Source organism: Bradyrhizobium nitroreducens, assembly GCF_002776695.1.
Taxonomy (GTDB): domain Bacteria; phylum Pseudomonadota; class Alphaproteobacteria; order Rhizobiales; family Xanthobacteraceae; genus Bradyrhizobium; species Bradyrhizobium nitroreducens.
Genome location: NZ_LFJC01000003.1, coordinates 6555984 through 6612670, shown reverse-complemented (window position 1 = coordinate 6612670; position 56687 = coordinate 6555984). Strand labels below are relative to the sequence as shown.

The 56687-nt window shown below is 65.0% G+C and carries 53 protein-coding genes and 1 tRNA gene; 15 read left to right on the top strand and 39 right to left on the bottom strand.

Features of this window, described 5'->3' with window-relative positions:
* Positions 1-101: 101 nt before the first annotated feature.
* The 7 genes from TSA1_RS31420 to TSA1_RS31390 all read right to left on the bottom strand — a co-directional run bounded on the left by TSA1_RS31420 (position 102) and on the right by TSA1_RS31390 (position 7408).
* Positions 102-1664, bottom strand: a complete 1563-nt coding sequence (locus TSA1_RS31420) for a copper resistance CopC/CopD family protein (protein ID WP_100179712.1) — start codon at positions 1662-1664, stop codon at positions 102-104.
* Positions 1664-2194: a YcnI family copper-binding membrane protein gene (locus TSA1_RS31415; RefSeq protein ID WP_100179711.1), complete on the bottom strand. Its 531-nt coding sequence runs from the start codon at positions 2192-2194 to the stop codon at positions 1664-1666. Before TSA1_RS31415 ends, TSA1_RS31420 begins: the two co-directional genes overlap by 1 nt.
* 29 nt (positions 2195-2223) lie before the next feature.
* The gene (locus TSA1_RS31410) at positions 2224-2760 is read right to left on the bottom strand and encodes a copper chaperone PCu(A)C (protein ID WP_100179710.1); all 537 of its coding nucleotides are present in this window, start codon (positions 2758-2760) and stop codon (positions 2224-2226) included.
* A 28-nt stretch (positions 2761-2788) separates the two neighbouring features.
* On the bottom strand, positions 2789-3286 hold the full coding sequence (locus tag TSA1_RS31405; RefSeq protein WP_100179709.1) for a TlpA family protein disulfide reductase: 498 nt from the start codon (positions 3284-3286) through the stop codon (positions 2789-2791).
* On the bottom strand, positions 3283-4494 hold the full coding sequence (locus tag TSA1_RS31400; RefSeq protein ID WP_100179708.1) for a sialidase family protein: 1212 nt from the start codon (positions 4492-4494) through the stop codon (positions 3283-3285). The genes TSA1_RS31405 and TSA1_RS31400 overlap by 4 nt, the downstream gene beginning before the upstream one ends.
* A gap of 26 nt (positions 4495-4520) precedes the next feature.
* Positions 4521-6926: a TonB-dependent receptor family protein gene (locus TSA1_RS31395; protein WP_100179707.1), complete on the bottom strand. Its 2406-nt coding sequence runs from the start codon at positions 6924-6926 to the stop codon at positions 4521-4523.
* Between the two features lie 95 nt (positions 6927-7021).
* Positions 7022-7408 carry a DUF2946 domain-containing protein gene (locus TSA1_RS31390; RefSeq protein WP_100179706.1) on the bottom strand — a complete coding sequence of 129 codons (387 nt, stop codon included), beginning with the start codon at positions 7406-7408 and terminating at the stop codon, positions 7022-7024.
* Between the two features lie 482 nt (positions 7409-7890).
* On the opposite strand from TSA1_RS31390, the gene TSA1_RS31385 reads away from it, so the two are divergent.
* From TSA1_RS31385 to TSA1_RS31370, 4 genes are all read left to right on the top strand, one after another.
* Positions 7891-8295, top strand: coding sequence for a globin (locus TSA1_RS31385; RefSeq protein WP_100179705.1), 405 nt, complete (start codon positions 7891-7893; stop codon positions 8293-8295).
* A gap of 141 nt (positions 8296-8436) precedes the next feature.
* Entirely contained in the window at positions 8437-9459 is a 1023-nt protein-coding gene (locus tag TSA1_RS31380; RefSeq protein ID WP_018320172.1) for a sugar ABC transporter substrate-binding protein, read from the top strand.
* Between the two features lie 6 nt (positions 9460-9465).
* Positions 9466-10968 (top strand): sugar ABC transporter ATP-binding protein, encoded by a 1503-nt coding sequence (locus tag TSA1_RS31375; protein ID WP_100179704.1) that lies wholly within the window; start codon positions 9466-9468, stop codon positions 10966-10968.
* A gap of 11 nt (positions 10969-10979) precedes the next feature.
* Entirely contained in the window at positions 10980-12005 is a 1026-nt protein-coding gene (locus TSA1_RS31370) for an ABC transporter permease (RefSeq protein ID WP_100181440.1), read from the top strand.
* Positions 12006-12809: 804 nt separating this feature from the next.
* Here TSA1_RS31370 and TSA1_RS31360 read toward each other — a convergent pair.
* The 30 genes from TSA1_RS31360 to TSA1_RS31215 all read right to left on the bottom strand — a co-directional run bounded on the left by TSA1_RS31360 (position 12810) and on the right by TSA1_RS31215 (position 43084).
* Positions 12810-13862, bottom strand: a complete 1053-nt coding sequence (locus TSA1_RS31360; RefSeq protein WP_100179702.1) for an ABC transporter ATP-binding protein — start codon at positions 13860-13862, stop codon at positions 12810-12812.
* Positions 13855-14835 (bottom strand): ABC transporter ATP-binding protein, encoded by a 981-nt coding sequence (locus TSA1_RS31355; protein ID WP_100179701.1) that lies wholly within the window; start codon positions 14833-14835, stop codon positions 13855-13857. Before TSA1_RS31355 ends, TSA1_RS31360 begins: the two co-directional genes overlap by 8 nt.
* Positions 14832-15653 carry an ABC transporter permease gene (locus tag TSA1_RS31350; RefSeq protein WP_100179700.1) on the bottom strand — a complete coding sequence of 274 codons (822 nt, stop codon included), beginning with the start codon at positions 15651-15653 and terminating at the stop codon, positions 14832-14834. The genes TSA1_RS31355 and TSA1_RS31350 overlap by 4 nt, the downstream gene beginning before the upstream one ends.
* Positions 15650-16573, bottom strand: coding sequence for an ABC transporter permease (locus TSA1_RS31345; protein ID WP_100179699.1), 924 nt, complete (start codon positions 16571-16573; stop codon positions 15650-15652). Before TSA1_RS31345 ends, TSA1_RS31350 begins: the two co-directional genes overlap by 4 nt.
* A 59-nt stretch (positions 16574-16632) precedes the next feature.
* Positions 16633-18222: an ABC transporter substrate-binding protein gene (locus TSA1_RS31340; RefSeq protein WP_100179698.1), complete on the bottom strand. Its 1590-nt coding sequence runs from the start codon at positions 18220-18222 to the stop codon at positions 16633-16635.
* 380 nt (positions 18223-18602) lie between these two features.
* Positions 18603-19889 carry an S-methyl-5-thioribose kinase gene (gene mtnK, locus TSA1_RS31335; RefSeq protein WP_100179697.1) on the bottom strand — a complete coding sequence of 429 codons (1287 nt, stop codon included), beginning with the start codon at positions 19887-19889 and terminating at the stop codon, positions 18603-18605.
* A 35-nt stretch (positions 19890-19924) separates the two neighbouring features.
* Entirely contained in the window at positions 19925-20272 is a 348-nt protein-coding gene (locus tag TSA1_RS31330; protein WP_100179696.1) for a hypothetical protein, read from the bottom strand.
* A 29-nt stretch (positions 20273-20301) separates the two neighbouring features.
* Positions 20302-20577, bottom strand: coding sequence for a DUF1467 family protein (locus TSA1_RS31325; protein WP_100179695.1), 276 nt, complete (start codon positions 20575-20577; stop codon positions 20302-20304).
* Positions 20578-20586: 9 nt separating this feature from the next.
* Positions 20587-20991, bottom strand: a complete 405-nt coding sequence (gene mce / locus TSA1_RS31320) for a methylmalonyl-CoA epimerase (protein ID WP_097662509.1) — start codon at positions 20989-20991, stop codon at positions 20587-20589.
* Between the two features lie 50 nt (positions 20992-21041).
* A complete protein-coding gene (locus tag TSA1_RS31315) occupies positions 21042-22712 on the bottom strand; it encodes a ribonuclease J (protein ID WP_100179694.1) in 1671 nt (556 codons plus the stop codon).
* Positions 22712-23518, bottom strand: coding sequence for a biotin--[acetyl-CoA-carboxylase] ligase (locus TSA1_RS31310; RefSeq protein WP_100179693.1), 807 nt, complete (start codon positions 23516-23518; stop codon positions 22712-22714). Before TSA1_RS31310 ends, TSA1_RS31315 begins: the two co-directional genes overlap by 1 nt.
* 1 nt (position 23519) lies before the next feature.
* A complete protein-coding gene (gene nuoN / locus TSA1_RS31305; protein WP_100179692.1) occupies positions 23520-24956 on the bottom strand; it encodes an NADH-quinone oxidoreductase subunit NuoN in 1437 nt (478 codons plus the stop codon).
* A 22-nt stretch (positions 24957-24978) separates the two neighbouring features.
* Entirely contained in the window at positions 24979-26487 is a 1509-nt protein-coding gene (locus tag TSA1_RS31300; protein ID WP_100179691.1) for an NADH-quinone oxidoreductase subunit M, read from the bottom strand.
* Positions 26488-28566 (bottom strand): NADH-quinone oxidoreductase subunit L, encoded by a 2079-nt coding sequence (gene nuoL, locus TSA1_RS31295; protein WP_100179690.1) that lies wholly within the window; start codon positions 28564-28566, stop codon positions 26488-26490.
* A gap of 8 nt (positions 28567-28574) precedes the next feature.
* A complete protein-coding gene (gene nuoK, locus TSA1_RS31290) occupies positions 28575-28883 on the bottom strand; it encodes an NADH-quinone oxidoreductase subunit NuoK (protein ID WP_008547737.1) in 309 nt (102 codons plus the stop codon).
* Positions 28880-29518 carry an NADH-quinone oxidoreductase subunit J gene (locus tag TSA1_RS31285; RefSeq protein WP_100179689.1) on the bottom strand — a complete coding sequence of 213 codons (639 nt, stop codon included), beginning with the start codon at positions 29516-29518 and terminating at the stop codon, positions 28880-28882. Before TSA1_RS31285 ends, nuoK begins: the two co-directional genes overlap by 4 nt.
* Before the next feature lie 137 nt (positions 29519-29655).
* Positions 29656-30150 (bottom strand): NADH-quinone oxidoreductase subunit NuoI, encoded by a 495-nt coding sequence (gene nuoI, locus TSA1_RS31280; RefSeq protein ID WP_191093171.1) that lies wholly within the window; start codon positions 30148-30150, stop codon positions 29656-29658.
* Positions 30151-30158: 8 nt separating this feature from the next.
* Positions 30159-31226 carry an NADH-quinone oxidoreductase subunit NuoH gene (gene nuoH / locus TSA1_RS31275; RefSeq protein ID WP_100179688.1) on the bottom strand — a complete coding sequence of 356 codons (1068 nt, stop codon included), beginning with the start codon at positions 31224-31226 and terminating at the stop codon, positions 30159-30161.
* 4 nt (positions 31227-31230) lie between these two features.
* Positions 31231-33306 carry an NADH-quinone oxidoreductase subunit NuoG gene (nuoG, locus tag TSA1_RS31270; protein WP_100179687.1) on the bottom strand — a complete coding sequence of 692 codons (2076 nt, stop codon included), beginning with the start codon at positions 33304-33306 and terminating at the stop codon, positions 31231-31233.
* Positions 33307-33319: 13 nt separating this feature from the next.
* A complete protein-coding gene (locus tag TSA1_RS31265) occupies positions 33320-33529 on the bottom strand; it encodes a hypothetical protein (RefSeq protein ID WP_100179686.1) in 210 nt (69 codons plus the stop codon).
* A gap of 5 nt (positions 33530-33534) precedes the next feature.
* A complete protein-coding gene (nuoF, locus tag TSA1_RS31260) occupies positions 33535-34860 on the bottom strand; it encodes an NADH-quinone oxidoreductase subunit NuoF (protein ID WP_063194770.1) in 1326 nt (441 codons plus the stop codon).
* Positions 34861-34875: 15 nt separating this feature from the next.
* The gene (locus TSA1_RS31255; RefSeq protein WP_100179685.1) at positions 34876-35082 is read right to left on the bottom strand and encodes a hypothetical protein; all 207 of its coding nucleotides are present in this window, start codon (positions 35080-35082) and stop codon (positions 34876-34878) included.
* Positions 35082-35693, bottom strand: coding sequence for an NADH-quinone oxidoreductase subunit NuoE (nuoE, locus tag TSA1_RS31250; RefSeq protein ID WP_100179684.1), 612 nt, complete (start codon positions 35691-35693; stop codon positions 35082-35084). Before nuoE ends, TSA1_RS31255 begins: the two co-directional genes overlap by 1 nt.
* Positions 35694-35705: 12 nt before the next feature.
* Complete coding sequence (locus TSA1_RS31245; RefSeq protein ID WP_100179683.1) at positions 35706-36686, bottom strand: FkbM family methyltransferase; 981 nt, start codon at positions 36684-36686, stop codon at positions 35706-35708.
* Positions 36686-37882, bottom strand: a complete 1197-nt coding sequence (locus tag TSA1_RS31240; RefSeq protein WP_100179682.1) for an NADH-quinone oxidoreductase subunit D — start codon at positions 37880-37882, stop codon at positions 36686-36688. The genes TSA1_RS31245 and TSA1_RS31240 overlap by 1 nt, the downstream gene beginning before the upstream one ends.
* Positions 37883-37884: 2 nt before the next feature.
* Positions 37885-38496 carry an NADH-quinone oxidoreductase subunit C gene (locus TSA1_RS31235; protein ID WP_100179681.1) on the bottom strand — a complete coding sequence of 204 codons (612 nt, stop codon included), beginning with the start codon at positions 38494-38496 and terminating at the stop codon, positions 37885-37887.
* A gap of 11 nt (positions 38497-38507) precedes the next feature.
* Entirely contained in the window at positions 38508-39095 is a 588-nt protein-coding gene (locus TSA1_RS31230) for a NuoB/complex I 20 kDa subunit family protein (protein WP_174719151.1), read from the bottom strand.
* Positions 39086-39451, bottom strand: coding sequence for an NADH-quinone oxidoreductase subunit A (locus TSA1_RS31225; RefSeq protein ID WP_100179679.1), 366 nt, complete (start codon positions 39449-39451; stop codon positions 39086-39088). The genes TSA1_RS31230 and TSA1_RS31225 overlap by 10 nt, the downstream gene beginning before the upstream one ends.
* A 687-nt stretch (positions 39452-40138) precedes the next feature.
* Positions 40139-42391 carry a TonB-dependent siderophore receptor gene (locus tag TSA1_RS31220; RefSeq protein WP_174719150.1) on the bottom strand — a complete coding sequence of 751 codons (2253 nt, stop codon included), beginning with the start codon at positions 42389-42391 and terminating at the stop codon, positions 40139-40141.
* Between the two features lie 177 nt (positions 42392-42568).
* A complete protein-coding gene (locus tag TSA1_RS31215) occupies positions 42569-43084 on the bottom strand; it encodes a MarR family winged helix-turn-helix transcriptional regulator (RefSeq protein ID WP_100179677.1) in 516 nt (171 codons plus the stop codon).
* A gap of 199 nt (positions 43085-43283) precedes the next feature.
* Between TSA1_RS31215 and TSA1_RS31210 the strand changes: the two genes are divergently transcribed.
* From TSA1_RS31210 to pepT, 6 genes are all read left to right on the top strand, one after another.
* Positions 43284-44474, top strand: a complete 1191-nt coding sequence (locus TSA1_RS31210; protein WP_100179676.1) for an aromatic ring-hydroxylating dioxygenase subunit alpha — start codon at positions 43284-43286, stop codon at positions 44472-44474.
* A gap of 60 nt (positions 44475-44534) precedes the next feature.
* Positions 44535-45830 (top strand): spinster family MFS transporter, encoded by a 1296-nt coding sequence (locus TSA1_RS31205; RefSeq protein ID WP_100179675.1) that lies wholly within the window; start codon positions 44535-44537, stop codon positions 45828-45830.
* 142 nt (positions 45831-45972) lie between these two features.
* On the top strand, positions 45973-46176 hold the full coding sequence (locus tag TSA1_RS31200; protein ID WP_100179674.1) for a hypothetical protein: 204 nt from the start codon (positions 45973-45975) through the stop codon (positions 46174-46176).
* Positions 46177-46337: 161 nt separating this feature from the next.
* Positions 46338-46414 (top strand) — tRNA-Asp (locus TSA1_RS31195).
* Between the two features lie 186 nt (positions 46415-46600).
* Positions 46601-46930 carry an HU family DNA-binding protein gene (locus TSA1_RS31190; RefSeq protein WP_100179673.1) on the top strand — a complete coding sequence of 110 codons (330 nt, stop codon included), beginning with the start codon at positions 46601-46603 and terminating at the stop codon, positions 46928-46930.
* A 166-nt stretch (positions 46931-47096) separates the two neighbouring features.
* On the top strand, positions 47097-48347 hold the full coding sequence (gene pepT / locus TSA1_RS31185) for a peptidase T (RefSeq protein ID WP_100179672.1): 1251 nt from the start codon (positions 47097-47099) through the stop codon (positions 48345-48347).
* A gap of 56 nt (positions 48348-48403) precedes the next feature.
* Here pepT and TSA1_RS31180 read toward each other — a convergent pair whose 3' ends face one another.
* Both TSA1_RS31180 and TSA1_RS39405 read right to left on the bottom strand, forming a co-directional pair.
* A complete protein-coding gene (locus tag TSA1_RS31180; RefSeq protein ID WP_100179671.1) occupies positions 48404-49294 on the bottom strand; it encodes a hypothetical protein in 891 nt (296 codons plus the stop codon).
* 10 nt (positions 49295-49304) lie between these two features.
* Positions 49305-49481, bottom strand: coding sequence for a hypothetical protein (locus TSA1_RS39405; RefSeq protein WP_161497288.1), 177 nt, complete (start codon positions 49479-49481; stop codon positions 49305-49307).
* A gap of 274 nt (positions 49482-49755) precedes the next feature.
* Here TSA1_RS39405 and TSA1_RS31170 point away from each other — a divergent pair, with 274 nt between their 5' ends.
* Genes TSA1_RS31170 through TSA1_RS31150 form a run of 5 tightly spaced genes read left to right on the top strand, consistent with a single transcriptional unit; the run spans position 49756 to position 56628 of the window.
* The gene (locus TSA1_RS31170; RefSeq protein ID WP_100179669.1) at positions 49756-50118 is read left to right on the top strand and encodes a hypothetical protein; all 363 of its coding nucleotides are present in this window, start codon (positions 49756-49758) and stop codon (positions 50116-50118) included.
* A gap of 55 nt (positions 50119-50173) precedes the next feature.
* Positions 50174-51448, top strand: a complete 1275-nt coding sequence (gene ihpA / locus TSA1_RS31165) for a divalent metal ion exporter subunit IhpA (RefSeq protein WP_100179668.1) — start codon at positions 50174-50176, stop codon at positions 51446-51448.
* A complete protein-coding gene (gene ihpB / locus TSA1_RS31160; protein WP_100179667.1) occupies positions 51445-52422 on the top strand; it encodes a divalent metal ion exporter adaptor subunit IhpB in 978 nt (325 codons plus the stop codon). Before ihpA ends, ihpB begins: the two co-directional genes overlap by 4 nt.
* Positions 52415-55633 (top strand): efflux RND transporter permease subunit, encoded by a 3219-nt coding sequence (locus TSA1_RS31155; RefSeq protein WP_100179666.1) that lies wholly within the window; start codon positions 52415-52417, stop codon positions 55631-55633. The genes ihpB and TSA1_RS31155 overlap by 8 nt, the downstream gene beginning before the upstream one ends.
* A gap of 2 nt (positions 55634-55635) precedes the next feature.
* Positions 55636-56628: a cation diffusion facilitator family transporter gene (locus TSA1_RS31150; RefSeq protein ID WP_174719149.1), complete on the top strand. Its 993-nt coding sequence runs from the start codon at positions 55636-55638 to the stop codon at positions 56626-56628.
* The last annotated feature ends 59 nt before the right edge of the window (positions 56629-56687 follow it).

Genomic DNA, 56687 nt, shown 5'->3' with positions numbered 1-56687 from the left:
TTGCGAGCAAAAACACAAGACCGGGAATGAGGAAAAGCCGCTAACGCATCGGAATTCCTGTCATTTTTCCGTCGGACTTCAAGTTCAGTGCGAGCCCCACATTAGGGCGGCGTGACGTCGAGTTCATCCTCCAGCGTGATTTGCTCGAAGTCGCTCACCAGCGCGTCGATCCGCACGTGCCACCGGCCGGCAAAGGGAAGCTCGACCTTGCGCACATGCCAGTAGCCGTCCGGCCCGAGCGAAGCCTTCCGCTCCATCGGCTCGATGCCGCGCTCGGGCAGGCTCAGCGTCAACGTCGTTTCCTTGGCCGCAAGCGGCGTCCCCTCGCCGGTCATGAGCTGGAGCACGAAATCATCGACGCCCGGCCTGCCGGGCGACACCAGCACCTGGAACATCGCCTTGTCGCTGTGGATGTGGATCGCCAACGGCGTCTCGGGAACGATGGTGCGCGGCGGCGGCGTGAAGCGCCAGCCGGCGACCAGGGCGAGGATCGCCAGGGCAATGGCGCATTCGATCAGGATCGAGCGCTTCAGCGCGTGCGCTCCTGCCCCGTTCCGGGCCAGAGCCGGAGTCAGCCGGAACCGATTGAGCGCAGCCAGCGCCAGCAATCCCGTGACCAGGACAAGCTTGGTCGAGAGGATCAAGCCGTAGCGGGTCGCAACCAGAGCTCCCGGCTTTTCGAGCTGCACGATCGCGAGTGCGAGGCCGGTCAAGGCCAGCACGCCGACCGCCAGCGCGGCGATGCGGGAAAAGCGGCTCACAATCGGCAGCGTCGCCGCCGTCGGCCGCGACACCAGCGTCATGAGCGGCGCGAGAGCACCGATCCAGATGGCGACGCCGAGGCCGTGGAAGAAGATCGCCGAACGCGTCAGCGCCTCCGGCGGCGCCGTTGCGGCGTGCCCGGTCATGGCGAGCGACAGACCGACGCCGACCAACGCCACGAGCGCAACAGCGCGCGCATACCACGCGCTGCGCAGCGCCACCAACGCGAGCAGCATCGCTGTGACGGCCACGAGCAAAGCCGGGCCGGCGCTGGTCGCGAGCGCGACCTTCCAGGGGGCGGCGGTCGTGATCGCTGACGGCGGCAGGCCGAGAAGGTCGAGGCCCAACGCGCCAACAGACGCTGCAGCGCAGGGGATGCCGATGGCAAGCGTTACGCGCGGGACGGCCATCCCGGTCATCGACCATGCGATCCAGCGCGCAAAGAACACGCCGCCGACGCCAACGAACAGTCCGAGATAGAGGCCGACCCGGGCAAGCCAGATCACCATGTTCAATCCGCCGTCCCTGGCGGCGGGTGGCTTCGTCGCCGTCGGCGTACCGATGGAGAAGATCACCGATCCCGTGACAGGATGACCGTCCTGCGAAATCACGCGATAGCTGACGACCGCGGTCCCCTCGGGCAGATCCGCCGGCATCGCGACCGAAATCGTCTCGCCGGATGCGCTGACACGCGCATCGTCGCGCGCCCTCCCGGCGCCGTCGATCAGCCGGATCGCGCCCGGCGTCACCGCCTCGCTGAAGCGCAGCTGCACCGCCTTGGGCGGAGCCGCGAGCATGCTCCCGCTCGCCGGCTCGACCGAGACGAGGGCCGCATGCGCCCATGCCGCGCTCGCGAAGCCGGCAGCAAAAAGCAGGGTCGCGAGCGCGGCGAAGAAGCGCATCAGGGCTTTGGCAGCAGCTTCACGCCCGGCGCCGGCGATTTGCCCTCGGACTTGCTGTCATGCGAATGCCCTGCCCCCTCGGCCGGAATCTCGATCCAGCGGCTGACGCCGGTCTCGCATTCCTGGACGACAGGGAAGTACAGGGTCGTGTTCGCCTTGAGGCTGTTGGCGAGGAAGGCGCTGAGGACGAACTCGTCATAGTGCTTGTCCGGCAGCTTGCCGCCGGACCACGCCACCTCCTTCACGCCGGAGGACAGCTTGTTGCCATGATAGTCGTATTCGGCGGTGTATTTGCCCTCGACGACATCGACGCTCCAGCCCGCCTTCGGCATCGGCTTCACCGCGATCACCCCTTCCGGGATCTGGACGCGGATCTTCACCGTTGGCGAGCCCGCGCAACCGTGCGGAATGACGAACACGGCCTTGTAGGACGTGCCGACCGCGGCTTGCTTGGTCTCGAGCGACACGTGCGCCGCCGCCGGCGAGGCGCCGAGCGCGGCTATCAGGAACAGGCAGGAGCGCTTCGACATGATCAGCCTTTCGAGAGTCCGTATCAGTCTCATTTCATTTTCATTCCCGAATGATCCGGCATCTTCTTCATGTCCATGTGGCCGGAATGCCCGGCATCACCGGGGGCCTGCGCGCCGACGCCCTGGACGTCGAGGGAGACGGCGACCTTGCCGGCCTTCTCGAATTGCAGCGTCACCGGCACCTTGTCGCCCTGCTTGAACGGTCCCTTGAGCTCCTGCAGCATCAAATGATAGCCGCCGGGCGCGAACTTCACCGTCTTGCCGGGATCGATAGCGAGCCCCTTGTCGAGCGGGCGCATCTTCATCACGCCGTTGTCCATTGCCATCTCGTGGATTTCGGACTTGCCGGCGATATCAGCTGACACGCTGACCAGCCTGTCCGGCGTCGTCCCCTTGTTCTCGATGACGAGATAGCCGCCCGCGACCTTGGCGCCGCCCGGTGTCGCCCGGCTCCACGCCTGCGAGATGACGAGATCGCCGGCCTTGACGTCGTCGGCGAGCGCCGGTGCCGCGGAGATCGCAAGAGCAAACGCAGCGAGCAGCACGTTTTTCGAGATGGTCTTCATGTCGGTGTTCCCTTTGCAGACTTGAGCTTCAGTGTTTTGAGTTTTGTTGCGCCGACCATTTTTCGAGATCGGCCATTTCAGCCGAGCCTTCGATCGTCGTGACGGTCCCTTCCCGCGAGATCAGCATGGTCCTGGGAATGTCGCCCTGCCAGGCCGGGTCGATCTCGAACCGCAAGCGCTCGACGAAGCCGTCGTTGAAGATGAAGTTCTCGGTCGACGACAGACCCGCCTTGTCGAGCATCGATTGCGTTGCCGCCGGCAGGTTCGGCACGAGATCGGCGCTGACGGTGACGACGTCGACGTCGGGATGATCCTTGGCGAACTGCCCCAGCAGCGGCAGCTCGACCTTGCAGGGGCCGCAGGTTACGCCCCAGAAATGCACGAGCACCGGGCGGCCGGCATGTCCCCTGAGGACGCTTTGCCAGGTCCCGCGCTCGAATGGCTTCAGGGCTGGAGATGCGGCGAGCGCAGCCGCTGAAGCGATCAGAGCGACAAGGCCGGCAAAACCTGCAAATCGAAATCTCATGGCTGGTCCTCGATGGCTGTAAGCCGATAGCCGTCCGCCTTCGTCATCCACGACAAATAGGTCTGCTTGCCGTTGGAGATCAGCAAGGGGTGATCGGAGGTGTCGCTCGTGCTCGCTATCGTCTTCGGCGGCGACCACGTCTCGCCGTCGTCGCGGGAAAGCGTCATCTGGACCGAGGTCTTCTCGCCGTCGAACTCCTTCCAGACCATCACCGTCCCCGCAGGACCCGAAAGCACGAAGGGCCGCGTCGGATTGCGGCCCGGCTGCCCCAGCGCCATGGGCGTGGAGAAGCTGCGGCCTTCGTCGCGCGAGTGCGCATAGAACAGTCCCTTTCGCGTCTTCCCGTTCGTGTACCAGACCACATGATAGGTCCCGTTCGGCGCAACGGTGAGGCTCGGCCCATGATGCGGACAGGCATTGATCTGCCAATCGTCATTGCTGATTCGGCGGACCTCACCTGGAGTCGCGACGTCCGTGAAGGTCATGACCGCGTGGTCGCGTGCGCCGCCCTCAAAGATGTTCCTGAAGATCGCAACCGGCCGCCCGGGCGCCGCGAATGCCAGCCCCAAACGGCAGCATTCGCAGGTGCCCTCGCGCGCGAGAGCGGCCTCCGCGTAGGTGGCACCGCCGTCACGCGAGGAGGCAAAGAACAGTGCCGCGCCCTCGTATTTCCGCCCCGCCTCCTTCGCGGCAACACGATTGCGCTTGTCGAGCCAGGCCGCAAAGACCGTTCCATCCTGATCGAGCGCCAGCGCCTCAAATCGCTGGCTCTCGTTGTTGCCGGTGATGGGCTTCGGCTCCGCGAAGCTCTTCCCGCCGTCGGCCGAGCGCGTGTAAAATACCTCTCCGTTGAAGGCCTCATCCCGGAAGGTCGAGAACGCGAGCGCGATGCCGCCCTTGCGATCGACCACGATCTTCGGCCGCGCGTCCGGACCCCAATCGAGATTCAGCCGCCTGGTCGTGACATGGGTCGGCGCCGAAAAACTGCGGCCCGCATCCTGCGAACTCGCGACCGAGACCTGCCCTCCCGCCATCCAGACCAGCCACAGCGTCCCGTCAGGACCGAAGGCGGGCGTAGCCTTGGTCGCACAGCGCAGCGTCGGCTCCTCGCAGGCCGCTTCCGATGCGGTCGGTGCCCGCATCTGTGCGAGCGCCGTTCCTTGGACGAATGCGAGGGCGATTATGGCGGACAAGCCGGTTCGCATCACCGCCCTACTCCCTTCGAGAGCCCGGATCATTTGAACGCCACCTTCATACCCGCAACGAATGTGCGCGGCGAGCCCGCATAGATCGATCCCGTCGTGTTTGCGAGCACGCTCGCAGGATTTTGAAGGCCGGCCCCCGTAACCGTATTGGAGATGTTGTTCGCAGAGGCGACGTAGATACGGTCGAACACGTTCCTGACTTCGAGAAACAGGTTCAGGGATCTGAACGTGTCGGACGCGAGGTCGGTCTTGTAGTGCACGTTGACATTGACGAGCTCATAGCCCGGCGCCTTCAAGAGATTTGCATTGTCCATGTAGAAGGAGTCCTTCCATTGGACCTCGACGAAGCCACCGAGGCCGGCCAGCGGCCCGGCGAACTCGTCGTAGCCAATTCGGGCGGTCAGCTCGTTGGGCGAGATGCCAGGGATCTTGTTACCGGCACGGTTGAAGCTGAACACGGCGCCATTGGTGATGTTCTCGACATATTCGGTATAGACCTCGTCGAGATACGTGTACGCGGCCATGAACCGCCAGCCGGGATGGAACTTCCAGTCCGCGGCGAGCTCGATGCCGCGATGTTCTGAGCGCGGCGCGTTGAACGTATAGGTCGCGTTGCTGGCGCTGGGATTGCTAGCGGCTTGGTTGACCAGCTCATTCCGGAAGAACTCGTAGAACGCCGTCGCACTCAGCTTGACCGCGTTGCTTGGCGTCCAATCAAAGCCGAGGTCATAGCCGACATTGGTTTGCGTCTGGAGCTGAGTGTTGTTGCCGAAATCACCGTTCGGAAGAACGAACAGATTCGACACCTGCGGCGTTCCATACCCCGTCGCGACCCGTCCGCGAAACTGCCATTCCTGATTGAGCCTGTAGAGCAGAGCAAATTCAGGCGCGGTGTTCTCGATCGTGCGATTGACGGTGGTGGGCGCAGGTATCGTCGCCACCGGAACGTTGAACGTGTTGTACTTGTAGAGAGTGTTGACGCCCTTCAGGATGGTGGTCTCCCATCCAATTCCGGCGATCGCGGTGAGGTCCGGCGTGAGCTTCAATTCCTCCCTCGCCCGTATGCCGTAATTGGACGTATCGCTGTAGGTGTTAGCCGAGATCAGTCCCAGCGTGGCGTTTCCGCCCGGCATCACGTTGCGCGTATCGCTCGACGCCACCAGCGTATTGTACCAGGCGCCCACCAACGTGGTGGACTCCATGCCGAAGATTTCGCCCCGCTTGGTGATGTCGCTCATGTAATTATACGACGGAAAATCGCCGATCGTGCTGGTCGCGCCGGTGGGCTGGCTGATGTTCCGGTCGTCGAACACGAACTGGTTGCGCCAGGTCATCGTGTTGTCGAAGTCGTGCTCCCATCGGCCGCCAACGATGGTTCGGCGATCGTTCCGCCCGAGCCCGGCTTGCGTGGCTGTCTCGGTGTCCTTGCCGCCGTTGAAGCCGTTGTTGAAAAGAGACACGGTGGGACATCCGGCCGCCCCTGTGCCGGTCGTACAACCCTGCTGGAAGGGATTGGTGTAGAATTGGTTCAGCGATTGGCGCAGCGGCAGCCGCGCGCTGAGGTCGTTGTTGATGATCTTGACCGTAAAGCGGTCGTCCGGCGTCGCCTTGAGCGTGCCGAGGAAGTTGACGGTCTGGGTGTTGAACCAGCTGTTGCCGATATAGCCATCGCCCCTGGTGTCGCTGGCGAACAGCGAGCCCTCGAAATTCCCGACCTTCTTGCCGGCCGCCAGGTAATTGTTGAGGTAGCCGTAGCTGCCGCCGTCGACGCCATATTCGACGCCGTCGATCGTGCCGCCCGGCCGCGTGCGGAAATTGAGCGCGCCGCCGGTCGCGTAATTGCCATAGAGCGCCGATGAGGGGCCGCGGATCACGTCGATCGCGCCATAGGCGTGGGGGTCGATCAGATCGCTGCGCGACAGGCCGTCCGGCTGCGTCACCGGGAAGCCGTCCTCGAAGATCACGAGATTGCGGATGCCGAAGCCGTTCCGGGCGTTGGAGCCCCGAATCGAAATGCCGAAATCCCGGGGGCCGTTACCCTGCTTGATCGAGATGCCCGGGCTGTCCCGCAAGACGTCGCTGACCGAAAACGACGGGCGACTGTCGAACTGGCTGCGATCGACGGTGGTTGTGGTCTGTCCGGCCGGCGACTGGTTGAGGCCAGCCCGCGCTTCGCCGGCGCTCGCCGTATTGTTTTGCCTCTCGGCGCCATCGGTCGCGTTCCGTGCCACCGGCCGCGCTGCGCGGGCCGTCGAAGCGGAGCGCTGTCGCGAGGGCCGAGTAATGGGCTTGGGACGGGACCTCTCCTGCGCTTCAACCGTCACAGCGGGAATCGCCTCCGAGGCAGCCTGGGCGAGCGCGTCTGAACCGACCGGGGACAGCAGTCCGACAAGCACGGGCAAGCCCGCGCTTCCGATCGCACGTATGCGTAACATCACTTGAATTCCTGACATCCGGCGCGTCGGCCGGTCCATTGAGCACGCCGTCGGCCCAGCAACGGTGCGCGCCAACGGCTCGGTTTGTCGCTAGGTCAGGAAAATTGAGGTGGGGCGCGCGCCTGGGCGATCGAGCCCTCGGGCGCGGCGATGGCGAACGCTTGGGCCGGATGCCACACCACGCGCTCGGCATGGCGGACGGGAATCGGGAGTGTCGTGTGCGTCGGCGAATCGAGCGAGGCGTTGGCCTGGGCCAGGCAACACAGGGCGCAGGCGCCGGCATGCGCGGTCGGTCCGCCGGTCTGATCGCTCAGGCCGCCCTGCTCGTTCGCGCTGTGGCAGATGACGCCGGCAGACAGCGGATCGGCAATGGCCTGGCCGGTCGCCCAGCAGGCGGCAATCGGCGCCAGCACCTGCATCGCCAGGGCGAGCAGGACCAGGGGCAGGAATTTTTGAAGCCGAGCGCGCATCCGCCGAACCATTCGTTCGTCCACTAACTAAACACCGTGCCGCCCCCAAGTCGAGGTCAGTTCCGCCGTCTTCTTGGCCCAGCGCAAATTTGGCGAAAACCGTCGCCGCGGTACCCCAGCACGGCCACCGGGTTGGGCATTTGAGGCACGTCAAGCCAACCCGCCATCCACAGATTTCGTATATTTGTCATATACTTGCGGGATCAGGCGCCCGATCATTTCGTCAATTGATCGAATTTTGAACATTCGTTGCCGAAAATGATGACAAGTGAGAAAAGTTGATCTAGCATCCCTCTCGCTCAGGCTGGCCGTGAGGTTCAAGTCTGGTGGTCCAAGTCTCGGGAGGAGCCCCTGGCGCGCAAAATGCAGCGTCGCCCCGTCAATCAAGATCAAATCTTAAGATCGGGGATAATAGGGTCGACACAATTTTTGAGCGGGGCCAGGGCCCCGCTCTTTTTTTGTCTGCAAGGTTTGTTGGCAAGGCTGGAGCGCCGATGAATGCTGCGTCCAATCCGATCGAAATCAGCTTCGAACTCGCGGCCTCGCGCTGCGCGGATCTCACGCCCCTCGTCTATCAACGCCTGTTCGACGCGCATCCCGAAACGCAGGCGATGTTCCGCTCGCAAGGCAGCGAGTTGGTCAAGGGATCGATGCTCGCGCTGACGATCGAGGCGATTCTCGATTTCGCCTGTGCGCGCAGCGGACATTTCCGGCTGATCGCGTGCGAGGCGACCTCGCACGATGGCTACGGCACGCCGCGCGAGCTGTTCATCGCGTTCTTCGCCGTGATCAGGAATAGCTTGCGCGATCTGCTCGGCGAAGAATGGTCCAACGAGATCGCACACGCCTGGGATCAGCTGCTCGCCGACATCGACGCATTCGCCGGCGCGACGGCCTGACGCTTTGCGCTGCACCAACGCGGTTGCTGCGAGCGCGGCGAGTGATTGCAGATTGAGTGATGCCAACTCTTGTGAGACACTTTCGGCCATCGGTCGCGCAATCAATGACGCGCCGACGACAAGACATTATGGGAGCGAGCGATGTCCGGGACGAAAGATTTCTCGACGACGAGGCGCGATCTTCTTCAGGCGGCCGCGACCGCCGGCGCCGGAGCTGCCCTTCTCGGCAGCATGGGCATAAACCCCGCATTGGCAGCCGAGGTCGGACGCAGCGAGAAGCCGCTGAAGGCGGCGTTCTCCAATGCGGGCCTTCAGGCGACATGGTGCGCGCAAGGAAAGCAGGCCGCCGAATTCTGGGGCAAGCTGTTCAACGTCGAGGTCACCTGGTTCGACGGCCAGCTCGATGCGGTGAAGCAGCGCGCGGCGATCGACAACATGGCCTCGCAGAAATGGGACTTCGTCGCCATCCAGGCCTTCGGCATCGGCACCCTCACCCAGCCCGTGCAGAAGATGATCGATGCCGGCACGCCCGTGATCGACATGGACACGCTGATTGCGCCGCTCGACCAGATCAATGTCCACTCCTTCCTCGCGCCCGACAACGAATTCATGGGCGCCTCGGTGACCCAGGCGCTGTGCAATGCGATGGGCGGCAAGGGCAAGATCATCATGACGCAGGGCGCGCTCGGCCACACTGGCGCGCAAGGGCGGGCAAAAGGCTTCACCAACACGGTGAAGCAATTCCCCGGGATCGAGGTGCTTGATACCCAGCCCGCCGACTGGGACGTCTCCAAGACCGCACGCCTCTGGGAAACCTATCTGACCAAGTACCCGCAGATCGATGCGGCGTTCTTCCACAATGACGACATGGCGCTGGCCGCCGCCAACATCATGAAGGCCCGGGGCCGCACCAACATCCTGATCGGCGGCGTCGACGCCATGCCGCCGGCGATCCAGGCGGTGAGCGAAGGGCGCATGTTCGCGACCGTCCGCAATCCCTCCTGCCGCATCCATGGCGGCGCCATCATCGCGGGCGTCTCCGCCGTGGTCGGCGGCGAGAAGAGCGGCCAGGGCATTCCCAAGAACGTCGTCACCGACGGCCCGGTCGTGACCAAGGCCAATGCCGCCGGGATGCAATGGATGCAGGATCATTTCCTGATCTGAACTCTCATGCCCGAGGTGCGTTCGCCCATCCTTGAACTGCAGGGCATCACGAAGAGCTTCGGCGGCGTCGAAGCGCTTCGTGGTGTCGACTTCGCGCTCTATCCCGGCGAGATCCACGGTCTCGTCGGCGAGAACGGCGCCGGCAAGAGCACGCTGATGAAGATCATCGCCGGCGTGCACACCGAATTCTCCGGCCGCTTCCTGATCGACGGCGCGGAGACGCATCTCCGCTCGGCGCGCGACGCGCACGCGGCCGGCATCGCCATGGTGCATCAGGAGCTCTCGGTCGCGCCTGACCTCACGGTCGCCGAGAACGTCTTTCTCGGCAATCAGCCGACCAATGCCCTGGGCCTGGTGCAATGGCGGCGGATGGCACGCGAGGCCGGCGAGCAGCTGGCACGACTGGGTCTCGACGTCGATCCGATGAGCCGGCTCGGCGACCTCTCGATCGGCCTGCAGCAGCTGATCGAGATCGCCCGCGTGCTGTTCTCCGGCGCCCGCATCGTCATCCTGGACGAGCCGACCTCCGCCCTCTCCCCGCCCGAGGTCGAGCGGCTGTTCGCGACGCTGCGGCGGCTGCGCGAAGAGGGCACCGCAATCGTCTTCATCTCGCATTTCATCGAGGATATCCTGCGCGTGTCCGACACGGTGACCGTGTTCCGCAACGGGCGGAAGGTCGCGGAGACCGCGAGCGCTGCGACCAGCAAGGGCGCGCTGATCGAGGCCATGATCGGCCGCGGCGGCGAGGCGCTCGAGCACAGCTACAGCGACGATCTGATGCTGCCGCAGCAAAGCGAGAGCCCTGTGATCCTGAAGGTCGACCAGCTGTCGCTGGCGCGCAGCCTGAAGGACATCTCCTTCGAGGCCCGCGCCGGCGAGGTGCTCGGCATCTACGGCTTCATGGGCTGCGGGCAACAGGAATTGTCCCGCATCCTGTTCGGCAAGCTCAAGCCGGACAGCGGCACGCTTGCCGTCGAGGGCAAGCCGAAGACCTTCGCCAGCACGGCGGCGGCGCGGCGTGCCGGGGTGGCGCTGGTGCCGGAGAGCCGGCGCGACATGCTGTTTCACCAGGAGCCGGTCTACAAGAACATCTCGATCAGCATTCTCGACCGCATCTCGTCCCTGCTGCTCAAGCCGGCGCAGGAGCGCGATATCGCAAAGCGTCAGGTCGAGCAGTTGCAGATCCGGCCGCCGGTGGTCGGCCTCGACCTCGGCATGCTCTCCGGCGGCAACCAGCAGAAGGTTGCGCTGGCGAAATGGCTGACCTACCCGCCAAAGCTGCTGGTGCTGTGCGAGCCGACCCGCGGCATGGATGTCGGCGCCAAGAACGATGTCATCAACATCGTCCGCGACCTCCGCACAAAAGGGCTCGCGATCATCGTGCTGTCGACCGAGCCGGAAACGGTGCTGTCGCTGGCCGACCGCATCCTCGTACTCAAGCGCGGCGCGATGGTGCGGGAGTTCAAGAACGAGCCGGTCAGCAAGGACCGCCTGCTGGAAGCGGCGTGACGGAGAAGCACATGAGCAGCGAGACGGCTTTGGCGGGGGAGCGGCGGGCACGGGGCCTTGCGCCGTTCCTGCGCTCGCAGATGCGCAACATCGCCCCGTTCCTGACCCTGATCTTCCTGTCCGGCTTCTTCGCCTTCGCCAGCCCCTCTTTCGCGACGCTGGACAATCTCGGCAACATCCTGACCCAGGTGTCGGTGACGGGCATCATCGCGGTCGGCCTCACCTTCGTGATCCTCTGCGCCGAGATCGACTTGTCGATCGCCAGCATCGCCAACGTCACCGGCATCGCGGTCGCCTATTTCACGTTGCAGGAATCCTACGTCAACATCGCCAACATCCCGCTGCCCGGCGCAGTCGCGATCATCCTGTCGATTCTGCTTTGCGCCCTGCTCGGCCTCGTCAACGCGCTGGGGCTGACCGTGATCGGCATCCCCTCCTTCATCATGACGCTCGCGATGATGCAGATCGCCGCCGGCATCTCGGCGCTCTTGGTGCGCGGCCAGATCGCCTACAAGGTGCCGAGCCTGATCACGACGCTAGGCTCCGGCTCGATCGCGGGCATTCCCTGGCTCGTCATCGTCGCTGCGGTGATGCTGCTCGGCGGCCATCTGGTGCTGACCTACACGCGCTTCGGCCGCTACGTCTACATGGTCGGCGGCAACCGCGAGGCGGCCGAATATTCCGGCCTCAACGTCAAGCTCATCCTGGGCAGCGTGATGGTGATCTCGGCGGTCTGCTCCGGCATCGGCGGCATGCTGGGCGTCGCCCATTTCGGCAGCGCGCAGCAGAACGAGTTCGACACCTATTTGCTCGACTCCATTGCCGCCGTCGTGGTCGGCGGCACCAGCCTGTTCGGCGGCCGCGGCGGCATCGGCAACACCATCGTCGGGCTTTTCGTTCTTGGTGTTCTCAACAACGGCCTCGATCACGTCAACATCGACAGCTTCCTGAAGATCCTGATCCGCGGCCTGATCCTGCTGGCGGCGCTGGTGATCAATGTTTATGCGCAGCGGTTGCGGGAAAAGACGGCGGCGTAGACGACCGCCAAAGCAAAAAGTACGAAAACAACCCCATGCACAGTAGAAACTGTCAGGGATTTCAGGTGCTTATCTAAACCGCATTGGCCTGACTGCGACCGCACTGGCATTTGACCTGTCAGGCAAAACACAGTGGAAGCAACGAGTTCGCCGCGCCCGCAAGGACGGGGTAGACAGGATGCCAAACGAATGCAGAGCCTTCTCAAGATTTCCGACTGTGGCGTGTACTCATTTAAATGCCTGCCTCCCGCAAAGTCCGCTTCTCCTCCAATAGCAGCGCAAGAGCCGAGCTTTGCCTGACTTCCGAGTTGGGCCACAAGCTGACGTGACCACCGCCCAGGCGCTACTCGATCACCGCGTAGCCGAGTGCCTCCAATCGCCCCTGGAGAGATGCGAATTTCGTCCGCCCCCAACGAAGCGCAATCCAAAATACTACAAATTCGGGGTACGTCGGGATGCCGTGGTGGATACGAAGACCGACAGAAAATAACCCCCGGTACTTCGCAAGTGAGGAGATATAGCCCCTCGGAAATACATACTCCGTGCCCATGCACGAAAGCGATAGTGCATTTCGATTTGCCGAAAGCTGCGCCAGAGGAAATGTAGCGTTCATGAGACCAATCCGCGCTCCCCCGATTTGGGAGAACTGGTCCCGATGTTGAATTTCCATGTTCTGCTATTGAGCCTGTCACCAACCAACGGATATTGCCGGTCCCGCGCGACTTCCGCAACGGGTCAAAATCGGTAGTTGCTCTGACGAACGCAATCATTCCGCTTCGGTTTTAGAACCGGACATCCGCGACTTTATGAGTTTACGTCCCAATCCGCCGCCGCGGCCAACCTCCCCGCAATCTCCTCGCTCCGCCAGCACCGCACCGCATGTCCATCGGCGCGGGTCTCCAACACCGGACCCGGCTCGCTTCGGCATACATCCACCGTAAACCGACAGCGCGGGCTGAATGCGCAGCCGTTAGGCGGATTGAGCGGGTTGGGAAGGTCGCCCCCTGTCGTCGCCAGCGGAGCATGGTGCAAGGGATCCGGGATGGCCGCGATCAGTGCACGCGTATAGGGGTGCGCGGGCCGTTCGAAGATCTCGCGCCAGTCGCCGTTCTCGACGATGCGGCCGAGATACATCACGGCGACGCGGTCGCTCATGTGCTCGACGACGCCGAGGTCGTGGCTGATCATGATGTAGGACAGGCCGAGCGTATCCTTCAGCTCCAGCAGCAGATTGATGATCTGTGCGCGGATCGAGACGTCGAGCGCCGATACCGGCTCGTCGCAGATCACGATCTTGGGATTGAGGATCAGCGCCCGCGCGATGCCGATGCGCTGGCGCTGGCCGCCGGAGAATTCGTGCGGGTAGCGGTCGGCCTGCTCGGGCCGCAGGCCCACATGCCTCAGCATCGCCGCGACGCGGTCCGCGATCTCGCTTTTCGCGGTGACCCCGTGCACGCGCAGAGGATCCTCCAGCGTGCGACGAACGGTCTGGCGCGGGTTGAGCGAGGCATAGGGATCCTGAAACACGATCTGCACGGTGCGGGCGAGCGCCTTGCGATCGCCAGATTGGCGGCTCGTCACCACCTGCCCATCCACCGTGATGCGGCCGCGCGTCGGCGCCAGCAGGCCGAGGATCGACAAGGCGACCGTCGACTTGCCCGAGCCGGACTCGCCGACGAGGCCGAGGCACTCGCCGCGCTTCAGGCTGAGATCGACGCCGTCGACGGCCCGGAGCAGCCGCTTGCCGCCCCCCAGCAAGCCGCCGCCAAGCGGAAAATGAACCGCGAGATCCCTAACGCTGAGGATGAGATCGTCGTCCGGCCTTCCCTCACCCGGCATGTCGTGCGGCTCATGCATGGTGATGGCACCTCACCAACCCGCCCGCCTCCAGCAAATCCACATCCGGAGCCGCGGTACGGCAAATCTCGGTCGCCTGCGCGCAGCGCGGATTGAACCGGCAGCCATCGGGGAAATGGGTGATGGCGGGAACGACGCCCGCGATTTCCTGGAGCCTGGCGCGGCCGAGCGCAGCGCGGCTGCCGAGCCGCGGCAGCGAGGCGACGAGGCCCTGCGTATAGGGGTGCAAGGGCGCGCGGAAGATGTCGGCCGAGCCGCGCTCCTCGACGATGCGGCCGGCATACATCACGGCGACGCGGCGACAGACATTGGCGACGAGGCCGAGATCGTGGCTGATCATCAGGATGGCGGTTCCCCGCTCCGCGCACAAATTCCGCATCAGCTCGATGATCTCGGCCTGCACGGTGACGTCGAGGGCGGTGGTCGGCTCGTCGGCGATCAGCAGATCCGGACCGCAGGCGAGCGCGATGGCGATCATCACGCGCTGGCGCATGCCGCCGGACAGCTGATGCGGATAGTCCTTCACGCGCCGCTCGGGCGCAGGCACGCGGACATTCGCCAGCGCCTCGACCGCGAGCCGGTCCGCCTCCCGCCAGCTCTTGCCCTTGTGCAGCACGAACATCTCGGCGATCTGCCGGCCCACGGGCGAGACCGGGTTCAGCGCCGTCATCGGCTCCTGGAAGATCATCGCGATCCGGTTGCCGCGCAGATCGCGCTGTCTGGCGGCCGACAGGTGCTGGATCTCCCGGCCCTCGAAGCGAATGACGCCGCCGCCGATCGACAAGGGGTGCCGCAGCAGGCCGATCAGGGCCAGCGCCGTGATGCTCTTGCCGCAGCCGGATTCACCGACGAGGCCGAAGGTCTCGCCGCGGTCGATGCGGAACGAAACGCCCTCGGCCGCCGCAACGCGCCCCGATCCGGTATCGAGATCGAGCTTGAGGTCCTCGACCTCGAGCAGCGGCGTGCCGGTCATGTGCGCCGGCTCCGCGATTGGGGATCGAGGATGTCGCGCAGGCCGTCGCCGAGCAGATTGAGGCCGAGCACGGTCAGGAAGATGGCGAGGCCCGGAAAGATCGAGAGCCAAGGCGCCGTCGTGATCTGCTCGCGGGCTTCCGACAGCATGCTGCCCCAGCTCGGAAAGGGCGGACGGACGCCGAGGCCGAGGAACGACAAGGCGGCCTCCGACAACACCGCACTGCCCATGCCGAGCGTGCCGATGACGATGAGCGGCCCGAGCATGTTCGGCAGCAGCTGCGTGATCATGATGCGCAGATCACCGTAGCCGAGCACGGTCGCCGCCTGCACATAGCCCTGGCTCCGCAGCGACAGCGCCGAAGCCCGCGCGATCCGGCAGGTGAAGGACCAGTTGGTCAGACCGAGCGCGATCAGGAGGCTGGTGAGGCCGGGGCCGAGCACCGCCATGATGGCCAGCGCGAAGATCAGCGACGGGATCGCGAGCATGAGGTTGGTCAGGGCATTGACGACGTCGTCCCACCAGCCGCCGAAGTAGCCGGCGCTGAGGCCAAGGGCCACGCCGATCACGCTGTTGATCAGCTGCGAGATGATCCCGACCGTCAGCGAGACGCGTGCGCCGTACACGACGCGGGAATAGATGTCGCGGCCCTGGTCGTCGGTGCCGAACCACCAGGTCCAGCTCGGCGGCTCTTCCGCGTTCATGAGATTGGCATCCATGACGGGATCGGTGTGCGCGAGCCAGGGCGCGAGCAGGCCGACCAGGATCGCAAGCGCGAACAGCGAACCCCCGATGACGAGATTGGCGCGGAGCTTCATGCGTATCGGATCCTGGGATCGATCACGCCGTAGAGCACGTCGATCAAGAGATTGATCGCGAGGAAGGCCAGCACCACCACGAGAATGGAGCCCTGCACGGCCGGGATGTCGCGCTGCAGGACGCTGTCGACCAGCAGCGAACCGATGCCCGGCCAGGAGAACAGTTTTTCGACCACGACCGCCTGCCCCATCAAGGCGCCGAATTGCAGACCGACGGTGGTGAGGATGATGACGAGCGCGTTGCGCATCACATGCCATTTCACCACCCTCGTCTCGCTCATGCCCTTGGAGCGCGCGGTGCGGACGAAATCGGCGGTCATGATCTCCAGGACCGCGGCGCGGGTCGTGCGGGCAAACAGCGCCATCGGCGACACCCCGAGCGTCACGGCCGGCAGCAGCAGATATTTCAATCCGCCGTCGCCGTAGCCGAAACTCGGCAGCCAGCCGAGCTTCAGCGCGAACAGGTACATCAGGACCAGCCCGAGCCAGAATTTGGCGATGGACAGGCCCGACACCGCAACGACCATGGCAAGCGTATCGACGATGCCGCCCGGTTTCAGCGCCGCGATGAAACCCAGCGGCACACCGACGACGACGGCAAACGCCATGGCGGCGAAGACGAGCTGCAGCGTCGGCCATGCCCGCTTGGCGATCATGGTCGTAACAGGCTCGCGGGTCCGGAACGACGTCCCGAAATCACCGGTCGCGAGCTTGGCAATGTAGGCGCCGAACCGCACATAGACGGGATCGTCGAGGCCGAGCTGCTTCTTCATCCGCAGCTCGACCTGGGGATCGCTATCGTCGCTCATGGAGGAGACGATGCTGCCGGGAACGACGCTGAACAGCACGAAGACCAGCAGCACGACCGCGAGCACGGTCGGAATGGTCTGCAGCAGGCGACGGAACAGGAACGAGAGCATCGGCACTTTCCTCTCCCCCTCCACCGTTCGCTACGATGGAGGGAGCGCGAGAGCGTCTGTCACTTCGCGGGCGAGGTCTCGTCGACCCAGAGGTCTTCGACGTTCTGGTGGGTCAGCTCCGTCGCATTCAGCTGAATTCCCTTCAGCCACGGCTGCACCGCCATGACCGCCTTGTTGTAGTTGAAGAACCAGACCGGCGCCTCGTCATAGAGCAGCGCATTGGCCTTTTGCAGCAATTCGATGCGCTTTGCGCCGTCGTCGGCCTGCCCTGCCTGGTCGACGATCTTGTCAAAATCGGCGTTCTTGTAGGTCATGTAGTTGCAGGCCGGCTGCGGCGTCGCCGAGTGGAAGCATTTGAGGGCGGCCAGCGGGTCAGGACCGCTGGCCTGGGAATAGATGAAGGCCTGATAGTCGCCGCTGCGCACCACCTCCGCCAGCACCGCGGTCTCGACCTGCTTCACCTTCACCTTGATGCCGACCTTGTCCAGCATCGCGATCACGGCCGACACGATCGGCAGGCCCCAGCTTTCGTTCTGGCTGGTGGTCCATTCGAATTCGAAGCCTGAGGGGTAGCCGGCCTCGGCGAGCAGCTGCTTGGCCTTGGCGGGATCGTAGGCGTAAGGCTTCATCGCCTTGTCATAGGCGGGCGAAGTCAGCGGCAACCAGCTGGTGGCGCGATAGGCCTTGCCCTTGACCAGCTTGTTGATGATCAGATCGGTATCGATCGCGTAGTTGATCGCCTGCCTCACGCGCTTGTCGGAAAACGGCTTGAAGGAGGGATTCATGCCCATGTAGCGCGTGAAGACCTCGGCGACCTCGACGATGGTGCCCTTGAGGGCGGCGTCGGACTGATACGCCACGTATTGCGCAGGTCCCAGCACCGAGGTGTCGATCTCCTTGTTGCGGAAGGCGACGTCGCGGGCGGCGGCCTCGGCCATGATCGACACGATGACCTTGTCGGCATAAGGCTTGCCCGGCTTGTAGAACCGGTCCCATCGCTCCAGCACGATGCGCGATCCCGGCACGTGCTCGACGAATTTGAACGGCCCGAGGCCGATCGGATGCTGGATGAAGCTCTCCTTGGCGCCTTCGTCGGCGGGATAGATCGAGGTCAGCGCGGTGAAGAAGTAGAAGCCGGGATCGACCTTCTCTGTCAGCTTCATCTCGATGGTGAAATCGTCGATCTTCTTCAGGCCGGAGATCTCCTTGGCCTGGCCCTTCTCGACCGCCGCGGCCCCCTCGATGACGCGCACGAAGCGCGCACCGGGAAAGGCCTTGGTGCCGTCCATGATGCGGTTGTAGGACCAGATGACATCGTCCGCGGTCATCTTCCGGCCGTTGTGGAAATAGGCGTCGTCGCGCAGCTTGAAGGTATGAACCAGGCCTCCGCCCGAGACCACGTCCTCCTTGGCGAGCTCCAGAACCGGCTTTCCTTCCGCCGAATTCCAGATGTAGAGCGAGCGATGCAGCGCCTTGGCGTAGATCTCGTCCTGGGCGCGCTGCGTGGTGTGAATGTCGAGACTCGTGAAGCTCGAGCCATACGGCGCGGTCATGCGGATGGTTCCGCCCTTGCGCGGCGTCTGGGCCTCCGCCGTGGCGGCCAGCGCCAGCCCAACCCCCGCGACGATCGCAATCATCCTGAACATCATGAGTCCCCCAACAACGCAGGTGCGTGCCGATCAGGGATTTGATCATTCGTCACCCGTCGAACGCAAGCTTCGTTTTGGTGGTGACCTATCCCGGTTCCAGATGGCAGCCCTTCGACGGAGACCCCGGGGACGCAGGTTGCATCCCGCGGCCGGTGCAAGCCGCCGATTGACGCGGTGCGTCATCGAACGAACATGACGATGGGTCACCGTTGGCAACCGTCCGCGGCCTCCCCCGCCATTGGGAGCGAAGGCTTCGCCACGTCATTGCGACGAACTCTTGCGACGAAGCAATCTAGATTCTTTCCGCGGAGGGATTCTGGATTGCTTCGCTACGCTCGCAATGACGGAGTGTGGAGCCCCCTCCTCGCAGAAAGTCTTCGTCAGCCCGACAATTCCGGCATCCAGTTCCGCAGCTTCCGCGCGGCGCCCGTCACATCGCCGATCGTCCGAAAAGTCCCGGTCTCCACCATCATCGCCCGCGCCAGCCGCACCGCGCGTGCTTCGCTGATCGCCCGCGTCTTCGCATCCTCGATCAGCTCGAAGTCGATGTTATGGGCGAGGCCGAAGATGCGGCGGATGGTCTTTGCGGCGGCGAAGCCGACGACCTCAGTGAACAGGCGCTGCATGTAGGTCTGGCGCTCGGCCTCGAGGCGCGTCGCGCCCTGCGGGCCGGCAAAGAGCGAGACCGGATAGGCATCGCCAGTGCCCGCTGTGCGCCAGAGCTCCAGAAACTTGCGGGCAAACCCGATCCAGACCTGCTCGATCGTCTCCAGCACCCAGGCCTCGAACGCGGCCCGCTCGCCTGGGGCGCGCTCGTGGCCGGCGGAGGCGAAATAAGCCATCAGGAGGTTGGCGATCACGGCGCCGACGTCGAAGCCCATCGGGCCATAGAACGCGAATTCGGGGTCGATCACCCGCGTCTGGCTGGCCGTGACCATGATCGAGCCGGTGTGGAGGTCGCCATGGAGCAGCGCCTCGGGGCTTGCCATGAACTTCAGCTTCAGCCGGGAGACGGCAACGTGCAGCTCCATGTCGTCGCGCAGGCTGACGGCGAGCGCATCGAGATAGGGCGCGGTCCAGCGGTTCTGCTCGGCGATGCGGTAGGGATCGGTGAAGATCAGGTCCTCGGTGATCTTGCAGAGCGCATGGTTGCCGGCGAAGGCCGCAATGCCCTCCTTCTTCTCGGCCGCCGACAGCGCAAGGTCGGAGGTGAAGAACAGCGTCCGCGCCATGAAGGTGGTGATGTCACCGGCGAAGCCGGGATATTGCGTGCCCGCGACCAGCCCCTTGCGCATGATGATGTGGGGCTCGAGCAGCTCCATCACCGTCAGCGCGAGAGTCTCGTCGTGATGCAGCAGAGCCGGCACGAGGCCGGGTGCGAGCTCCGCCTGGCGTGACAACGCGAGATATTCGTAGTGGGCCCGCGACAGCGGCAGCGGCCAGCTCTCGCCGACGAGGCGGACATAAGGCAACGCCTGCTTCACGGCGACGCCGCCGCTCGTGCCCTTGACGATGAAGACGAGGTTGAGGTTGCCGTCGCCGACCTCGGTAATGTCCCAGGCAGCCGGATCGCCGCCGAGGCGCGCCGTCAGATCCGGCAGGCCTGCGAGATGATCCCGCAAATCGGCCTCATGCAGAATCCGGTAGTCTCCCTGCCCCTGCGCCATGACGATCCCATCCCATGCTTGGCATGGCCGGATCGTTACTCCCGCTCCAGGAAGCTCGAGCCGATCTCGGCCTTTCTTTTGATCGGATCGTAATCACAATAAACGAGGTCCGCCACCAGCGTGTAGCTGGCGCTGACCGTGTATTTGTCCAGCTTGACGGAGTTGAGGCCGATCACCGAGGTGCTCTTGCCGCCGTTCCATTTGAACGGGGTCGAGCTCTTGGCCTGCTCGCAGGCCATGACGGCTTCGTTGAAGACATAGCCCTCGACGAACGCCTTCAGGGTGCGCACCTGCACCGCCATTCGCCACTCGAAATAGCCGACGGCGCCGAGACCGGCCACGATCAACACCAGAAGCGCGATGACGATCCTCTGAAAAGTCATTCGTCCCCCCAAAGCAGGATCCAAAAAGCCTAAAACGGCATGCCCATCAATTTCGACAGGCGCTCGATCGAGAGATAGCCGGCGTGATAGGCGGCAAGACCCGCGCCGTAGATGATCGCCGAGATGATGGTTGTCCAGATCAGCTTGCGGCCCATCCGGGTCAGGATCGGTGCACCGGGGTCCGTGCCGGGCGCGCCGCCGCCGTCCTCGTGCTGGCTGCGCACGCCGAACGGCAGCGTCAGGAACAGCGCGATCCACCAGATGACGAAGTAAATCGCGATCGCGGTCGAGATCTGGATGGCCATGGGGCGGCCTTATGCCTGCTCGATTTCGACCAGCGCGCCGGAAAAGTCCTTCGGGTGCAGGAACAGCACCGGCTTGCCGTGGGCGCCGATCTTGGGCACGCCATCGCCGAGCACGCGGGCCCCCTCCTTCACCAGCGTGTCGCGCGAGGCGATGATGTCCACGACCTCGTAGCAGACATGGTGGATGCCGCCGTCGGGGTTGCGCTCGACGAATTTTGCGATCGGCGAGGCCTCGCCGAGCGGCTCGATGAATTCGATCTTGGTGTTGGGGAGCGTGGCGAACACCGTGATGACGCCGTGCTCGGGCAGCGGCACGGCTTCCGAGATCTGGGCGCCGAACGCCGTGCCGTAGATCTTCGCGGCCTTGACGGCATCCTTGGTCGCGATCGCGACATGGTTGAGGCGACCCAGCATGTTCCTTCTCCCTCAGCGCATGATCCGCAGAACAGACCATGCCGACACAGTTACACTGTCAGCACGTGTACCAGACAGGGGGGCTTCTTGCCCCAATGTTCGTTGATGACGGACCGGACAGCGCGTCGCACCGACTCGCCCAAGGCGTCGGGGTCGCGGCGACGGGCCTTCGGCAGCCCCTCGATCGTCGACATCACGGCGTCGAAGACGATGTCGTCGAAGGGCTCGCCCGCCCTGTTCTTCTCGGGGATGCCGACCAGATCGACCTCGGGATCGTCGGCCAGCTCGCCCTGCTCGGTCATGGCGATGGCGACGAAGGCGCAGCCGGAGAAGGCCATGCGACGGCGCTCGACCACGGCACGCGACTTGGAATCCTCCAAAATCGTGCCGTCCTTGTAGAGACGGCCCGAGGGCACCTCGCCGACGATGCCGGGATCGCCCGGGCCGAGCTTGACGAGGTCGCCGTTGCGGCAGACCAGCACGCGCGGCACGCCGGCGGCGCGCGCCAGCTTGGCGTGCTCGTGCAGATGCAGGGCTTCGCCATGAACGGGGATCAGGAGCTGCGGCCTGGTCCAGGCGATCATGTCGCGCAATTCGTCGCGGCGGGGATGGCCGGAGACGTGGACCAGAGCGTCGCGGTCGGTGATGATCTCGACGCCCTGCAGCACCAGATTGTTGATGATCGAGCCGACCGCCTTCTCGTTGCCGGGGATGGTGCGCGAGGAGAAGATGACGCTGTCGCCGTGGTTGAGCGTGATCTCGGGGTGGTCGTCATTGGCGATGCGGGCCAGCGCGGCGCGCGCTTCGCCCTGGCTGCCGGTGCACAGCGCCAGCACCTTGTCCTGGGGCAGATGGCCGTAGACCTCGGGCGAACGGAAATTCTGCACGCCGTCGAGATAGCCGCATTCGCGCGCGACCTGCACCACGCGCTCCATGGCACGTCCGACCACGACGACCTCGCGATCGGCGGCTTTCGCAGCGGCCGCGACAGCCTTGATGCGGGCGACGTTGGAGGCGAAGGTCGTGACGGCGACGCGGCCCTTGGCCGACTTCACGAGATCGATGATGGTGCGGGCGACCTCGGCTTCCGAGGGCGAGCGGCCGTCGCGCACCGCGTTGGTGGAATCGCCGATCAGGGCGAGCAGCCCCTCATCGCCGAGCTCGCGCAGCCGCTTCTCGTCGGTCGGCTGCCCCAGGGTCGGGGTCGGGTCGATCTTCCAGTCGCCGGTGTGCAGCACCGTGCCGGCCGACGTGTGGATCGCCAGCGCGTGTGCTTCGGGGATCGAATGCGCGACAGGGATGAACTCGACGTTGAACGGGCCGACATCGACGCGGCCGCCGGACGGCACCACCGTCACCGGGATCTTCGGCGCATTGCGCTCGGCGGCACATTTGGCCTCGAACAGCGCGGCGCTGAACTGCGTCGCGTAGATCGGGCATTTCAGCCTGGGCCAGAGATCGATGATGGCGCCGAAATGATCCTCATGGGCGTGGGTCAGCACCAGGCCCATCAGGTTCTTGCGTTCCTTCTCCAGGAAGCTGATGTCCGGCATGATCAGGTCGATGCCCGGCAGGTGCTCCTCGTCGCCGAAGGAGACACCGAGATCGACCGCCATCCAGGCGCGCTGCTGGCGGTTGCCGAGGCCGTAGATCGACAGGTTCATGCCGATCTCGCCGACGCCGCCGAGCGGCGCGAACACCAGTTCCTCGGGCTTTGCCATTACGCAGCTCCCACAGAGCGGACCGGGCCGAAGAACACCTCGCCCGCGGCCACCGGCACGCGGCGGCCGTCGGCGGTGCGAACGATCAGGCAGCCGGTGTCGTCGATGGTGTCAAAAATGCCTTCCAGCGTCGTGGCTCCCGTGTGGATCGCAACCGGCTCGCCAAGGCTGGCGGCCCGCTCCAGCCAGAGTTTTCGGATATCGGCAAAGCCACGGCCATTGTCCCAAAGACCGCGGAACTCGACCCAGGCGTCGGATAGCGCCGAGAACAGCTCCTCGGCGCTGATCTGGACGCCGAGCGCGGCCAGCGAGATGGCGGGCGTGGGCGTCCCCTCGGGCGCGGCGACGACGTTGGTGCCGATACCGACGACGATGGCGAGGCGGCCGGCAATGGCCTCCGCCTCCAGGCCGATGCCCACGAGCTTCTTGCCGTTCGCCAGCACGTCGTTCGGCCATTTCAGGGCGTAGCGGGGACGGCCCTCGCCGAGGCGCAGGGCGGCTTCCAGGCTGACTTTCTCCAGCGCGGCCTCCTCGGCCAGCCCAGCGGCAAAACCGATGGTGGCGGCAACCACAGGGGCGACGTCGAGGACCTCGAGGACGCTGGCCGCGAGGTTGCCCTTCGGCGCGATCCAGGCGCGCTGCCGGCGGCCGCGGCCGGCGGTCTGCTCCGACGTGACGAACCACATCGGGCCGCGTTCGCCGGCCCGGGCGCGTTCGATCGCCTCGGTGTTGGTCGAGCCGGTCCGTTCGAACGCCGCGAGCTTGTAGCCCGCAGCTTGTGCGCGAGGACCGAGCGCGAAGGCCATCCTAAAACAGCGACTTTGCCGCGGCGGAGGCGACGCTCACCACGGGGCCTGCGAACAGCGCGAACAGGATGTTGAACAGGCCCGCCACGGCCAGCACCGTCCGCACTTCGATGCGCACCGGATCGACCTGGCCGGCCGGCTCGTCGAAATACATCGTCTTGACGATGGACAGGTAATAGTAGCAGCCAACAACGCTGGTCAGCACGCCGACGACGGCGAGCGTGAACAAGTTGGCCTTGATCGCAGCAACGAAGACGTACCATTTCGCAAAGAAGCCGGCGAGCGGGGGGATGCCGGCGAGCGAGAACAGCAGCATCGCGAACATGAAGGCGAGCAGCGGGTTGGTGCGCGACAGACCTGCGAAATCGCTGATCTGCTCGACGGCCTGGCCGTTGCGGCGCATGGCGAGGATGATCGAGAACGAGCCGAGCGTCATCGCGACATAGATCACGATGTACATCAGGACGCCCTGCGCGCCCTCGACCGTGCCCGAGGCAAGGCCGACCAGGGCAAAGCCCATGTGGCCGATCGAGGAATAGGCCATCAGGCGCTTGATGTTGGTCTGGCCGATCGCGGCGAAGGAGCCGAGCGCCATCGAGGCGATCGACACGAACACCAGGATCTGCTGCCACTGCGAGACGATGCCGGGGAATGCGGTCAGCGTGACGCGGGTGAAGACGGCGAGCGCGGCGACCTTCGGCGCCGAGGCGAAGAAGGCCGTGACCGGGGTCGGCGCGCCCTCGTACACGTCAGGCGTCCACATGTGGAACGGTACGGCCGACACCTTGAAGCAGAGGCCGACGAGCAGGAAGACCAGACCGAACAACAGGCCAACGTTCGAAACCGTCGCGGCCGCGGCGATGCCGGTGAAGCTGACCGTGCCGGTGAAGCCGTAGATCAGCGAGGCGCCGTAGAGCAGCATGCCCGAGGACAGCGCGCCGAGCACGAAGTACTTGAGGCCGGCTTCGGTCGACTTGGCGTTGTCGCGGTTCGAGGCCGCCACGACATAGAGCGCCAGCGACATCAGTTCGAGGCCGAGATAGAGCGAGATCAGGTCGCCGGCCGAGATCAGCACCATCATGCCGAGCGTCGAGAGCAGCACCAGGATGGCGTATTCGAAGATGCGGCGCGAGGGATCGGACAGGAACTCGGTCGACAGCACCAGCGTCACCGCCGAGCCGATCAGGGCCAGGATCTTCATGAAGCGGGCGAAATCGTCGACGATGAAGCTGCCGCCGAAGGTCACCTGCTTGCCCGCGGGCAGCATGTATTCGAGCACGCCGACCACGACCAGAAGCACGACCGCCAGCGAGGTGACCGCGCTCGTGGTCCCCTGCCCGCGATAGGCGCCCAGCATCAGCAGAGCCATGGCCCCGATCGCGAGCACGATCTCGGGCAGCACCGGCGCCAGTTGATAACCTGCAGTCTCAAAGCTCATGGCGATATCCTGACCTGCCCGATCAATGGAGCAGTGCGGCGGCCTTCACGGCCGTCACAGCGGTGTTGTAGTTGTTGACGAGTTGCTGGACCGAGGCGGCCGACATGTCGAGCACCGGCTTCGGATAGACGCCGAACAGGATCGTCAGCGCGATCATCGGGAACAGCGTCAGGCACTCACGGAAGGTGAGATCCTTCATGCTCGCGAGCGACGGCTTGACCAGCGCGCCGAACACGACCTTGCGGTAGAGCCACAGCGCATAGGCTGCCGACAGGATCACGCCGAAGGTGGCGAAGAACGCGGTCGGGATCGAGACCTTGAAGGTCCCGAGCAGCGTCATGAACTCGCCGACGAAGCCGGAGGTGCCGGGCAGACCGACATTGGCCATGGTGAAGACCATGAAGGTCATCGCGTAGAGCGGCATCCGGTTGACGAGGCCCCCATAGGCCGCGATCTCGCGGGTGTGCAGGCGGTCGTAGACCACGCCGACGCAGAGGAACAGCGCGCCGGAGACGATGCCGTGCGAGATCATCTGGAACACGCCGCCGGCAACGCCCTGCATGGTGCCGGCGAAGATGCCCATGGTGACGAAGCCCATATGCGCGACGGACGAGTACGCGATCAGCTTCTTCATGTCCTCCTGCATCAACGCCACCAGCGAGGTGTAGATGATGGCAATGGCCGAGAGCGTGAAGATCAGCGGCGCGAAGTCGTGCGAGGCCAGCGGGAACATCGGCAGCGAGAAGCGCAGGAAGCCGTAGCCGCCCATCTTCAGCAGGATCGCGGCCAGAACCACCGAGCCCGCCGTCGGGGCCTCGACGTGCGCGTCGGGCAGCCAGGTGTGCACCGGCCACATCGGCATCTTCACCGCAAACGAGGCGAAGAAGGCCAGCCACGCCCAGGTCTGCAGGTTCCGCGGCACGGCGGTGTGCATCAGGGTCGGGATGTCGGTGGTGCCGCCGTTCCAGTACAGCGCCATGATGGCGAGCAGCATCAGGACCGAGCCGAGCAGCGTGTAGAGGAAGAACTTGAACGACGCGTAGACCCGGCGCGGACCGCCCCAGACGCCGATGATCAGGAACATCGGGATCAGGCCGCCCTCGAAGAACAAATAGAACAGCACGAGATCGAGCGCCGAGAAGGTGCCGATCATCAGCGTTTCCAGGATCAGGAACGCCATCATGTATTCGCGGACGCGGTTGGTGATCGCCTTCCAGCTCGCGATGATGCAGAACGGCATCACGGCGGTGGTCAGGATCACCAGCGGCAGCGAAATGCCGTCGACACCCATGTGATAGGTGATGCCGGTGGCGAGCCAGTTCGCCTTCTCGACGAACTGGAAGTCGGGATTGCTGGGGTCAAAGCGCATGACCAGGATCACCGACACCGCGAAGGTGATCAGCGTGGTCCAGAGCGCGATCCAGCGCGAGTTGCGCTTGGCCGCCTCGTCATCGCCGCGACTGAGATAGACGATCAGCGCGCCGACCAGCGGCAGGAACGTCGTGACCGAAAGGATGGGCCAGGTCGTCATTTACTGGCCTCCAAAGCCGAACATGAACCAGGTGATCAGGCCGGCGGCTCCGATCAGCATGGCGAATGCGTAGTGATAGAGATAGCCGGTCTGGATCTTCACGACGTTGCGGGTGACGTCCAGCACGCGAGCGGAGACGCCGTCGGGGCCGAAGCCGTCGATGACGAAGCCGTCGCCCTTCTTCCAGAGCTGATAGCCGATCCACTTCGCCGGACGGACGAAGATGATGTCGTAGAGCTCGTCGAAGTACCATTTGTTGAGCAGGAACTGGTACAGCATCGGCTGCGTGTTGGCGAGCTCGACCGGCAGATAAGGCCGGCGGATGTAGAACAAATACGAGACGAGGAAGCCCAGCACCATCATCACCGTCGGCAGGAAAGCAATGGTCTCGGGGATGTGGTGCATCTCCTCGATGATATGCGGGTTCATCTTCACGGACTCGCGGAAGAACTCCTCGACGCCGTGACCGGCGAACAGCTCCTTGAACGGGAAGCCTGCGACGAACGAGCCGACCGCGAGCACGCCGATCGGGATCAGGATCCAGAGCGGGGCCTCATGCGCGGCCTCATAGTGGTGCTCGTCATGCGGCTCGCCGTGGAAGGTCTTGAAGATCAGGCGCCAGGAGTAGAACGAGGTCAGGCCGGCGGCGACGATGGTCATCAGGAAGCCGTACACCGCGAACGGATTGTGCGAGGCATAGGCCGCTTCGATGATCGCGTCCTTGGAGAAGTAGCCGGCCGTGAGCGGGAATCCGGTCAGCGCGAGCGTGCCGACCACCATCACCGCATAGGTGTAGGGGATCTTCTTCCAGAGGCCGCCCATGTTGCGGATGTCCTGCTCGTGGTGCATCGCGTAGATCACCGAGCCGCTCCCCAAGAACAACAGCGCCTTGAAGAAGGCGTGCGTGAACAGGTGGAACATGCCGACCGAATAGGCCCCTGCCCCCATCGCGACGAACATGTAGCCGAGCTGCGAACAGGTCGAATAGGCGACGATGCGCTTGATGTCGTTCTGGACGAGGCCGATGGTCGCCGCGAAGAACGCGGTGGTGGCGCCGAAAAACATCACGACGGCCTGGGCGGTCGGAGCGAGCTCGAACAGCGGCGACAGGCGCGCCACCATGAACACGCCGGCGGTGACCATGGTCGCGGCGTGGATCAGCGCGGAGACCGGCGTCGGGCCTTCCATCGCGTCCGGCAACCAGGTGTGCAGCAGGAACTGCGCCGACTTGCCCATCGCGCCCATGAACAGCAGGAGACAGGTCAGGGTCAGCGCGTCGGCGTGCCAGCCGAGGAAGTTGATGGTCTTGCCGGTCAGGCTCGGCGCGGCATGGAAGATCGTCTCGAAATCGGTCGAGCTCGTCAGCATGAAGATTGCGAAGATGCCGAGCGCAAAACCGAAGTCGCCGACGCGGTTGACGACGAAGGCCTTGATGGCGGCCGCGTTCGCCGACGGCTTCTGGTACCAGAAGCCGATCAGCAGGTAGCTGGCGAGACCCACGCCTTCCCAACCGAAGAACAGCTGCACCAAATTGTCCGCCGTCACCAGCATCAGCATGGCGAAGGTGAACAGCGAGAGATAGCCGAAGAAGCGCGGCCGGTTCGGGTCCTCGTCCATGTAGCCGATGGAATAGAGGTGCACGAGCGAGGACACGGTCGTCACCACCACCAGCATCACGGCGGTGAGCGTGTCGACCCGCAGCGTCCACCAGACCTGGAGGTCGCCGGAGAAGATGAAGGGCAGCAGCTGGATGCGGGTGTCGTGGTGCATGAAGCCGACATCGACCAGCGTCATCCAGGACAGCGCAGCCGAGACGAACAGCAGCCCCGTCGTGATCAGCTCGGCGCCGCGCGAGCCCGCCGCAGGCGGCTCGACCGGACCGTGGCCATGATCGTCGTGACCATGATCGTCGTGGCCGTGGTCACCATGGGCCGCCGACGCGTGGGCGTCGCCGTGGCCGTGGTCACCATGATGCTCGACCTCGTCACCCGAGGGGTTGCGGGCATGCGCGCCGGCCAGGGCGATGAGCCCTGCCAGAATGGCGCCCAGCAGAGGCAGGAAAACGATTGCCTGAACCATTTGAGCGCTCAGCCCTTCATCAGATTGACGTCCTCAACCGCGATCGAGCCGCGGTTGCGGAAATAGACCACCAGGATGGCGAGACCGATCGCGGCTTCAGCGGCCGCGACGGTCAGCACCAGCAGCGCGAAGACCTGGCCGACGATGTCGCCGAGGAAGGTCGAGAACGCCACGAGGTTGATGTTGACCGAGAGCAGGATCAGCTCGATCGACATCAGGATGACGATGATGTTCTTGCGGTTCAGGAAGATGCCGAGGATCCCGAGCGTGAACAGGATCGCGCCGACCGCCAGGTAATGTCCGAGCCCGATCGTCATTTCACCCACTCCGCCGCATCGGCATCCGAGAGCCCCTGCCCCGGCGCCACCTTGCGCATCGCCATCGCCATCTCGGGCGTGCGCGCGTTCTGAACGTTGATGTCCTGCCGCTTCACGCTCGCCTTGTGGCGCAGTGTCAGCACGATGGCGCCGATCATGGCGACCAGCAGCACCATGCCCGAGAGCTGGAAGTAGTGGATGTACTTGGTATACAGCACGAGCCCGAGCGCCTCGGTGTTGCTGACATTGGTCGGGATCGCCGCCGTGATCGTCTTGCTGACACCGGGGTTGATGACCCAGAAGCCGACGGTGAGCAGCAGCTCGAACAGGAAGATGCCGCCGATCACGAGGCCGACCGGCAGGTACTCGATGAAGCCCTCGCGCAGCTCGAGGAAGTCGACATCGAGCATCATGATCACGAACAGGAACAGCACCGCGACCGCGCCGACATAGACGACGATCAGCATCATGCCGAGGAACTCGGCTCCCATCAGCACGAACAGGCCGGAGGCGTTGACGAAGGCCAGGATCAGGTACAGCACGGAGTGCACGGGATTGCGCGAGACAATCACCATCACGGCCGAGGCGACGCAGACGCCGGCGAAGAGATAGAAGAACAGCGCGGGAAGGATCATCGGGCATTCCCCGTCATTCCGGGGCGCGGGCAAAGCCCGCGAACCCGGAATCTGGAGGTTATGGCGCGAGATTCCGGGTTCGCGCTGCGCGCGCCCCGGAATGACGTGGTGATGGCGGGAAGGATCATGCCCTCACCTCACCGGTACGGCGCGTCGAGCTCGATCGCTTTCGCGATCTCGCGTTCCCAGCGATCGCCGTTGGCGAGCAGCTTGGCCTTGTCATAGAACAGTTCCTCGCGGGTCTCGGTCGCGAACTCGAAGTTCGGGCCTTCGACGATGGCGTCCACAGGACAGGCCTCCTGGCAGAGGCCGCAATAGATGCACTTCACCATGTCGATGTCGTAGCGCACGGTGCGGCGGGTGCCGTCGTTGCGGCGCGGGCCGGCCTCGATGGTGATGGCCTGCGCCGGGCAGACCGCCTCGCACAGCTTGCAGGCGATGCAGCGCTCTTCGCCGTTCGGATAGCGGCGCAGCGCGTGCTCGCCGCGGAAGCGCGGCGAGATCGGGCCCTTCTCGAACGGATAGTTCAGCGTCGGCTTCGGCTGGAAGAAATAGCGCATGGCGAGGAAGAACGCCGAGACGAATTCCGACAACAGAAGCGAGCGTGCAGTGGCGTTGACGTTGATACCCATGACAGCCCTCACTTCGGCGCGATGCCGGCGAAATGCAGCACGCCGGCCACCACGATCACCATCGCCAGCGACAGCGGCAGGAAGACCTTCCAGCCGAGGCGCATCAGTTGGTCATAGCGGTAGCGCGGCACGATCGCCTTTGCCATCGCGAACAGGAAGAACATGAAGAACAGCTTCAGCGAGAACCAGATGATCCCCGGCACCCAGTTGAAGGGCGGCAGGTCCACCGGCGGCAGCCAGCCCCCGAGGAACAGGATCGTCGCCATCGCGCACATCGTGACGATCGCAACGTACTCGCCGAGCATGAACAGCAGGTACGGCGTCGAGCCGTACTCGACCATGAAGCCGGCGACGAGCTCGGATTCCGCTTCGACGAGGTCGAAGGGCGGACGGTTGGTCTCCGCCAGCGCCGAGACGTAGAACACCACGAACATCGGGAACAGCGGCCAGACGTACCAGTTCAGGATGGTGAGCTGCGGCAGCCCGATCAGGCTGGCCAGACCGCGCACGTGCTGAGCCTCGACCACGGCCGACAGGTTCAGCGTGCCGGCGCAGAGCAGCACCGTGATGATGACGAAGCCGATCGAGACTTCATAGGACACCATCTGCGCCGCGGAGCGCAGCGCGGCCAGGAACGGGTACTTCGAGTTCGACGACCAGCCGGCCATGATGATGCCGTAGATCGACAGCGACGAGATCGCGAAGATGAAGAGGATGCCGACATTGATGTCGGAGATCACCCAGCCGAGATTGGTCGGGATCACCGCCCAGGCCGCGAGCGCGAGCACGCACGAGACCAGCGGCGCAAGCAGGAAGACGCCCTTGTTGGCGCCGGCCGGGATGATCGGCTCTTTCAGCACGAACTTCAGGAGGTCCGCGAAGGATTGCAGCAGGCCCCACGGGCCGACCACGTTCGGGCCGCGGCGGATCTGCACCGCCGCCCAGATCTTGCGGTCGGCGAGCAGGATGTAGGCGATCGCCACCAAGAGGACGACGAGCACCAGCACGCTCTCGGCGACCATGATGATCAGGGGCCAGAGGAAACCGGTCCAGAATGCGCTTTCGAAAAATTCCATCAGCTCACTCCGCTGCGGTCAGCATCTGCCCGGAGGCAAGCCGCGAGCACTCCGCCATCACGGCGGATGCACGCGCGATTGGGTTGGTCAAATAGAAGTCCTCGACCAGCGGCTTGAACGGCGCCTTCTCGGGCGAGCCGCCCTTCCCCGCCAGCTTCCTGATCTGGTCGGCGGAGCCGGCCTCGATCTGGTCGAGACGGATCAGATGCGGCACGGCCTTGAAGACCGCCTGGCGCAGCGCGGCCAGCGAGTCGTAGCCGAGCTTCTTGCCGAGCGCCTCCGACAGTGCGCGAACGATCGCCCAGTCCTCGCGGGCTTCGCCCGGCGGGAACGCGGCGCGGCCCGTCATCTGCACGCGGCCTTCGGTGTTGACGTAGATCGCGGACTTCTCGGTGTAGGCGGCCGCCGGCAGGATCACGTCGGCGCGATGGGCGCCGCGGTCGCCATGGGTGCCGATGTAGACGACGAAGGTGCCGTCGGGGGCGTTGATCTCGTCGGCACCGAGCAGGAACAGCAGGTCCAGCGTGCCGAACGTCGTCATCTGCGCGGCATTCAGGCCGCCGCCGGTTGCGGAGAAGCCGATGTCGAGCGCACCGACCCGCGAAGCGGTCTCGTGCAGCACGCCAAAGCCGGTCCAGCCGTCCTTGAGAGCGCCGACATCGAGCGCCAGCTTGGCGGCGGCGGCGAGAATGGCCGCGCCGTCGTGACGGGCGGCCGCGCCCGCGCCGACCAGGATGATCGGATTCTTGGCGTTCTTCAGCACGTCCATGAAGGAGTGCTTGCCGGCCGCGAGCTCACCGAGCGTCTCGGTACCCGCACCGAGATGATCATAGTCGTAGGTGAGATCGACCTTGGCGCCGATGACGCCGACCTTGAAGCCGCCGGCGCGCCACCGCTTGCGGATGCGGGCGTTGAACACGGCCGCCTCTTTCCGCGGATTGGCGCCGATGATGAGCAGCGCGTCGGCCTGCTCGACGCCTGCGAGCGTCGGGTTGAAGATGTAGGAGCCACGGCCGAGTGCGGGATCGAAGGCATCGCCGCCCTGCACCGCCAGGTTGCCCGAGCCGAACTTGGCGAGCAGGTCCTTCAGCGCGAACATCTCCTCGACACCGGCGAGGTCGCCGGCGATCGCGCCGATGCGCTTGCCGTCGGTGCGCGCCGCCTTCGCTGCGATCGCGGCGAAGGCCTCGGGCCACGTTGCCGCGCGCAGCTTGCCGGCCTCGCGGACATAGGGACGATCGAGGCGCTGGGTGCGCAGGCCGTCGACGATGTGGCGGGTCTTGTCGGAGATCCACTCCTCGTTCACGGCCTCGTTGATGCGGGGCAGTACGCGCATCACCTCACGGCCGCGGGTGTCGACGCGGATCGCAGATCCCACGCCGTCCATGACGTCGATCGACTGGGTCTTGCCGAGCTCCCACGGACGCGCGGCGAAGGCGTAGGGCTTCGAGGTCAGCGCGCCGACCGGGCAGATGTCGACGAGATTGCCCTGCAATTCCGACGTCAGCGCGTGCTCGAGATAGGTCGTGATCTCCATGTCCTCGCCGCGGCCGGTGGCGCCCATCTCGGGGGCGCCGGCGACTTCCGCCGAGAAGCGGACGCAGCGCGTGCACTGGATGCAGCGGTTCATCGAGGTCTTGACCAGCGCGCCGAGATATTTGTCCTCGACCGCGCGCTTGTTCTCGGCGAAGCGGCTGGTGTCGACACCATAGCCCATCGCCTGGTCCTGCAGATCGCACTCGCCGCCCTGGTCGCAGATCGGGCAGTCCAAGGGATGGTTGATCAGAAGGAATTCCATCACGCCTTCGCGTGCCTTCTTCACCATCGGGGAACGCGTCGAGATCTCCGGCGGCTCGCCCTTGGGGCCCGGACGGCAGTCGCGCACGCCCCAGGCGCAGCTCGCGACCGGCTTCGGGCCGCCCTTCACCTCGACGAGGCACATCCGGCAATTGCCGGCGATCGACAGCCGCTCGTGATAGCAGAAGCGCGGAATCTCGGCGCCGGCCGCCTCGCACGCCTGAAGCAGCGTGTATTCGGCGGGCACATCGATCTCTTTGCCGTCGATGATGAGCTTGGTCATTGGCTCAGTTCTCTCAATGCGATACGTCGGTCAGCTCGAGGCGTCTCTCGATCCGGTCAACGCGAATCTCCAGCCGATCAAGTCTACGGTTCACTCCGGCCAAGCCCTCTTCCATCGCGGTCACGCGCACCTTCACATCCTGCAGATCGTCTGCCATCCGCTCAGTTCGCTGATCGATCTTGCGCAGCAAGGCAAGCACGATGTTGTCGGGTTCGTCGGCCATTCTCTCTACTCCGCCGCGACCATGTTCACGGGATCGCGGACGCCGATATCGTCGATGTCGGACTTGTGCGAATACTCGTCGATGCGCGCTTCGATCTCGTGACGGAAATGCGCGATCAGGCCCTGGATCGGCCACGCCGCCGCGTCGCCGAGCGCGCAGATGGTGTGGCCTTCGACCTGCTTGGTGACCTCCAGCAGCATGTCGATCTCGCGCTTGTGGGCGCGGCCTTCGGCCATGCGAGTCAAGACGCGCCACATCCAGCCGGTGCCCTCGCGGCACGGCGTGCACTGGCCGCAGCTCTCGTGCTTGTAGAAATAGGAGATGCGGGCGATGGCGCGGATCAGGTCGGTCGACTTGTCCATCACGATCACGGCCGCGGTGCCGAGGCCCGAGCGCAGCTTGCTCAGGCTATCGAAATCCATCGGCGTGTCGATGATCTGCTCGGCCGGCACCATGCGCACCGAGGAGCCGCCGGGGATCACGGCCTTGAGGTTGTCCCAGCCGCCGCGGATGCCGCCGCAATGCTTCTCGATCAGCTCACGGAACGGAATGCCCATGGCCTCTTCGACGTTGCAGGGCCGCTCGACATGACCGGAGATGCAGAAGAGTTTCGTGCCGACATTGTTCGGACGGCCGATGCCGGCGAACCAGGCCGCGCCGCGGCGCAGAATGTCGGGCGCAACGGCGATCGACTCGACGTTGTTGACGGTGGTCGGGCAACCGAACAGGCCGACATTGGCCGGGAACGGCGGCTTCAGCCGCGGCTGGCCCTTCTTGCCTTCGAGGCTTTCAAGCAGCGCGGTCTCTTCGCCGCAGATATAGGCGCCGGCGCCGTGCGCGACGTAGATGTCGAACGGCCAGCCGTTGACGTTGTCCTTGCCGACCAGCTTGGCCTCGTAGGCCTGGTCGATCGCGGCCTGCAGATGCTCGCGCTCGCGGATGAACTCGCCGCGGACATAGATGTAGCAGGCATGCGCGTTCATCGCGCAGCTCGCGATCAGGCACCCCTCGATCAACAGATGCGGATCGTGCCGCATGATCTCGCGATCCTTGCAGGTGCCGGGCTCGGACTCGTCGGCGTTGACGACGAGATAGCTCGGACGGCCGTCGGTCGATTCCTTCGGCATGAAGGACCATTTCAGACCGGTCGGGAAACCGGCGCCGCCGCGGCCGCGGAGCCCTGAGGCCTTCATCTCGTTGATGATCCAGTCGCGGCCCTTGTCGATGATGTTCTTGGTGCCATCCCAGGCGCCGCGACGCCGCGCACCCTCGAGCCCCCAATCGTGGAGGCCGTAGAGGTTCTTGAAGATGCGGTCCTTGTCCTCGAGCATATCAGTGCTTTCCGATCAACGAATGGTCTGCTTGTAGGCAAGTCCGGCGGCGCAGACGGCGAAGGTCAGCGCCCAGAGCAGACTGGATTCCAGCGACGCGTTCAGGGTGAAGCGCTGTACCAGGAAGATGAAGGCGGCCGCCACGGCGGCGTGCATCGCGACGAAGCCCCACTTCTTCATGGCACCGCTCCCCTGCACCAAAGGCTGCGAGAGATCACGCATCAGGTGATCTCCTTCAGCGTGGTCGGTCCTGATATCGGCGCCGAGAACTGGCGGCCGTTCTGCGGACCGGGCTTGGGCGGATTGCCCGAAGCAAAACCGTCGAGCACCTTGCCGAAGCTTTCCTTGGTCAGGTCCTCATAGGTGTCCTTGCCGATCAGCACCATCGGCGCGTTCACGCAGGCTCCCAGGCACTCGACCTCTTCCCAGCTGAAATTGCCGTCCTTGGAGAGATGGAAGGGCTCGTGATGGATGCGGTGCTCGCAGACGTGGATCAGATCCTCGGCGCCGCGCAGCCGGCACGGCGTGGTGCCGCAAACCTGGACGTGGGCCTTCTTGCCCACGGGTGCGAGCTGGAACATGGTGTAGAAGGTCGCAACCTCGAGCACGCGGATATAGGGCATGTCGAGCATGTCGGCGATGACGCGGATCGCGGCTTCCGAGACCCAGCCATCGTGCTGCTCCTGCGCGCGCCAGAGAATGGCGATGACCGCGGAAGCCTGCCGTCCGGCAGGATATTTCGCGATCTGCTGCTTGGCGAATGCGAGGTTCTCATCCGTGAACGCAAAGCTCGCGGGCTGGACTTCCTTCGGTGCTAATCGGCGAACGGACATCTGTTCAATCTCTCACTGCATGCGGCGCGCGGACTTCGCATTCAAGTTCTTGGCATTCAGGGCTTCGATCCTGTCCTGCCAGAATGCGCTTGCGGTGCCGAAAACGTTGTAGCCGACGTGGGTCGAGACCTTGATGCGGTCGAGGATCGACAGCTCGGTCACGGTCTCCATCCGGTTGCTGCGCGGATCGAACACGATCAGCTTCAGCGGGGTCTGCTCGAGGATGTAGCGCGACACCGCATGCGAGCGGTCGCTGCCGTGTTCCTCGCACATGACGACGCTGTCGGCCTGCAGCAGCCGCGCGCCGCCCTTGATCGCCTCGATCTCGACGCCCTCGACGTCGAGCTTGATCAGGTACTTGCCGGTGGCGGCAATCCTGCCGTCGTCGATGAGATTGTCGAGCGAGATGACCGGCACCTCCTCACCGCCCGCCGAGGGATCGCCGGCGATGCTGAAGGCCTCGTGCTTGGTCCCGGAGAGCCGCGCGGTGCCGCGGGTGGCGCCGATGGCGCATTTCAGGGTCTCGAAGCGACCAGCGTTGACGCGGGCGTTGTTGGCGAGCTTCGGGTAGTTCTGCCCCGACGGCTCGATCGCGATCGCCTTGTGCGAGCCGAACGGCTTGCTCGACACCAGCACCGACCAGTAGCCGTAATTGGCGCCGCAATCGAGCAACGTGTAGTCGACGTCGATGCTATCGGCGAACAGCAGCTCGAGCTCGTCCTCGTAATTGTAGGAGCGGTTGAGCAGCTTGCTCCAATAGCCGTCGCCGTAAGGGAATTCGAACACGGCGTCGGGATTGAGCCTGATCGCGATATTGCGCTCGGGCAGCGTCTTCCGCAGCAGATTCGCGCAGGCGATGTAGCCCATATGCGAGAAATGCGAGGAGATCTTCGATCCCGTCATCAGCGCCAAGGCAGCCGTCCGCTCCCACAGGTTGGCCCCTTCCAGGGTCCCCGAGGCGCGGTCAAACTGGATTGGCGCCTGCTGCCCCATCACCGATCGACCTCTCCGAACACGATGTCGAGCGAGCCGAGGATCGCCGAGACGTCGGCGAGCAGATGGCCGCGGCAGATGTGATCCATCGCCTGCAGATGCGCAAAGCCCGGCGCGCGGATCTTGCACTTGTAGGGCTTGTTGGTGCCGTCGGAGATCAGATAGACGCCGAACTCGCCCTTGGGCGCCTCGACCGCGGCATAGACTTCGCCGGCCGGCACGTGAACGCCTTCGGTGTAGAGCTTGAAGTGGTGGATCAGCGCTTCCATCGAGCGCTTCATCTCGCCGCGGCGCGGCGGCGCGACCTTGTTGTCTTCGACGACGACGGGGCCCCTGCCGTCGGGCGCGTTCAGCTTCTGGATGCACTGCTTCATGATGCGCACGGACTGGCGCATCTCTTCCATGCGGATCAGATAGCGGTCGTAGCAATCGCCGTTCTTGCCGATCGGGATGTCGAAATCCATCTCGGCATAGCATTCGTAGGGCTGCGACTTGCGCAGGTCCCAGGCCGCGCCCGAGCCGCGCACCATCACGCCGGAGAAGCCCCACTCCCAGGCTTCCTTCAGCGGCACCACGCCGATGTCGACGTTGCGCTGCTTGAAGATGCGGTTGGCGGTGAGCAGGCGGTCGAGGTCGTCCACGACCTTCAGGAACGGATCGCACCAAGCCTCGATGTCGTCGACCAGCTTCTGCGGCAGGTCCTGATGCACGCCGCCGACGCGGAAGAAGGCCGCATGCATGCGGCTGCCCGAAGCGCGCTCGTAGAACACCATCAGCTTCTCGCGCTCTTCGAAACCCCACAGCGGCGGGGTCAGCGCGCCGACGTCCATCGCCTGCGTGGTGACGTTCAGAAGATGCGAGAGGATGCGGCCGATCTCGCAATAGAGCACGCGGATCAGCTGGCCGCGGCGCGGCACCTCGATGCCGAGCAGCTTTTCGGCGGCGAGGCAGAAGGCGTGCTCCTGGTTCATCGGCGCGACGTAGTCGAGCCGGTCGAAGTAAGGGATCGCCTGCAGATAGGTCTTCTGCTCGATCAGCTTCTCGGTGCCGCGGTGAAGCAGTCCGATATGGGGATCGACGCGGGCGACGACTTCGCCGTCAAGCTCCAGCACGAGGCGCAGAACGCCGTGCGCCGCCGGATGCTGCGGTCCGAAGTTGATCGTAAAGTTGCGAAGCTGTTCGGGTTGCTCGTTCATGATCAGGCCTTCGGTCCCGCCTTCTCGTCACCGGGAAGCGGATAGTCCGCCCCTTCCCACGGCGAGAGGAAATCGAACTTGCGGAATTCCTGGTTGAGCCGGACGGGCTCGTACACCACCCGCTTCTCCTGGTCGTCGTAGCGGACCTCGACGAAGCCGGTGGTCGGGAAATCCTTGCGCAGCGGATGGCCCTCGAAGCCGTAATCGGTGAGGATGCGGCGCATGTCGGGATGGCCGACGAAGAACACGCCGTAGAGGTCGTAGGCCTCGCGCTCGAACCAGTCGGCGCCGGGGAACACCTCGATCAGCGACGGCACCTGCGTGGTCTCGTCGGCCTGGGCCTTGAGCCGGATGCGGGTGTTCAGGGTCGGCGACAGGAAGTGATAGATCACGTCGAAGCGCTTCTCGCGCGACGGATAGTCCGCGGCCGTGATGTCGGTGAAGTTGATGAAGCGGCAGCTCGGGTCGTCGCGGAGGTATTTGACCACCTCGACGATCTTGCTGGCCTCGACATCAACCGTCAGCTGGTTGAAGGCCACCGAATGACCGGTGGCGGCGCCCGGAAGCGCGCTAACGATCGTCTGCCCCAGGGCGTCGAGCTTGGCGTCGTCCATGACGTAAAACCTTAGCGTTCGATGGTGCCGGTGCGCCGGATCTTCTTCTGCAGCAGCAGCACGCCGTAGAGCAGCGCTTCCGCCGTGGGCGGGCAGCCCGGCACGTAGATGTCGATCGGCACGATGCGGTCGCAGCCTCGCACGACCGAGTAGGAATAGTGATAGTAGCCGCCGCCATTGGCGCAGGAGCCCATCGAGATGACGTAGCGCGGCTCCGGCATCTGGTCGTAGACCTTGCGCAGCGCGGGCGCCATCTTGTTGGTCAAGGTGCCCGCGACGATCATCACGTCGGACTGGCGCGGCGAGGCACGCGGCGCGAAGCCGAAGCGCTCGACGTCGTAGCGCGGCATCGACACCTGCATCATCTCGACCGCGCAGCAGGCGAGACCGAAGGTCATCCACATCAGGGAGCCGGTACGGGCCCAGGTAATGAGGTCGTCGGTCGCGGCCACGAAGAAGCCCTTGTCGGACAGCTCGGAATTGACCTCGAGGAAGAACGGATCATTGGCCCCGACCGGCTTGCCGGTCGACGGGTCGAGAATGCCCTTGGCGGCCGGCGCAACAACCGGACCGGCGGACGATGCAGGGTTCAATCCCATTCCAGTGCCCCTTTCTTCCATTCATAGGCGAACCCGACCGTCAGCACGGCGAGGAACACCACCATGGACCAGAAGCCGGTCGCGCCAAGCTTGCCGAACGCCACCGCCCAGGGAAACAGGAACGCCACCTCGAGGTCGAAGATGATGAAGAGGATGGCGACCAGGTAGAAGCGGACGTCGAACTTCATGCGCGCGTCGTCGAAGGCGTTGAAACCGCACTCATACGCCGACAGCTTTTCCGGATCCGGCTGCTGGAACGCCACGATGAAGGGCGCGATCAGCAGCACGAGGCCGATGAGGCCCGCTACCGCTATAAAGACGACGAGTGGAAGATAGTTCTGCAGAATGCCGCTCATTGGCGAGCCCTTTTTTCCGCAGCCTCGGGACAGCCACGGATTCGTCCGATTTGGAATTGTTCTGAGCCTTAGCGCAGTGCACCAATGGGCGCAAGACACGCTCTTTTCAGGCCCTTTTGCCGCCCCCGGAGCGGTGAAAATCCCGGAATCACCCCGCGCTGGTATGGAGCAGATCGCAGGGCCCAGCAAGGGCAGCCACCGGTTTTGCAGGGTAGCAGCTCGAGATTGCGGCGCACAGGCCATGGCCCCACTTTGCCGTGCTTCGTCCGAGAAAAACGCGGTTTCGGGCGCGGGGCGCGCACCCAAACCGAGCCGTGGTCACCGGCGGAAGCGCCCGGCTGTCACCCCGGCGCCATATTGCCGAAGGTCATCCCGAGCAGCGCCGCCAGACGGCCGATGATCATCACGGTCGCGGGCCGGGAGGAGTTGCCGCAAAGACACCTATCCACAGGCGCAAAGCGATCAGACGAGCCATGCATCGCGGTGGGACCGGTCTGCCCCCTCAAGCGAGCGGCACGATCGGGCGATATATTGCGGTCCGGCCGATCGCGAGCGCGGCGGCGGCGACGTCCAAGGCCGCCGCGCGCGCCGCGCTCGGATGAGCTTCAGGCCGGGGGGCATAGCCGGGAGCTCATCTATCGCCCGAAGGAAGATCAGCGGCACCAGATGCCGCCCTCCTCCCCATCCTCACCATTTGTAGGAGACACTGGCAGTGACGCGCCGGCGGTCGCCATAGAAGCAGGACGTCGCGGACGAACAGCTCGCGACGTAGATCTTGTCGGTCAGGTTGATGACGTTGAGCGCCGTCCGCCAGTTCTGCCATTCGTAATGGAGCGCGAGGTCGCCGAGCACCACCGCGGGAACCTCGAGCGTGTTGGCCGCATCGGCCCAGGACGCGCCGATATAGCGGACGCCGCCGCCGAAGCCGAAGCCCTCGAGCGGTCCGTCCTTGAAGGTGTAGTCGGCCCAGCCCGACACCAGCATCTCGGGCGTGTTGGTCGGGGTCTTTCCGACCAGCGACGGATCGAGATCCCGGCTGTTGAAGAGATGATAGGCGGTGAAGGCGCCGATCAGCTTGAGTTCCCTGGTGGCATTGGCCACCGCTTCGAGCTCGATGCCGCGCGAGGTCACCTCGCCGGTCTGGGTTTGCAGCAGCGCATTCGACGGATCGGTGGTGGCCACGTTCTGGCGCTTCAGGTCGAACACCGAGGCGGTGAAATAGCCGTCGAACCCCTTCGGCGCGACCTTCACGCCGATTTCAGCCTGCTTGCCGGTTTCCGGCAGGAACAGCTGGTTCTGCGCGTTGAGACCGATGATCGGATTGTAGCTGGTCGCGTAAGAGACGTAAGGCGCAATGCCGTTGTCGAAATTGTAGATCAGGCCGGCGCGCCCGCTGAACTTGCTGTCATTGCGGCTGGCGACATTTGCGCCGGTGTCGCGGGCGTCTTGCGTCGTCTCGACCCAGTCGTTACGGCCGCTCAGCACCAGCGTGAAATTGCCGAGCTTCATCTGGTCCTGGAGATAGGTGCCCGCCTGCTTCTGCGTGATCAGGAAGTTGCGGAACGGCGCACCCGCCAGCGGAATGCTGAGGCCATAGGCGGGATTGAAGACGTTGATCGAGGGGACGGTGCCGAAATTGAAGCTCTGGTAGTCGTCGATCTGATAGCCCTTCAGATCGACCCCGAACAGCATGGTGTGCTTCACCGGACCGGTGTTGAAGCGGTACTCCAGCTGGTTGTCGAGATCGGCCTGATTTGCCGTGTTCTTCGCGTACCAATTATATCGCCCCATCGTGGCGGTGTTGATGTTGTCCCAACCGTTGCCGATGTAGCCGCGATAGGTCAGGTCGATATGCGCGAACCGCGCATTCTGCCGGAACGTGAGGTCGTCGGTGAGATTGCGTTCGAACTGGTAGCCGAGCATCTCCTGCTCGCGCGTGAACTTGTCGACGCTGGGGTCGCCGACGAAGAAGCTGGTCGGGATCTTGCCGAACGGCGCGTTCGTCACCGTGCCCTGGTAGGGCAGGAAATTGATGCCCCTCGTGTCCGTCTTCGAGGCCGATGCGAGCACCGTGAAGGACGTGTCGGCATCCGGCTTCCACGTGAAGGACGGCGCGATGAAGTAATTGTTGTCGGGCGTGAAGTCGACCTGCGTACCGCCGTTCCTGACCTCGCCGACGACGCGGTAGAACAGCTTGCCGTCCTGCGGACGGGTCGCGATCGGCCCGGCGACATCGAAGCCGACATAGGCGTTGCCGAAATTGTTGACGCCGGTCTCGACGTAGCGGATCGGCTCGGTGGGCGGCATCTTGCTGATGACGTTGACGATGCCACTCGGGCTCGATCCGCCATAGAGCACGGCCGACGGACCGCGCAGGACTTCGACGCGCTCCATGTTGGACGGCGGCAACCGCCAGCTTGCATAGGAGGTGTAGAACAGCTGCATGCCGTCGAGGAACAGTCCGATGTCGTCGGACTTGAAGCCGCGGATCAGCCACCAATCGTTGCGCGTGTCGGCGCCGAAGGTCCCTGCCCGCACGCCGGCGGTGTAGCGCAGCACCTCGTCGAGCTTGGTCGGCTTCTGGTCGCGGATCTGCTCGGCGCCGATCACCGACACCGCCTGCGGCGTCTCCATGATCGGCGTATTGGTCTTGGTGCCGGACGAGCTGCGCCCGGCGACGTAGCCGTGCACCGGCCCGCGCGGGGTCTCGACGAAGCCGACATCGCGGCGGGGCTGCGGCTTGCGGCTGGCAACGCTCTGCTCCGAGGCCCGCGGCGCACGGCGTTGAGGGGTCGTGGTCGCGCGGCGGCGCGCTTCCGGCGCGATGACCGTCACCGACGGCAGGTTCGTTGCACCACCTTGTGCCGACGATTGCGCAAGCGATGCCTGCGGGACCAGGACCAAAGCGGACGCGGTCGCCAATACGGCCGACCGCAGCATTCCAAGACTGTTCAACGCGCCACCCCAAAGCTGCATGCCCGATGCGTCATGCCGCCTGTCCCCGGACGGCACGCGCTCGACGACGACGCTTATGTGAGGGTGCGAAAATTCCCTAATTGAAAAGGTCTTAGAAGGACTCTTAGAAGCGATCCAACATGTCGAGAGATCGCTGCGAGATCAACGCGCGTTCTTCTCGCTCTCGAGCATCTCGGCGGCGATCGCCGTGAGCCGGTCAACCTGACCCAGCAGCGTGTGGAATTCGGCTTCACTCAGATCTTCCAGCAGGCGCCGGTTGCGCTCCTGCGCGCCGTCGACGATCGCATCATGCGCGGCAAGGCCCGCCGCCGTCAGCGAGACCAGCACCTCGCGGCTGTCCTTCGGATTCGCCGATTTTGCGATCAGCTTGCGCGACACCAGATTGGCCAGCGCGCGGCTGATCTGCCCCTTGTCCTGGCCGACGGCTTCGGCGAGCCGCGCCACGCTCATTGGCGGCCGGCGGCCGAGCGAAGCGACGAGCCCAAACTCGACCGAGGACAATCCGGTGAGGCGCTTGTAGCGCAGGATCGCACCGCGCTTGAGCAGATTGGCGAGCACCATCAGTCGCGACGACAGCATCACGGTGACCGGGGCCGACGGCTCGCTGTCCTCCGCTGCGGGCGACGTCACCCCGCCCCTGCTCTCGGTCTGGCTCATGATCCACCTCTGCCAAGAAAGCCCAAGCCTGCCAAGCCCAGGCCTGCCAAGTCCAAGCCTGCCAAAGCCCGCGGGCCTTCCCATCAAATGCATCTAAGAGGCATTTGGAAGATCGTTGACATTGTCAACGAATTATTTTTCACTCTGGGCAAGGCGCAAGAATGAGGCCCGGACCAAGGGCCGCAGCGGGAGGACCGGCATGACCATCACCCAGCGGGATCGCGATCTCGGCACGGCCTATGCGATGAAGCCGGCGCACACGCGCACCGAGCTGACCTCGGTCGGGCGCGGCACACCGATGGGTGAACTGCTGCGCCGCTACTGGCATCCGGTCGGGCTCGCTTCCGACGCCACCGACACACCGAAGAAGGTGCGCGCGCTCGGCGAGGATCTCGTCCTGTTCCGCGACAAGCACGGCCGCGCCGGCCTGTTGCACGCCCGCTGCTGCCATCGCGGCACGACGCTGTACTACGGCAAGGTCGAGGAGGACGGCATCCGCTGCTGCTATCACGGCTGGAAATTCGACACCGAGGGCCATTGCCTGGAGCAGCCCTGCGAGCCCGACGGCGGCCAGTTCAAGGACAAGGTGCGCCAGCCCTGGTATCCGGTCGAGGAGCGCTACGGCCTGATCTTCGCCTATATGGGCCCGGCCGAGAAACGGCCGGTGCTGCCGGCTTACGAGTGCCTGGAGACCATGGACGACGGCGAGCAGGTCGAGGCCGATGATTCCTCGATCGGCGGCGGCGGCCCCACCATCATCCCCTGCAACTGGCTGCAGCATTTCGAGAACGTGGTCGATCCCTATCACGTGCCGGTGCTGCACGGCTCGTTCTCGGGGCCGCAATTCACTGACATGATGGCCTCCATCCCCGAGGTGAAGTTCGAGAAATCGCCGCGCGGCGTGCTCGTGCGCTCCGAACGCAAGCAGGACGACGGCAAGGTGTTCTATCGCGTCAGCGAGGCGGCGCTGCCGACCTTGCGCGTGGTGCCGAACCCGCGCGTCGCGCAGTTCGCCCGCGTCGAGTCCATCGGCTGGGTGCTGCCGATCGACGACGGCTCGTTCCGCATCTACGTCGCCGGCCGCGTCAAGAACCCCGGCGACATCGGCCGGATGCGCTCGAAGTTCAACGGCAAGTTCTGGTGGGACATGACCGAGGCAGAGCACCAGCAATTCCCGGGCGACTACGAGGCCCAGGTCGGCCAGGGCGAGGTCACCGTTCACTCCGAGGAACATTTCGGCCAGAGCGACCGCGGCATCCTCCTGATCCGGCGCATGCTGAGCGATCAGCTCGACGCGCTCGCCGCGGGCCGCGACCCGATCGGCGTCTCGTTCGATGCGAGCGCGCCGCCGGTGGAGTTCGAAGCGGGGAATTACATCCGCGAAGGCTGATCTACCAGCTCCAAACGGAGCTGGACCGGCAGCGATAATAAACACAAATTGGGGGAAGCCATGGTCGACGTGACGTCACAAATGTCGGTGCAGACGGCTGCCGCGGCAAAGCCCTCGGCGCGGCGCTATTACGTGCTGGGGCTGCTCACAATCATCTACGCGCTGAACTTCCTCGACCGAACGATCTTCAACGTGCTGATCGAGCCGATCAAGAAGGAGTTCGCCCTCAGCGACACCATGATGGGCCTGCTCGCCGGTTTCGGCTTTGCGTTGTTCTATTCCCTGCTCGGCATTCCCATCGCGCGCGTTGCCGACCGGCTCAACCGGCGCAACATCGTCGCATTGGCCTTCGCGTTCTGGAGCGCGATGACGGCGCTGTGCGGCGCCGCGACCAGTCTCACCTCGCTGGCGCTGGCGCGGATCGGCGTCGGCATCGGCGAATCCGCGGGCTCTCCGGCCTCGCAATCCATCGTCGCCGATCTCTTCGCCAAGAACGAGCGCCCGCGCGCGCTCGGCATCTATGCCATCGGCACCTATCTCGGCGTCTTCCTCGGCTATTTCGTCGGCGGCTACGTCAACCAGCACTATGGCTGGCGGATGGCGTTCTATGTCGCCGGCCTGCCCGGCATCCTGCTCGCCGTCGTGCTGTGGCTGACGATCTCCGAGCCGAAGCGCGGCGCGATGCAGGAGAGCTTCGTGCCCGAGCCACTCGGGCCGACGCTGCGCTTTCTCGTTTCGCAGCAAAGCTTCATCATCGTGCTGATCGGATTCTGCCTCACCACCTACACGAACTACGCCACCGCGGCCTGGATCCCGCCGTTCCTGGCGCGCGTGCATCACCTCTCCAGCGTCGAGATCGGCACCTATGCCGGCACCTTCAAGGGCCTTGCCGGCATGGCCGGCACCCTGCTCGGCGGTTTCGTGGTGGCGCAAGTGAGCCGCCGCGACGACCGCTGGAAGCTGTGGGCGCCCGCGATCACTTCGGGACTCGCCGGCCCGGTGTTCGCACTGTGCATGCTGACGCAGGACTTCAAGATGATGGTTGCCATGCTGGCGCTGACCTCGTTCCTGGTCGGCTTCCATCTCGGCCCGATCTTCGCGATCGCGCAGACGGTGGCAAAGCCGAGCATGCGGGCGCTCGCCTCAGCGCTGATCGCGTTGACCGCCACCTGCTTCGGCCAGGGCGTCGGCCCGCTCGCGGTCGGCATGGTCAACGACGCGCTGAAGGGTAGCTATGGCACTGAAGCCGTGCGCTATTCCCTGCTCTCGGCGGCGGTCACGACCACGCTCGGCGCCCTGCTCTTCATCTGGGCGGCACGGTCGATCCGGGCCGATATCGACCGGGTGGCGGCCTGAGACCTCATCTGACCGCAAGCCCGGCGAAACCCAGCGGGCGCATTAATGAAACCATTTTGCGGAACCCGCGAAACCATCCGGAAACAGATGGTCCTTAAGACATGAGCCCATAGACGGCGGCAAAGCCCGTCGGGAGGCTCAGATGAACCACTCCATTCACTCTGCTGATCGTGCGACCCACCTGAAGATCGTGGTGGTGGCGCTGGTGGCCGGCATCATGGTGGCCGGCTTCGGCATCGCAGCCCGCACCAATGCCGATTACAGCCAGACCGCCCAGGCCACCCACGTGATCAAGGCCGGCAAGCCGGTGGTGGTGACGAGCGCCGGGACGTCCGAGATTCGCTGAAACGTCCTCTTCCGGGCTGACCCATGGCCGCCTCCGGGCGGCCTTTTTCGTTTTCCGGAGCAATGCTTAAGCGGAGATGCGCCGGCGCTTCGCAACGTCCTTGACTTCACCCAGCCCCGCCTTTAAGTCCCCCCTCGTTCCGCGCGCATCGAGCGAACCACGCGGGAGTAGCTCAGTTGGTTAGAGCGCCGGCCTGTCACGCCGGAGGTCGCGGGTTCGAGCCCCGTCTCTCGCGCCATTTTGGCAATCCCTTCAAAAACTTAGCCCGAGCTTCTCGACGCCTTTCGCGGCGATGGCCGGCGTCCGGCGGGAACTCATGGCATAGTCAGCTGGCGCCCGAATCGTCTACGTCTCAAAGGACTTAGAGGGAGCTCCACGTTTTCCCGGCATTTTCGGGGCTTCCCGGTCATTGAGGAGGCCAGCCATGGCTAAGAAGGATCCGGCCAAGAAGGATTCGGCGAAGAGGTCAGCCGCTCCTGCCACCATTACGCTCAAGCACCTCGCCGCCGACATCGCCGAGAGTCAGGACCTGTCCAAGAAGCGCGCCGAGGCCGTCCTGACCGACATGGTCGATCTGATCGCCAAGCACCTGAAGAAGGGCGACCGCGTCCGCATCGTCGGGCTCGGCATCCTCCAGGTCCGCAAGCGCGCCGCCCGCACCGGCCGCAATCCCGCCACCGGCGAGCCGATCCACATCAAGGCCAGCAAGAAGGTCACGTTCCGCCCCGTGAAGGAACTGAAAGAGGCGATCTAGATTCCCGTTTTGACGCGGTTTCTTCACGCGAACCGGGATCCACTTCGCTCGAAAACGCTGCAAGCCAAGATTTCGTTAAGGCTGATCTCATCTCGTTCCGGCCGCAACGCGGCCCGCTTTCTGATATACCGCCTCTCATCCCCTTGACCCGGCGGTTTGACCAGAAATGTCCTCTCTCATCTTTTCGCATACCGTAACCGAGCGCTTCCTGCGCTACGTCACCATCGACACCCAGTCCGATCCGGATTCGCCTCGCTCGCCCTCGACCGAGAAGCAGAAGGATCTCGGCCGCGTGCTGGCCGCCGAGCTGAAGGAGATGGGCGTCGCGGACGCCCATCTCGACGACTACGGCTATGTCTACGGCACCATCCCGGCCAATACGACCAAGAAGGTGCCGGTGATCTGCTTCTGCTCGCACATGGACACCTCGCCCGACGTCACCGGCAAGGACGTCAAGCCGCAGGTCTGGAAGAACTATCGCGGCGGCGACATCACGCTGCCGGGCGACACCAGCCAGGTGATCCGCTTCAACGAGCATCCGGCGCTGAAGAACCAGATCGGCAACGACATCATCACCACCGACGGCACGACGCTGCTCGGCGCCGACAACAAGGCCGGCGTCGCCGAGATCATGGATGCCGCGCAGTTCTTCATCAACAATCCCGACGTGAAGCACGGCACCATCAAGATCCTGTTCACGCCGGACGAAGAGATCGGCCGCGGCGTCGACAATGTCGACATCAAGAAGCTGGGCGCCGATTTCGGCTACACCATGGACGGCGAGAGCGCCGGCTGCGTCGAGGACGAGACCTTCTCGGCTGACGGCGCCACCATCACCATCACCGGTGTCAGCGCCCATCCCGGCTACGCCAAGGGCAAGATGGAGCACGCGATCAAGATCGCCGCCGCCATCGTCGAGCGGCTGCCGAAGGAAGGCTGCTCGCCGGAGACGACCTCGGGCAAGCAGGGCTTCCTGCATCCGATCGGCATCGAGGGCGCGCTGGAACGGGCAACGCTCTCCTTCATCGTGCGCGACTTCACCGAGGAAGGGCTGAAGGAGAAGGAGGCTCTGCTCGAGGACATCGTCAAGGACGTGATGAAGGACTATCCGCGCTCGACCTACAGCTTCGAGGTGAAGGAGCAGTATCGCAACATGAAGCAGGTGATCGACCGTCACCCGCACGTGCTGGAATATGCCATCGAGGCGATCCGCCGTGCCGGGCTGCGGCCGATGCGCACCGCAATCCGCGGCGGCACCGACGGCTCGCGCCTGTCCTTCATGGGCCTGCCCTGCCCCAACATTTTCGCCGGCGAGCACGCCTTCCACTCGCGACTCGAATGGGTCAGCCGGCAGGACATGGAAAAGGCCGTGCAGACCATCGTGCATCTGGCGATGATCTGGGAAGAGAAGGCCTGAAGCCTCCTGCAGGCATTCGTATGGCCGGGCTTGCGCCCGGCCATTTGTTTTGCAGCCTATGGCACCGGCATCGCGCGCAGATTGCGATGGAAGCGGTTTGAACTCGCCATCCAGTTCGGCAGCGGTTCGCCGTCACGATGCCGCCCGCCGGCCACGGCCGCAGCCCACGCCACCGCGGCGCCGATCAAGGTCGCAGCCGCGACCGAGAACGCCACGATGATCGAGTTGCGCCTTGCGCGATTGATCGCCGTCCTGGCGTCGGCGATCAGCGCATCGACGCGCCGCTCGGCGTCGGGGGCCTGCAGTCCCGTGAGGCCAGCGACCTGCTGCACGAGGTAGGCCCGGTCGTCAGTGCCGACGCCGCTATGACTGGACGAGGTCAGCAGAATGCGTCCCGCTTCGGCACGGGCTTCCCTCAAATCGACGTTTGGCGCCCGACGCGGCGCGCGGAACAGCTTGTCGAGCTCATAGCTCAACATCGGCTCGGCCGCGGACATGTTGCTGGCCGAGCTGCGCAGCGGCGAACGGTCGATCGCGGCAGCGCCGAGCAGCGCAAGCAGCGCCGCCCCGGCCAGCACGGCCAGGGCCCAGGCGGTTAGCCCGTGCAGACCGTCCCGCCGCTCGCCATCGTCCTCGATCGTCGCCAGCGTCGGCGCCGGGCGTGTCGTGCGGCCCGCGATGTAGCCGCCGAAGCCGAAGCTGATGATCGCCTGGATGATGAGATAAAGCCCTGAGAGCAGCGCCAGCGCCGCCGAGGCGTCACGCCATGTCGGCGAGGCCGAGCTGACACCAAGACCGACGGCGACGCCGAAGCCGATCAGGATGAAAGACATCGCGCCGGCGGCGAGAGCGCCTGCGAACACCGAGCTCCACTGGATGCTGCGGGGGGCTTCGCCCTCCAGGCCGCCCTCGATGAATTCTTCCCGCACGAGAGTTTCGACCGTCATCGCGGCCCTCTCAACGCAGGCCGAAGAACGACAGGATCGCCATGATGACGACGATCAAGCCGATCAGATAAATCAGTCCGTCCATTGTCCTTCCTCCTCGGTTTCTTATGGTCGCTAATCGCGACGCATGCAGAACGTTCCAAATTCGAGGGAGCAGCGGGAACGAACTGGCGAGCTGCGAGTTCACTGCGGGAGTCCCGAGGATGAAGATTGTGAGCACAAGGCCTCAGCCGGTCAGGGCCGGCTGGGGCCGTTCCGTGTCTGCGATCACCGCACCTGTTCCTCACCCAGCGGCCATCGAGCCATTCGCCTCACGCCGGCGGATCATTGCCCGCCAATGAGACGCGATCGCCGCGCCTTCGCCGCTGCGGCAATTGTTCCCGGGACGTAACAATGTTGCGGGTCGACACTGTTCCCGCCGCCATGCTAGGCCGGGCACAGACCGCAACCAGAGTGACGTCGTGCTCGCGAACCGCCAGCCCTCAGCAACTTGCCGTCCGCGCAAATGGCGCGGGCTGCTGTCCGTGCTGATCGCGATCGTCTATCTGCTCGCGGGTGCGCTGCACGGCGCGCACGACATCGACGTCACCACGCCCGGCGGCGGTTCGGAGATCGCCGCGATCCTGGATGGATCCACGGGCCATAGCGACCACAAGGCCATCGGCGGACATCATTGCCATGGCTGCTTCTCGCTGACGGCGACGCAGCAGGCGCCATCGACCGCATCGACCGCGCTCGTGTCGGCAACGAGCCCGCAGCCTGCGCCCCAGCTCGCCGGCATCACCCCCGATACCGACTCTCCTCCTCCCAAACATATTGCCTGAACGGATTGGTCGGGCGTTTCGCGCCCATTAGGTTCATCCTTCGCAGGTCGGTTTTATGTTTCGCAGGAGAATGGCCGCGCGCCTGGCGTGCGCGGTGGCGTGTCTGATTGCAGGATCGGCGCTTGCCCCGTCACACGCCCAGACTTTGACGATGCGGAGCGCGCTCTCGCGCGCGCTGGCCGCGAGCCCGCGGCTGACGGCAGCCGAGCGCGACGTCGGCATCGCCACGGGCCAGCGCATCCAGGCCGGCGCCCTGCTCAATCCGGAACTGTCCTATGAGCAGGACAATTCGTTCGGCTCCGGCATCTATCGCGGCACGCGCTCGGCCGAGACCACGCTCCAGATCAGCCAGGCGTTCGAGCTGTTCGGCAAGCGCGACGCGCGGATCGCGGCTGGCGCTGCCGGCATCGAGGTCGCCGCGATCCAGCGCAAGGCGATCAGGCTCGAGGTGCTGTCGGAGACCGCGATCGCGTTCCTCAGCGTGCTCGGCGCGCAGCGGCGCATCCAGATCCTCGACGAGCAGATCGCCGCGATCGACCGCCTGACGCCGCTGCTCCGCCGCCGCGTCGAGGCCGGCGCCTCCTCGCCGGCCGAGACCGGTCGCGCCGAAGTCGCCTCCGCCCTGGTGAAGGCCGACCGCGAGCGCTTCAGGGCGAGCCTGGCGAGCGCCCGGCGCGAGCTCGCGGTGCTGATGGGCGATCCCAACGCCAAATACGGCGAGGTCTCCGGCCGGCTCGACACCATGGGCAAGCCCCCGGCGTTCCAGGCGGTGGTTGCCGCCATCGACGCCAATCCGCAGCTGGTGCGCTGGACCGCGGTTTATGCCCAGCGCAATGCCGAGCTTTTGCTGGCGCGGCTCAAGCCCTATCCGGACGTGCGGATCGCCGCCGGCTGGCGCCACTTCAACGACACCAATGACGATGCAGTCAGGCTGTCCCTGTCGGTGCCGATCCCCGTGTTCGACCAGAACCAGGGCAACATCCTCTCGGCGCAGGAAAGCCTCGCCAAGACCAAGGCCGAGCGCGAGGCCAACCGCAACACGCTGATCGTGATCGCCGGCCGCGCCTACGACTCGGTGCAGGGCTCGCTGCGCGAGCTCGCGGTGCTACGCGAGACCGCGATCCCCAAGGCCGTCGAGGCCTCCGAGGCCATCTCGCAAGGCTACGGCCAGGGCCGCTTCACCCTGCTCGAGGTGCTCGACGCCCAGGCCAGCGTCACCCAGGCGCGGCTGCGCGAGCAGGAGGCGCTGCAGAATTTCCATGCCGGTGTCGCCACCATCGAAGGCCTCGTCGGCAATCCCTTCACGCTGGCGCGGGAGAGCGCACGATGAAGACGTCCTCGACCATTCTCGTCGCCATCGCTGCCGCTGCGCTCGGCGCTTACGGCTATTCCCTGCTCGCCCCGGCCAAGGTCGCGCCCGCCGAGCACGCCGAGCATTCCGAACCGAAGAAGCCGAACGATCATGTCGAGCAGGACGAGCACGGCGCCGACCGTATCCGCATCTCCGACGTCAAGCTGGCGGCGGCCGGCGTGGTGCTGGCGGAGGCCGCGAGCGCCACGCTGAACGACACGCTCGCCTTCAACGGCATCCTGCGCGCCAACCAGGAGGCCGTGGTGCAGGTGACGCCGCGCTTTCCGGGCCTCGCCAAATCGATCCAGAAGCGGATCGGCGACAAGGTCGGCAAGGACGATCTGCTCGCCGCGATCGAGAGCAACCAGAGCCTCACCGTCTACGAGCTGAAGGCGCCCATTGCCGGCACCATCATCGAGCGGCAGATCTCGCTCGGCGAATACGCCTCCGAGCAGAAGCCGGCCTTCGTGGTCGCCGACCTCTCCACCATCTGGGTCGATCTGTCGATCTACCGGCAGGATCTGCGGCGCGTCCGTCTCAACGACGAGGTGCTGATCGATCCCGACGACGGCCGCGGCGAAATCAAGGGCACGATCTCCTACATGGCGCCGATCGGCAGCAGCGAAACGCAAACGGCGCTCGCGCGCGTCGTTCTGCAAAATCCCGACGGACGTCTGCGTCCCGGCCTGTTCGTCACCGCGCGGCTGATCCTCGCCGCACGCAACGTCGCGGTCGCCGTTCGCAAAAGCGCGATCCAGACGCTGGAGAACAGGACCATCGTGTTCGTCCGCGAGGACGGCGACAAGATCGAAGCCCGCCCGGTGGAGCTTGGCGATTCCGATCCGCGCCATGTCGAGATCAAGGCGGGGCTTGCCGCCGGCGAGCACTACGTTGCGGAGAACAGTTTCGTCGTGAAGGCGGAGATGGGCAAGGGCGAGGCCGAACATGATTGAGCGCCTCATCGCCGTCTCGCTGCAACAGCGCTGGCTGGTCCTCCTGCTCGCGCTCGGCGCCGTCGCCTTCGGCGCCTGGAATTTCCAGCGCCTGCCGATCGACGCCGTGCCTGACATCACCAACGTCCAGGTCCAGATCAACACCCGCGCCCCCGGCTATTCGCCGCTGGAAACCGAGCAGCGCATCACCTTCCCGGTCGAGACCGCGATGGGCGGCCTGCCGAGGCTCGACTACACCCGCTCGCTGTCGCGCTACGGCCTCAGCCAGGTGACTATCGTCTTCAAGGACGGCACCGACATCTTCTTCGCCCGCCAGCTCGTCGGCGAGCGGATCCAGCAGGTGAAGGACCAGCTTCCGGCCGGGGTCGAGGTGGCGATGGGGCCGGTCTCGACCGGGCTCGGCGAGATTTTCATGTACACCGTCGAAGCGAAGACGGGCGCGAAGACGCAAGGCGGCCACGACTATTCGCTGACCGATCTGCGCACCGTGCAGGACTGGATCATCAAGCCGCAGCTTCGCAACGTGCCGGGGGTCATCGAGGTCAACACCATCGGCGGCTTCGAGCGCCAGTTCCACGTGCTGCCGGACCCCGGCAAGCTGATGGCCTACCGGCTCGGCTTCCGCGACGTCATGACGGCGCTCGCCGCCAACAACGCCAATGTCGGCGCCGGCTATATCGAGCGCAACGGCGAGCAATATCTGGTCCGCTCGCCGGGCCAGGTCGGCAATATCGGCGAGATCCAGGACATCGTGATCGGTTCGCGCGGCGGCAATCCGGTCCGGATCAGGGATGTCGCGACGGTCACAGAGGGCCGCGATCTGCGCACGGGCGCGGCGACGCGCAATGGCGAGGAGACCGTGCTCGGCACCGCCATGCTGCTGATCGGCGAGAACAGCCGCACGGTGGCGCGCCGCGTCGCGGCCCGCCTGGACGAGATCGGCAAATCGCTGCCCGACGGCGTCGTGACGCGGACCGTCTACGATCGCACCGATCTGGTCGAAGCCACCATCCGCACCGTCAAGAACAATTTGCTGGAAGGCGCCGCGCTGGTGGTCGCCGTGCTGTTCCTGATCCTCGGCAACATCCGCGCCGCGCTGGTGACGGCCTGCGTCATTCCGCTCTCCATGGCCATGACCGTCACCGGCATGGTCGAGACCAAGGTCAGCGCGAACCTGATGAGCCTCGGCGCCATCGACTTCGGCATCATCGTCGACGGCGCCGTGATCATCGTCGAGAATTGCCTGCGCATGCTGGCCGAGGCACAGCGCGAGAAAGGCGGGCTGCTGACGATCCCGGAGCGGCTGCGTGCGATCCTGCGCGGGTCGAGCGACGTCATCAAACCGAGCCTGTTCGGAACGCTGATCATCGCGGTGGTCTACCTGCCCGTGCTGACGCTGACCGGCGTCGAGGGCAAGATGTTCACGCCGATGGCGCTGACCGTGCTGATGGCGCTGGGCGCCGCCGTGCTGTTCTCCATCACCTTCGTGCCGGCGGCGGTCGCCATCTTCGTCACCGGCAAGGTGTCCGAGCACGAAAACCTGTTCATGCGGATGGCGAAGCGCGCTTATCTCCCCCTGCTCCGCCTTGCCATCGACAACCGGGGCGCGGTCGCCATCATGGCCGCGCTCATCGTGATCGCAAGCGGAATCGCCGCGTCGCGGATGGGCGGCGAGTTCATTCCGAGCCTCGACGAAGGCGACGTCGCGCTGGCCTCGATCCGGATTCCCGGCACCAGCCTCACGCAGTCGCTCGACCTGCAGAAGGCGCTGGAAAGGCGCATCATGCAGATTCCCGAGGTGAAGGAGTTCTTCACCCGCATCGGCACCGCGGAGATCGCCACCGACCCGATGTCGCCGGCGCAGACCGACGGCTACGTCATGCTGAAGCCGCGCGCCGAATGGCCCGACCCGGACAAGCCGAAATCGGAGGTGATCGAGGCCATCGACCATGCCGCCGACGACATTCCCGGCAGCGCCTATGAGCTCTCCCAGCCGATCCAGTTCCGCGTCAACGAGCTGATCTCGGGCGTGCGCAGCGACGTCGGCGTCAAGATCTTCGGCGACGACCTCGACATCCTGCAGGGCGCCGCCAAGCAGGTGGAGGCCGCGATCCGCGGCGTCCGCGGCGCCAGCGACGTCAAGATCGAGCAGGTCGCGGGTCTGCCGATCCTGACCGTCCGCCTCGACCGCCAGGCGCTCGCCCGCTACGGCCTCAGCATCAGTGAGGTGCAGGGCATCGTCGAGATCGCGGTCGGCGGCAAGTCGGCCGGCAAGCTGTTCGAGGGCGACCGACGCTTCGAGATCATGGTCCGCCTGCCGGAACATTTGCGCGGCAATCTCGAGGCGATCCGGGCCATCCCGATCCCGCTGCCGCCCGGCGAGGAAGCCGGCTCCGGCACAGCCATTCGAACCGCGCTGGCCGCCTCTCCCCTCGCCCAGATGCGCTACGTGCCGCTGTCGTCGGTTGCCACCGTCGACGCGACGCCCGGGCCGAACCAGATCAGCCGCGAGAACGGCAAGCGGCGCATCGTCGTCACCGCCAACGTCCGCGCGCGCGACCTCGGCTCTTTCGTCACTGATGCCGAGGCGGCGGTGGCCGAGAAGGTCAAGCTGCCGCCGGGTTACTTCATCGGCTGGGGCGGCCAGTTCGAGCAGCTGGTCTCCGCGACCAAGCGGCTGACCATCGTGGTGCCGGTCGCGCTGTTGCTGGTGTTCCTGCTGCTGTTCATGGGCATGGGTTCGGCGGCCGATGCGGCGCTGGTGTTCTCCGGCGTGCCACTCGCGCTGACCGGCGGCGTCGCGGCGCTCCTGCTGCGCGGCATTCCCTTGTCCATCAGCGCCGGCGTCGGCTTCATCGCGCTGTCGGGCGTCGCCGTGCTCAACGGCCTCGTCATCATCGCCTTCATCGAGCGGCTGCGCAGCGAGGGGCGATCCGTCGCGGATGCCGTGCGCGAGGGCGCGCTGACGCGGCTGCGGCCGGTGCTGATGACGGCGCTGGTCGCCTCGCTCGGCTTCGTGCCGATGGCGCTCGCCACCGGTGCCGGCGCGGAGGTACAGCGGCCGCTGGCGACCGTGGTGATCGGCGGCATCATCTCCTCGACCATCCTGACATTGCTGGTGCTGCCAGCGCTCTACGTGCTGTTCCGGCGTGACGCGGCGCACGAAACGCCTAGAATGGCGCCTGATTTGGCGGCGTCCGGGGAGCGCTAGACTTGGGTAGCCACGACCACCACGGCCATCACCACCATGATCATGCCGGCCACAGCCACGATCATGGACCCGGTCATGACCACAGCCATGATCATGGACTTGGCCACGCGCATGTCCATGCGCCCGCCAATTTCGGCAAGGCCTTCGCGATCGGCATCTCGCTGAACACCGCGCTGGTCGTGGCCGAAGCGGTCTACGGCTATATCGGCAACTCCACTGCGCTGCTCGCCGACGCCGGCCATAATCTGTCCGACGTGCTCGGCCTCGTCATCGCCTGGGGCGCCTCGATCGCGGCCCGGCGCGCGCCGAGCGGCCGCTTCACCTACGGCTTTCGCGCCTCCACCATCCTGGCGGCGCTGGCGAACGCGGTGTTCCTGCTGGTCGCAACCGGCGCGATCGGCTGGGAGGCGATTTTGCGCCTGCGCGAGCCTGAGCCGGTCGCAGGTGTCACCGTGATGGTGGTCGCCGGCATCGGCATCCTCGTCAACGGCTTCACCGCGCTGCTGTTCGCCAGCGGGCGCAAGGACGACATCAACATCGAAGGCGCGTACTTGCACATGGCCGCCGACGCCGCGGTCTCGCTCGGCGTCGTCATCTCGGCCGCGCTGATCGTCTGGACCGGCTGGCTCTGGCTCGATCCGATCACCAGCCTCGTCATCTGCGCCACCATCCTCTGGAGCACGACCAGCCTGTTGCGCGGCTCCGTCGACATGTCGATGGCGGCTGCGCCCAGGGGCACCGACCTCGCCGCGATCAGGACGTTCTTGCTCGCGCGTCCGGGCGTCTCGGCGATCCACGACCTCCATGTCTGGCCGATCTCGACCACGGAGACTGCGCTGACCTGCCATCTCGTCATGCCCGCCGGCACGGGCGACGCCTTTCTGATGGAGACCGCACAGCTGTTGAAGGCATCGTTCCGCATCGGCCACACCACGCTGCAGATCGAGACCCATCCCGACAACGGCTGCGCGCTGGCACCGGATGATGTGGTGTGAGGCATTGTTTGGCCGGCTCCGGCCACCGTTGTCGTCCGGGACAAGCGTGTCCGCCACGT

What these genes read in the sequence shown, in the direction of transcription:
- TSA1_RS31420 (WP_100179712.1), bottom strand. Translation starts at nt 1,664, where the DNA reads ATGCGCTTCTTCGCCGCGCTCGCGACCCTGCTTTTTGCTGCCGGCTTC.
- TSA1_RS31415 (WP_100179711.1), bottom strand. Translation starts at nt 2,194, where the DNA reads ATGTCGAAGCGCTCCTGCCTGTTCCTGATAGCCGCGCTCGGCGCCTCG.
- TSA1_RS31410 (WP_100179710.1), bottom strand. Translation starts at nt 2,760, where the DNA reads ATGAAGACCATCTCGAAAAACGTGCTGCTCGCTGCGTTTGCTCTTGCG.
- TSA1_RS31405 (WP_100179709.1), bottom strand. Translation starts at nt 3,286, where the DNA reads ATGAGATTTCGATTTGCAGGTTTTGCCGGCCTTGTCGCTCTGATCGCT.
- TSA1_RS31395 (WP_100179707.1), bottom strand. Translation starts at nt 6,926, where the DNA reads ATGTTACGCATACGTGCGATCGGAAGCGCGGGCTTGCCCGTGCTTGTC.
- TSA1_RS31390 (WP_100179706.1), bottom strand. Translation starts at nt 7,408, where the DNA reads ATGGTTCGGCGGATGCGCGCTCGGCTTCAAAAATTCCTGCCCCTGGTC.
- TSA1_RS31385 (WP_100179705.1), top strand. Translation starts at nt 7,891, where the DNA reads ATGAATGCTGCGTCCAATCCGATCGAAATCAGCTTCGAACTCGCGGCC.
- TSA1_RS31380 (WP_018320172.1), top strand. Translation starts at nt 8,437, where the DNA reads ATGTCCGGGACGAAAGATTTCTCGACGACGAGGCGCGATCTTCTTCAG.
- TSA1_RS31375 (WP_100179704.1), top strand. Translation starts at nt 9,466, where the DNA reads ATGCCCGAGGTGCGTTCGCCCATCCTTGAACTGCAGGGCATCACGAAG.
- TSA1_RS31370 (WP_100181440.1), top strand. Translation starts at nt 10,980, where the DNA reads ATGAGCAGCGAGACGGCTTTGGCGGGGGAGCGGCGGGCACGGGGCCTT.
- TSA1_RS31360 (WP_100179702.1), bottom strand. Translation starts at nt 13,862, where the DNA reads ATGCATGAGCCGCACGACATGCCGGGTGAGGGAAGGCCGGACGACGAT.
- TSA1_RS31355 (WP_100179701.1), bottom strand. Translation starts at nt 14,835, where the DNA reads ATGACCGGCACGCCGCTGCTCGAGGTCGAGGACCTCAAGCTCGATCTC.
- TSA1_RS31350 (WP_100179700.1), bottom strand. Translation starts at nt 15,653, where the DNA reads ATGAAGCTCCGCGCCAATCTCGTCATCGGGGGTTCGCTGTTCGCGCTT.
- TSA1_RS31345 (WP_100179699.1), bottom strand. Translation starts at nt 16,573, where the DNA reads ATGCTCTCGTTCCTGTTCCGTCGCCTGCTGCAGACCATTCCGACCGTG.
- TSA1_RS31340 (WP_100179698.1), bottom strand. Translation starts at nt 18,222, where the DNA reads ATGATGTTCAGGATGATTGCGATCGTCGCGGGGGTTGGGCTGGCGCTG.
- mtnK (WP_100179697.1), bottom strand. Translation starts at nt 19,889, where the DNA reads ATGGCGCAGGGGCAGGGAGACTACCGGATTCTGCATGAGGCCGATTTG.
- TSA1_RS31330 (WP_100179696.1), bottom strand. Translation starts at nt 20,272, where the DNA reads ATGACTTTTCAGAGGATCGTCATCGCGCTTCTGGTGTTGATCGTGGCC.
- TSA1_RS31325 (WP_100179695.1), bottom strand. Translation starts at nt 20,577, where the DNA reads ATGGCCATCCAGATCTCGACCGCGATCGCGATTTACTTCGTCATCTGG.
- mce (WP_097662509.1), bottom strand. Translation starts at nt 20,991, where the DNA reads ATGCTGGGTCGCCTCAACCATGTCGCGATCGCGACCAAGGATGCCGTC.
- TSA1_RS31315 (WP_100179694.1), bottom strand. Translation starts at nt 22,712, where the DNA reads ATGGCAAAGCCCGAGGAACTGGTGTTCGCGCCGCTCGGCGGCGTCGGC.
- TSA1_RS31310 (WP_100179693.1), bottom strand. Translation starts at nt 23,518, where the DNA reads ATGGCCTTCGCGCTCGGTCCTCGCGCACAAGCTGCGGGCTACAAGCTC.
- nuoN (WP_100179692.1), bottom strand. Translation starts at nt 24,956, where the DNA reads ATGAGCTTTGAGACTGCAGGTTATCAACTGGCGCCGGTGCTGCCCGAG.
- TSA1_RS31300 (WP_100179691.1), bottom strand. Translation starts at nt 26,487, where the DNA reads ATGACGACCTGGCCCATCCTTTCGGTCACGACGTTCCTGCCGCTGGTC.
- nuoL (WP_100179690.1), bottom strand. Translation starts at nt 28,566, where the DNA reads ATGGTTCAGGCAATCGTTTTCCTGCCTCTGCTGGGCGCCATTCTGGCA.
- nuoK (WP_008547737.1), bottom strand. Translation starts at nt 28,883, where the DNA reads ATGACGATCGGGCTCGGACATTACCTGGCGGTCGGCGCGATCCTGTTC.
- TSA1_RS31285 (WP_100179689.1), bottom strand. Translation starts at nt 29,518, where the DNA reads ATGATCCTTCCCGCGCTGTTCTTCTATCTCTTCGCCGGCGTCTGCGTC.
- nuoI (WP_191093171.1), bottom strand. Translation starts at nt 30,150, where the DNA reads ATGGGTATCAACGTCAACGCCACTGCACGCTCGCTTCTGTTGTCGGAA.
- nuoH (WP_100179688.1), bottom strand. Translation starts at nt 31,226, where the DNA reads ATGGAATTTTTCGAAAGCGCATTCTGGACCGGTTTCCTCTGGCCCCTG.
- nuoG (WP_100179687.1), bottom strand. Translation starts at nt 33,306, where the DNA reads ATGACCAAGCTCATCATCGACGGCAAAGAGATCGATGTGCCCGCCGAA.
- TSA1_RS31265 (WP_100179686.1), bottom strand. Translation starts at nt 33,529, where the DNA reads ATGGCCGACGAACCCGACAACATCGTGCTTGCCTTGCTGCGCAAGATC.
- nuoF (WP_063194770.1), bottom strand. Translation starts at nt 34,860, where the DNA reads ATGCTCGAGGACAAGGACCGCATCTTCAAGAACCTCTACGGCCTCCAC.
- TSA1_RS31255 (WP_100179685.1), bottom strand. Translation starts at nt 35,082, where the DNA reads ATGCGTGATCTCTCGCAGCCTTTGGTGCAGGGGAGCGGTGCCATGAAG.
- nuoE (WP_100179684.1), bottom strand. Translation starts at nt 35,693, where the DNA reads ATGTCCGTTCGCCGATTAGCACCGAAGGAAGTCCAGCCCGCGAGCTTT.
- TSA1_RS31245 (WP_100179683.1), bottom strand. Translation starts at nt 36,686, where the DNA reads ATGGGGCAGCAGGCGCCAATCCAGTTTGACCGCGCCTCGGGGACCCTG.
- TSA1_RS31240 (WP_100179682.1), bottom strand. Translation starts at nt 37,882, where the DNA reads ATGAACGAGCAACCCGAACAGCTTCGCAACTTTACGATCAACTTCGGA.
- TSA1_RS31235 (WP_100179681.1), bottom strand. Translation starts at nt 38,496, where the DNA reads ATGGACGACGCCAAGCTCGACGCCCTGGGGCAGACGATCGTTAGCGCG.
- TSA1_RS31230 (WP_174719151.1), bottom strand. Translation starts at nt 39,095, where the DNA reads ATGGGATTGAACCCTGCATCGTCCGCCGGTCCGGTTGTTGCGCCGGCC.
- TSA1_RS31225 (WP_100179679.1), bottom strand. Translation starts at nt 39,451, where the DNA reads ATGAGCGGCATTCTGCAGAACTATCTTCCACTCGTCGTCTTTATAGCG.
- TSA1_RS31220 (WP_174719150.1), bottom strand. Translation starts at nt 42,391, where the DNA reads ATGCTGCGGTCGGCCGTATTGGCGACCGCGTCCGCTTTGGTCCTGGTC.
- TSA1_RS31215 (WP_100179677.1), bottom strand. Translation starts at nt 43,084, where the DNA reads ATGAGCCAGACCGAGAGCAGGGGCGGGGTGACGTCGCCCGCAGCGGAG.
- TSA1_RS31210 (WP_100179676.1), top strand. Translation starts at nt 43,284, where the DNA reads ATGACCATCACCCAGCGGGATCGCGATCTCGGCACGGCCTATGCGATG.
- TSA1_RS31205 (WP_100179675.1), top strand. Translation starts at nt 44,535, where the DNA reads ATGGTCGACGTGACGTCACAAATGTCGGTGCAGACGGCTGCCGCGGCA.
- TSA1_RS31200 (WP_100179674.1), top strand. Translation starts at nt 45,973, where the DNA reads ATGAACCACTCCATTCACTCTGCTGATCGTGCGACCCACCTGAAGATC.
- TSA1_RS31190 (WP_100179673.1), top strand. Translation starts at nt 46,601, where the DNA reads ATGGCTAAGAAGGATCCGGCCAAGAAGGATTCGGCGAAGAGGTCAGCC.
- pepT (WP_100179672.1), top strand. Translation starts at nt 47,097, where the DNA reads ATGTCCTCTCTCATCTTTTCGCATACCGTAACCGAGCGCTTCCTGCGC.
- TSA1_RS31180 (WP_100179671.1), bottom strand. Translation starts at nt 49,294, where the DNA reads ATGACGGTCGAAACTCTCGTGCGGGAAGAATTCATCGAGGGCGGCCTG.
- ihpA (WP_100179668.1), top strand. Translation starts at nt 50,174, where the DNA reads ATGTTTCGCAGGAGAATGGCCGCGCGCCTGGCGTGCGCGGTGGCGTGT.
- ihpB (WP_100179667.1), top strand. Translation starts at nt 51,445, where the DNA reads ATGAAGACGTCCTCGACCATTCTCGTCGCCATCGCTGCCGCTGCGCTC.
- TSA1_RS31155 (WP_100179666.1), top strand. Translation starts at nt 52,415, where the DNA reads ATGATTGAGCGCCTCATCGCCGTCTCGCTGCAACAGCGCTGGCTGGTC.